Origin of the sequence: Sphingobium ummariense RL-3 (genome assembly GCF_000447205.1) — a bacterium.
GTDB classification, from domain to species: Bacteria; Pseudomonadota; Alphaproteobacteria; order Sphingomonadales; family Sphingomonadaceae; genus Sphingobium; species Sphingobium ummariense.
This window is the reverse complement of record NZ_AUWY01000058.1, coordinates 53,481-109,154: the sequence shown is the minus strand read 5'-3', so window position 1 is coordinate 109,154 and position 55,674 is coordinate 53,481. Positions and strand designations below refer to the sequence as shown.

47 protein-coding genes and 1 pseudogene (1 of these 48 cut by a window edge) are annotated in these 55,674 nt (G+C 67.7%); 24 read left to right on the top strand and 24 right to left on the bottom strand.

Annotated elements, in window-relative coordinates; genetic code table 11:
- The 6 genes from M529_RS32880 to M529_RS32855 form a co-directional block, all read left to right on the top strand.
- Positions 1–262: acetyl-CoA carboxylase biotin carboxyl carrier protein (locus M529_RS32880; RefSeq protein WP_021317522.1), on the top strand; the 262-nt coding region annotated here is incomplete at its 5' end.
- Between the two features lie 14 nt (positions 263–276).
- Positions 277–1,629 (top strand): acetyl-CoA carboxylase biotin carboxylase subunit, encoded by a 1,353-nt coding sequence (accC, locus tag M529_RS32875; RefSeq protein WP_021317521.1) that lies wholly within the window; start codon positions 277–279, stop codon positions 1,627–1,629.
- Entirely contained in the window at positions 1,626–1,970 is a 345-nt protein-coding gene (arsC, locus tag M529_RS32870) for an arsenate reductase (glutaredoxin) (protein ID WP_021317520.1), read from the top strand. The genes accC and arsC overlap by 4 nt, the downstream gene beginning before the upstream one ends.
- A gap of 85 nt (positions 1,971–2,055) precedes the next feature.
- Positions 2,056–2,403, top strand: a complete 348-nt coding sequence (locus M529_RS32865) for a DUF6152 family protein (protein ID WP_021317519.1) — start codon at positions 2,056–2,058, stop codon at positions 2,401–2,403.
- Positions 2,404–2,865 (top strand): hypothetical protein, encoded by a 462-nt coding sequence (locus M529_RS32860; protein WP_021317518.1) that lies wholly within the window; start codon positions 2,404–2,406, stop codon positions 2,863–2,865.
- An 81-nt stretch (positions 2,866–2,946) separates the two neighbouring features.
- Positions 2,947–3,696, top strand: coding sequence for a ParA family protein (locus M529_RS32855; RefSeq protein ID WP_031294815.1), 750 nt, complete (start codon positions 2,947–2,949; stop codon positions 3,694–3,696).
- 9 nt (positions 3,697–3,705) lie between these two features.
- Here the strand turns inward: M529_RS32855 and M529_RS32850 are convergent, their stop codons facing one another.
- From M529_RS32850 to M529_RS32845, 3 genes are all read right to left on the bottom strand, one after another.
- The gene (locus M529_RS32850) at positions 3,706–6,027 is read right to left on the bottom strand and encodes a putative bifunctional diguanylate cyclase/phosphodiesterase (RefSeq protein ID WP_021317516.1); all 2,322 of its coding nucleotides are present in this window, start codon (positions 6,025–6,027) and stop codon (positions 3,706–3,708) included.
- A 522-nt stretch (positions 6,028–6,549) separates the two neighbouring features.
- On the bottom strand, positions 6,550–7,359 hold the full coding sequence (locus M529_RS49140; protein ID WP_152522559.1) for a hypothetical protein: 810 nt from the start codon (positions 7,357–7,359) through the stop codon (positions 6,550–6,552).
- Positions 7,360–7,678: 319 nt separating this feature from the next.
- Complete coding sequence (locus M529_RS32845; protein WP_021317515.1) at positions 7,679–9,439, bottom strand: fatty acyl-AMP ligase; 1,761 nt, start codon at positions 9,437–9,439, stop codon at positions 7,679–7,681.
- Between the two features lie 147 nt (positions 9,440–9,586).
- Here M529_RS32845 and M529_RS32840 point away from each other — a divergent pair, with 147 nt between their 5' ends.
- The 4 genes and pseudogenes from M529_RS32840 to M529_RS50660 form a co-directional block, all read left to right on the top strand.
- Complete coding sequence (locus tag M529_RS32840) at positions 9,587–10,111, top strand: regulatory protein RecX (protein WP_021317514.1); 525 nt, start codon at positions 9,587–9,589, stop codon at positions 10,109–10,111.
- A gap of 52 nt (positions 10,112–10,163) precedes the next feature.
- Complete coding sequence (locus tag M529_RS32835) at positions 10,164–10,703, top strand: DUF192 domain-containing protein (RefSeq protein ID WP_021317513.1); 540 nt, start codon at positions 10,164–10,166, stop codon at positions 10,701–10,703.
- A gap of 44 nt (positions 10,704–10,747) precedes the next feature.
- On the top strand, positions 10,748–11,146 hold the full coding sequence (locus M529_RS32830; protein ID WP_021317512.1) for an NADH:ubiquinone oxidoreductase subunit NDUFA12: 399 nt from the start codon (positions 10,748–10,750) through the stop codon (positions 11,144–11,146).
- A pseudogene (locus M529_RS50660) lies at positions 11,143–11,559 on the top strand (DUF2155 domain-containing protein); the annotation flags it as partial. The gene M529_RS32830 and the pseudogene M529_RS50660, both read left to right, overlap by 4 nt.
- 35 nt (positions 11,560–11,594) lie before the next feature.
- On the opposite strand, the gene aat reads toward M529_RS50660, so the two are convergent.
- Complete coding sequence (aat, locus tag M529_RS32820; protein ID WP_021317510.1) at positions 11,595–12,341, bottom strand: leucyl/phenylalanyl-tRNA--protein transferase; 747 nt, start codon at positions 12,339–12,341, stop codon at positions 11,595–11,597.
- Positions 12,342–12,459: 118 nt separating this feature from the next.
- A complete protein-coding gene (locus tag M529_RS32815; protein WP_031294811.1) occupies positions 12,460–14,055 on the bottom strand; it encodes a phosphoenolpyruvate carboxykinase in 1,596 nt (531 codons plus the stop codon).
- Positions 14,056–14,350: 295 nt separating this feature from the next.
- Between M529_RS32815 and M529_RS32810 the strand changes: the two genes are divergently transcribed.
- The 5 genes from M529_RS32810 (at position 14,351) to M529_RS32790 (ending at position 19,852) form a co-directional block, all read left to right on the top strand.
- Positions 14,351–15,565, top strand: coding sequence for a dipeptidase (locus M529_RS32810; protein WP_021317508.1), 1,215 nt, complete (start codon positions 14,351–14,353; stop codon positions 15,563–15,565).
- Positions 15,566–15,629: 64 nt separating this feature from the next.
- Positions 15,630–16,931, top strand: a complete 1,302-nt coding sequence (locus M529_RS32805) for an amidase (protein WP_152522558.1) — start codon at positions 15,630–15,632, stop codon at positions 16,929–16,931.
- 113 nt (positions 16,932–17,044) lie between these two features.
- Positions 17,045–17,938 carry an iron-containing redox enzyme family protein gene (locus M529_RS32800; protein ID WP_021317506.1) on the top strand — a complete coding sequence of 298 codons (894 nt, stop codon included), beginning with the start codon at positions 17,045–17,047 and terminating at the stop codon, positions 17,936–17,938.
- 5 nt (positions 17,939–17,943) lie between these two features.
- Entirely contained in the window at positions 17,944–18,303 is a 360-nt protein-coding gene (locus M529_RS32795) for a response regulator (RefSeq protein ID WP_021317505.1), read from the top strand.
- A 214-nt stretch (positions 18,304–18,517) separates the two neighbouring features.
- A complete protein-coding gene (locus M529_RS32790) occupies positions 18,518–19,852 on the top strand; it encodes a hypothetical protein (RefSeq protein ID WP_152522557.1) in 1,335 nt (444 codons plus the stop codon).
- Positions 19,853–19,861: 9 nt separating this feature from the next.
- Here the strand turns inward: M529_RS32790 and M529_RS32785 are convergent, their stop codons facing one another.
- The gene (locus M529_RS32785) at positions 19,862–20,893 is read right to left on the bottom strand and encodes a S66 peptidase family protein (RefSeq protein WP_021317503.1); all 1,032 of its coding nucleotides are present in this window, start codon (positions 20,891–20,893) and stop codon (positions 19,862–19,864) included.
- 190 nt (positions 20,894–21,083) lie between these two features.
- Positions 21,084–21,527: a cupin domain-containing protein gene (locus tag M529_RS32780; protein ID WP_021317502.1), complete on the bottom strand. Its 444-nt coding sequence runs from the start codon at positions 21,525–21,527 to the stop codon at positions 21,084–21,086.
- A 58-nt stretch (positions 21,528–21,585) separates the two neighbouring features.
- Between M529_RS32780 and dapE the strand changes: the two genes are divergently transcribed.
- A complete protein-coding gene (gene dapE / locus M529_RS32775) occupies positions 21,586–22,728 on the top strand; it encodes a succinyl-diaminopimelate desuccinylase (RefSeq protein ID WP_021317501.1) in 1,143 nt (380 codons plus the stop codon).
- A 4-nt stretch (positions 22,729–22,732) separates the two neighbouring features.
- Here dapE and M529_RS32770 read toward each other — a convergent pair whose 3' ends face one another.
- From M529_RS32770 to M529_RS32760, 3 genes are read right to left on the bottom strand one after another with little or no spacing between them, the layout of a single operon-like run.
- Positions 22,733–24,130, bottom strand: coding sequence for an efflux transporter outer membrane subunit (locus M529_RS32770; RefSeq protein ID WP_021317500.1), 1,398 nt, complete (start codon positions 24,128–24,130; stop codon positions 22,733–22,735).
- Positions 24,120–25,337: an efflux RND transporter periplasmic adaptor subunit gene (locus tag M529_RS32765; protein WP_021317499.1), complete on the bottom strand. Its 1,218-nt coding sequence runs from the start codon at positions 25,335–25,337 to the stop codon at positions 24,120–24,122. The genes M529_RS32770 and M529_RS32765 overlap by 11 nt, the downstream gene beginning before the upstream one ends.
- Positions 25,330–28,524, bottom strand: coding sequence for an efflux RND transporter permease subunit (locus tag M529_RS32760; RefSeq protein ID WP_021317498.1), 3,195 nt, complete (start codon positions 28,522–28,524; stop codon positions 25,330–25,332). Before M529_RS32760 ends, M529_RS32765 begins: the two co-directional genes overlap by 8 nt.
- A gap of 315 nt (positions 28,525–28,839) precedes the next feature.
- Between M529_RS32760 and M529_RS32755 the strand changes: the two genes are divergently transcribed.
- Complete coding sequence (locus M529_RS32755; protein WP_021317497.1) at positions 28,840–29,772, top strand: LysR substrate-binding domain-containing protein; 933 nt, start codon at positions 28,840–28,842, stop codon at positions 29,770–29,772.
- On the opposite strand, the gene M529_RS32750 is transcribed toward M529_RS32755, so the two are convergent.
- From M529_RS32750 to M529_RS32730, 5 genes are all read right to left on the bottom strand, one after another.
- On the bottom strand, positions 29,754–31,397 hold the full coding sequence (locus M529_RS32750) for a glycoside hydrolase family 43 protein (protein WP_021317496.1): 1,644 nt from the start codon (positions 31,395–31,397) through the stop codon (positions 29,754–29,756). The genes M529_RS32755 and M529_RS32750 overlap by 19 nt on opposite strands.
- Before the next feature lie 94 nt (positions 31,398–31,491).
- The gene (locus M529_RS32745) at positions 31,492–33,951 is read right to left on the bottom strand and encodes a glycoside hydrolase family 3 protein (protein WP_021317495.1); all 2,460 of its coding nucleotides are present in this window, start codon (positions 33,949–33,951) and stop codon (positions 31,492–31,494) included.
- A 14-nt stretch (positions 33,952–33,965) separates the two neighbouring features.
- The gene (locus tag M529_RS32740) at positions 33,966–36,230 is read right to left on the bottom strand and encodes a beta-glucosidase family protein (protein WP_021317494.1); all 2,265 of its coding nucleotides are present in this window, start codon (positions 36,228–36,230) and stop codon (positions 33,966–33,968) included.
- Positions 36,227–37,771 (bottom strand): tryptophan halogenase family protein, encoded by a 1,545-nt coding sequence (locus M529_RS32735; RefSeq protein ID WP_021317493.1) that lies wholly within the window; start codon positions 37,769–37,771, stop codon positions 36,227–36,229. The genes M529_RS32740 and M529_RS32735 overlap by 4 nt, the downstream gene beginning before the upstream one ends.
- Positions 37,772–37,795: 24 nt before the next feature.
- The gene (locus tag M529_RS32730; protein WP_021317492.1) at positions 37,796–40,243 is read right to left on the bottom strand and encodes a TonB-dependent receptor; all 2,448 of its coding nucleotides are present in this window, start codon (positions 40,241–40,243) and stop codon (positions 37,796–37,798) included.
- Positions 40,244–40,400: 157 nt separating this feature from the next.
- On the opposite strand from M529_RS32730, the gene M529_RS32725 reads away from it, so the two are divergent.
- Positions 40,401–41,648, top strand: a complete 1,248-nt coding sequence (locus tag M529_RS32725; protein WP_021317491.1) for an MFS transporter — start codon at positions 40,401–40,403, stop codon at positions 41,646–41,648.
- Entirely contained in the window at positions 41,645–42,670 is a 1,026-nt protein-coding gene (locus M529_RS32720; protein WP_021317490.1) for a LacI family DNA-binding transcriptional regulator, read from the top strand. The genes M529_RS32725 and M529_RS32720 overlap by 4 nt, the downstream gene beginning before the upstream one ends.
- On the opposite strand, the gene M529_RS32715 is transcribed toward M529_RS32720, so the two are convergent.
- The 3 genes from M529_RS32715 to M529_RS32705 all read right to left on the bottom strand — a co-directional run bounded on the left by M529_RS32715 (position 42,667) and on the right by M529_RS32705 (position 47,368).
- Positions 42,667–44,295, bottom strand: coding sequence for a glycoside hydrolase family 43 protein (locus M529_RS32715; RefSeq protein WP_021317489.1), 1,629 nt, complete (start codon positions 44,293–44,295; stop codon positions 42,667–42,669). The two genes, M529_RS32720 and M529_RS32715, sit on opposite strands and share 4 nt — an antisense overlap.
- Positions 44,292–45,554 (bottom strand): MFS transporter, encoded by a 1,263-nt coding sequence (locus M529_RS32710; protein ID WP_021317488.1) that lies wholly within the window; start codon positions 45,552–45,554, stop codon positions 44,292–44,294. The genes M529_RS32715 and M529_RS32710 overlap by 4 nt, the downstream gene beginning before the upstream one ends.
- Positions 45,555–45,778: 224 nt before the next feature.
- Positions 45,779–47,368: a lysine--tRNA ligase gene (locus tag M529_RS32705; protein ID WP_021317487.1), complete on the bottom strand. Its 1,590-nt coding sequence runs from the start codon at positions 47,366–47,368 to the stop codon at positions 45,779–45,781.
- Positions 47,369–47,495: 127 nt separating this feature from the next.
- On the opposite strand from M529_RS32705, the gene M529_RS32700 reads away from it, so the two are divergent.
- The 4 genes from M529_RS32700 to M529_RS32685 all read left to right on the top strand — a co-directional run bounded on the left by M529_RS32700 (position 47,496) and on the right by M529_RS32685 (position 51,726).
- Positions 47,496–47,855, top strand: a complete 360-nt coding sequence (locus tag M529_RS32700) for a PilZ domain-containing protein (protein ID WP_021317486.1) — start codon at positions 47,496–47,498, stop codon at positions 47,853–47,855.
- A gap of 62 nt (positions 47,856–47,917) precedes the next feature.
- Positions 47,918–50,671 (top strand): ATP-dependent DNA helicase, encoded by a 2,754-nt coding sequence (locus M529_RS32695; protein WP_021317485.1) that lies wholly within the window; start codon positions 47,918–47,920, stop codon positions 50,669–50,671.
- Positions 50,668–51,207: a SixA phosphatase family protein gene (locus M529_RS32690; RefSeq protein WP_021317484.1), complete on the top strand. Its 540-nt coding sequence runs from the start codon at positions 50,668–50,670 to the stop codon at positions 51,205–51,207. The genes M529_RS32695 and M529_RS32690 overlap by 4 nt, the downstream gene beginning before the upstream one ends.
- Positions 51,208–51,726 carry a GNAT family N-acetyltransferase gene (locus tag M529_RS32685; RefSeq protein WP_021317483.1) on the top strand — a complete coding sequence of 173 codons (519 nt, stop codon included), beginning with the start codon at positions 51,208–51,210 and terminating at the stop codon, positions 51,724–51,726.
- Here the strand turns inward: M529_RS32685 and M529_RS32680 are convergent.
- The 5 genes from M529_RS32680 to rpmF all read right to left on the bottom strand — a co-directional run bounded on the left by M529_RS32680 (position 51,721) and on the right by rpmF (position 54,781).
- Entirely contained in the window at positions 51,721–52,059 is a 339-nt protein-coding gene (locus M529_RS32680; RefSeq protein ID WP_021317482.1) for a MerR family transcriptional regulator, read from the bottom strand. The genes M529_RS32685 and M529_RS32680 overlap by 6 nt on opposite strands.
- 82 nt (positions 52,060–52,141) lie before the next feature.
- Positions 52,142–52,438: an integration host factor subunit alpha gene (gene ihfA, locus M529_RS32675; RefSeq protein WP_021317481.1), complete on the bottom strand. Its 297-nt coding sequence runs from the start codon at positions 52,436–52,438 to the stop codon at positions 52,142–52,144.
- A 107-nt stretch (positions 52,439–52,545) separates the two neighbouring features.
- Complete coding sequence (locus M529_RS32670) at positions 52,546–53,514, bottom strand: beta-ketoacyl-ACP synthase III (RefSeq protein ID WP_021317480.1); 969 nt, start codon at positions 53,512–53,514, stop codon at positions 52,546–52,548.
- Positions 53,511–54,536 (bottom strand): phosphate acyltransferase PlsX, encoded by a 1,026-nt coding sequence (gene plsX / locus M529_RS32665; RefSeq protein ID WP_031294802.1) that lies wholly within the window; start codon positions 54,534–54,536, stop codon positions 53,511–53,513. The genes M529_RS32670 and plsX overlap by 4 nt, the downstream gene beginning before the upstream one ends.
- A gap of 65 nt (positions 54,537–54,601) precedes the next feature.
- Positions 54,602–54,781 (bottom strand): 50S ribosomal protein L32, encoded by a 180-nt coding sequence (gene rpmF, locus M529_RS0124455; RefSeq protein WP_031294800.1) that lies wholly within the window; start codon positions 54,779–54,781, stop codon positions 54,602–54,604.
- A 209-nt stretch (positions 54,782–54,990) separates the two neighbouring features.
- On the opposite strand from rpmF, the gene M529_RS32660 reads away from it, so the two are divergent.
- Complete coding sequence (locus M529_RS32660; RefSeq protein WP_021317477.1) at positions 54,991–55,422, top strand: MAPEG family protein; 432 nt, start codon at positions 54,991–54,993, stop codon at positions 55,420–55,422.
- Here the strand turns inward: M529_RS32660 and M529_RS32655 are convergent.
- Positions 55,419–55,674, bottom strand: the end of a protein-coding gene (locus tag M529_RS32655; RefSeq protein ID WP_021317476.1) for an MBL fold metallo-hydrolase. 404 nt of this gene lie beyond the right edge of the window; the window shows 256 of its 660 coding nt (coding positions 405–660); the start codon falls outside the window, past its right edge — the gene reads right to left on this strand; the stop codon is at positions 55,419–55,421. The genes M529_RS32660 and M529_RS32655 overlap by 4 nt on opposite strands.

The window sequence follows — 55,674 nt, the reverse complement described above, 5'->3', positions numbered from 1 at the left end:
CGTAGCGGCGGAAGCCGCGCTGCCCGCCGGCACGCTGGTGCGCTCGCCGATCGTAGGCACCGCCTATCTGGCGGCCGAGCCCGGCGCGGCGCCCTTCATCCGCGTTGGCGCCACGGTGAAGCCGGGCGACACGCTGGTCATCGTCGAGGCGATGAAGGTCATGAACGCCATTTCCGCCACCACCGGCGGCACGGTCAAGGCGGTGCTGGTCGATAACGGCCAGCCGGTCGAATATGACCAGCCGCTGGTCGTGATCGAATAAGGCGGCGGCACGGCATGGCCATCGAAAAGCTGCTGATCGCCAACCGCGGCGAGATCGCGCTGCGCATCCACCGCGCCTGCCATGAAATGGGCATCAAGACGGTCGCGGTCCATTCCACCGCCGACGCCGACGCCATGCATGTGCGGCTGGCCGACGAGGCGATCTGCATCGGGCCGCCCGCCGCGCGCGACAGCTATCTGAACGTCGCCGCGATCATCTCCGCCGCCGAGATCAGCGGCGCGGACGCGATCCATCCGGGCTACGGCTTCCTGTCGGAGAACGCCCAGTTCGCCGAGATCGTGGAGGCGCACGGTATCGCCTTCGTCGGCCCCAAGCCCGAGCATATCCGCATCATGGGCGACAAGGTGGAGGCCAAGAAGACGGCCGGCGCGCTCGGCCTGCCGCTGGTTCCCGGCTCCGCCGGCGCGATCTCCAGCGTCGAGGAAGCGAAGGAGATCGCCGCGGAGATCGGCTATCCCGTGCTGATCAAGGCAGCAAGCGGCGGCGGCGGGCGCGGCATGAAGGTCGTGCCGGACGAGGACCAGCTCGAAACGCTGATGAAGCAGGCCGGCAGCGAAGCGAAGGCCGCCTTCGGCGACGACACCGTCTATATGGAAAAATATCTGGGCAATCCCCGGCATATCGAGTTCCAGGTGTTCGGCGACGGCAACGGTAACGCCATCCATCTGGGCGAGCGCGATTGCTCGCTCCAGCGCCGCCATCAGAAGGTGCTGGAGGAAGCCCCCTCCCCCGTCCTCTCCACCGCCGAGCGTGACCGCATGGGCGAGGTGGTGCGCAAGGCGATGGCCGACATGGGCTATCGCGGTGCGGGCACGATCGAGTTCCTGTGGGAAGATGGCGAGTTCTACTTCATCGAGATGAACACCCGCCTGCAGGTCGAGCATCCGGTCACCGAGATGATCACCGGCGTCGACCTGGTGCGCGAGCAGATTCGCGTCGCGGAGGGCCGGCCATTGTCGGTCGCGCAGGAGGATCTGCGCTTTACCGGCCATGCGATCGAATGCCGGATCAATGCGGAAGACCCCAAGACCTTCGCGCCTTCGCCCGGCACGGTGACCAGCTATCATGTCCCCGGCGGCATGCACGTCCGCGTCGATAGCGGGCTCTACCAGGGCTATAAGGTGCCGCCTTATTACGATTCCATGATCGGCAAGCTGATCGTCTACGGCCGCACCCGCGAAGGCGCGATCATGCGGCTGAAGCGCGCGTTGCAGGAATATGTGATCGAGGGGATGAAGACCACGATCCCGCTGCACCAGGCGCTGCTGGAGGATCCGGACTTCCTCAACGGCGACTATACGATCAAGTGGCTGGAGGAATGGCTGGCGCGCGAGAGCGTGCAGTGAAGGCGACAATCTGGCACAATCCGCGCTGCTCCAAGTCGCGGGCGGCGCTCGCGATCCTGGAGGAGACGCCGGGGATCGATGTCGAGATCTTCGACTATCTGAAGGCCATGCCGAGCCGGGAGGTGATCGAGGCGGTGCTGGCGAAGGCCGACGTCGCGCCCTCGCAAGCCGTGCGCAAGGGCGAGGCCGTGGTGAAGGACATCGGGCTAGACACCAGCGATGATGCCGCGGTGCTGGAGGCGATGGTGCAACATCCGATCCTGATTGAGCGGCCGATCGTGGTGACGGACAAGGGCGCAGTCATCGCCCGGCCGCCGGAAAGAGCGCGCGAGCTTCTTTAAGGCTTATCTCTGTGACAAATCATTGCTGAAGGAACCGCCGGGGCACGCGAGAGTCTGAAGGTTCAGGTCACCCCGGAGTCCTGCCATGAAACGCTCACTGGTTGCCGCCGCCCTTCTGCTGAGCCTTCCTGCCGCCGCCTTGGCGCATCATGGCTGGAGCAGCTATGATGCGTCCAAGACCCTGAAGATCACGGCGCCCCTCAGCGACGTCAGCTGGGGCAATCCGCACGGCAGCGCCAAGGTCCAATGGCAGAAGCGGACCTGGGACGTGGTGCTGGCGCCGGTCGCGCGCATGGAGGCGCGAGGACTTAGCAAGGCGATGCTGACCGATGGCAAGCCGGTGACGCTGGAGGGCTATCCGCGGCGCGACGGCACCGCCGAAATGCGGATCGAGCGCGTCACCGCGCAGGGCAAGACCGTCGAGCTGCGCTGATTGATCGGCGAACTGGCCGCCGCACTGGAAGGCAGCGCGCTGGGCGTGACCGCCCGGGAATCCGCCTGGGCCTATCCGCTCGCCAATCTGGTGCACCTTCTGGGCCTCGTCCTGCTGGTCGGCGGCATCGGCCTTCTCGACCTGCGCCTCGCCGGTCTCTTTCGCGCCTTGCCGTTAGCGGCACTCTCCCGTGTGCTGACGCCGCTTGCGATCGTGGGCCTGCTGTTGCTCGCGGCGAGCGGCGCGGTGCTCTTCGCGGCCGACGCCGGAGCGCTGGTGCGGTCGTTGCGATTTCAGCTGAAGCTGCTGCTGATCGCGCTTGCGCTCGGCAATGCGGGGCTTTTCCGATGGCTGTGGAAAGGGGAGCCCGTCCCTGGTCCAGCGCTGCGTCTGATGGCAATGCTGTCGCTGCTGCTGTGGCTCGCAATCGCCTCGCTCGGGCGGCTGATCGCCTATGCGTGATCGCAGGACCGTCATCGGCGCGTAACAAAGGCGTGATTGTCGCTTGCCTTGGCGGGCGCGGAGGACTTAGCTTCCCTGCCCATGGCAAAGGAACCGGTATTGGCGACTATCGCCGTCTACAGCCTGAAGGGCGGGGTAGGAAAGACGACCTTCGCGATCAACCTGGCCTGGGCATCGGCCAGCATCTCGAAGCGGCGGACGCTGCTGTGGGATCTCGACCCGCAGGCGGCGTCGAGCTGGCTGATTTCCACCGACAGCCAGAGCAGGGACGCCGCGCAGGCGATCTTCAGCAAGGATGTGGAGGTGCGGAAGCTGATCCAGCCGTCCACCGTGCCGGGGCTGGACCTGATCGCCGCGGACACTTCGCTGCGCGGGCTGGACCACCTGTTCCGCGAGATGGACAAGAAGAAGCGGCTGGCGAAGCTGATCGAGAGCCTGGGGCGGGACTATGACCGCATCATCCTCGACTGCCCGCCCGGGCTGACGGAAACCAGCGAGCAGGTGCTGCGCGCCGCCGACCTGATCGTCATCCCGGTGATCCCGTCCCCCCTGTCGCAGCGGGCGATGGGGGAAGTGGCGCGCTATCTGGTCCAGCGCGGGGGCGCGCATGCGCCGATCCTGCCGGTCTATTCGATGGTGGACCGCCGCCGCAGCCTGCACCGGGCGGCGCTGGAGGCGCAGCCCGACTGGCCCGCCATCCCGATGGCGAGCACCATCGAGCAGATGACCGTGCGCCGCAAGCCGCTGGGCGCCTTCGCCCCCTCCTCGCCCGCCGCGCGGGACTTTTCGGCGCTCTGGACCTCGGTCGAACGGCAGCTGGGCGCCCGCTGAACCGGGCAGTCAGGCGCTGCGGCGCTGGTGGTGGGGGAAGAGCAGACCCGCGTCGCGCGCCAGCATCGGGCGGCCGAAATAATAGCCCTGCACCTTCCGGCACCCCAGCCGCCGGACCATGTCCAGTTCCGCCTGCGTTTCCACGCCCTCGGCCGTGGTCGTCATGCCCAGGCTGTCGGCCAGGGTCACGACGGCGCGGATGATCGCCAGGCTTTCCGCCTTGTTGTTCGACGCGCCGACCACGAAGCTGCGGTCGATCTTGATCGTGTTGAAGCGCGTGCGGCTGAGATAGCCGAGCGAGGAATAGCCGGTGCCGAAATCGTCGAGCGACAGGTGGATGCCGAGCGCGAGCAGCTGGTCGAGCACCTTGAGCGCGCCGGTGCCCTCGCTCATGAACACGCTTTCGGTGACCTCCAGCTCCAGCCGGCGCGGGTCGAGGCCACTGTACGACAGCGCCGACACCACCGCCGCCACGAAGCTCGCATGGGTGAGCTGCTCGGCCGAGACATTGACGGCGATGCGCACGTCCTCCGGCCAGTTCACCGCTTCCATGCAGGCGGTGCGGAGCACCCATTCGCCGATCGGCGCGATCAGCCGCGCCTCTTCCGCCACGGGCACGAACTTGGCGGGGGAGATGGGGCCGAGCTGCGGATGGGTCCAGCGGACCAGCGCCTCGAAGCCGACGACGCAGCCGCCCTCCGCATCGACCACCGGCTGGTAGAGGACGTGGAGCTGGTCCTTCTCCAGCGCCTCGCGCAGCGCCAGTTCGATCAGCCGGCGTTCCTCGGCGAGCGCATGGAGCTGCGGCTCATAGGCGCGGTGGACGCCGCCGCCCTCCCCCTTGGCACGATAGAGCGCCAGGTCGGCGCTGCGGACCAGCGCCTCGGATTCGCGGCCGTCATGCGGGGACATGGCGGAGCCCACGGACGCGCCGACATAGAGGGTATGCTCGTCGACATGATAGGGAGCCGAGAGCGCGCCGATAATGGCGCCGGACAGCTCCGCCACGGCATGCTCGTCCGCGACGCGCGGGATCACCACGCCGAATTCGTCGCCGCCGATCCGGCCGCAAAATTCGGTTTCGTGGCAGATCTGGCGCAGGCGCCGCGCCACCTGGGTCAGCAGCTTGTCGCCGATCTGGTGGCCGAGCGTGTCGTTGATCGCCTTGAAACGGTCGAGGTCGATCATCAGGAAGGAACAGCCCGGCACCCGTTCCCCGGCCGCCGCCATCGCCTGGTCCAGCGCGTCGCGCAGGTGGCTGCGGTTGGGCAGGCCGGTGAGCGGGTCGAAGCGCGCGAGCTGGGCGATCTTGTCGGCCGATTCGCGCTGCGTCGTGACGTCCGATCCCACGCCGCGAAAACCCTGGAACACGCCGGCATCGTCATGGCGGGGCGAGGCCGACAGCTCCCACCAGCGGGTGCGGCCGCCGATCTCCACCGGCAGGACGAGGTTGCTGAAACTCTCGCGGCGCTTGAGATGATCGGCCAGACTGTGAAGCCCGGAAGCGAAGCGCCCGTCCTCCCATGCGGAGCCGGCCAGCACCTGGACCAGCGGCAATCCCTCGATCTGTTGCGGGTCGAGCCCCAGCGTCTCGGCGAAACGGGCCGACACGCCCTGGAGTCGGCGCGCGGCGTCGGTCTGCCACAGCCAGTCGGAACCGCCCTCCTCATATTCGCGCAGGAGCAGGCTCACCACCTCGCTCTTTTCCTCGAGCTGCGCACTCATGCTGTGCTGGCGGACGAAGAGGCGCGCGAACAGCACGGTGCCGAGCACCAGCCCCAGCGCATAGCCGATGCCGAGCATGCGCAGCGATTCCTGTTCCGGCACGGTGAACAGGACAGGCATGGAGAGCGCCACCGGCAGCAGGAAGGCGGCCGCGGCCAGCGGCGCCGCGGCGAAGGTGATCGTGCCGCAGACCATCACGCAGCTGAGCAGCGTCCAGAAGGCCATCAGCTCCCCCGGATTGCCCGCACGCGGGAAGAGCCATATCGCCCCCGCCCACAGCAGCCCATGGGCGAAACCCGCGACGCCCAGCAGATGCAGGTCGATCGTCCGGGGTTGGGCGTAAGCATTGGCGCGGCGGCGGTTGGCGAGGAGGATGGCAATGGCGGCCGCCGCCAGCATGGCGACGGACCAGCCGATCAGCCGGCTGGCAGGGGTCGAATCGTCGAACACGCGCCAGAGGAACAGCAGGCCGAGAATGTTGAGCCCCAGCCGGAGCGGCGCCACCGTGTCGGAAAAGCGCAGCTGCGCCGCGAGGACGCGCATGCCCGTGTCGTCGGCGTGCCGGCCAAGACCGAGCGCCGCGAGAAGCGCCGCCCGCCCCCGCATGCCATGGTCCGGTGATGATCGACCCGCTCCGCTCACGGGACAGGACGTAGCGGCAAGCCGTTAGGAAACGGTAACCCCGATGCGCATGCCAGGGACTGCCACGGCGGTCCGCCGGTCGCCGGAGATACGATGGCGACGCGACAGAGGCGAAGTTCACACCGTTGTCGGGCATTTCGGACCGAAAAATGCAGCAAAGTCCCGGCGAGGCGACAGCGACGCGACAGTCACGCGACACCGACGCGCCACTGACGCGACAGTTGGGTAACAGCAAGGTCACAGCAACGCGACAGGGAGGCGACAGGTTTGTACTGAACAACGGGGTGCGCGGAAGCCGGATCGGGCGCGTGGAACGAGGCGGTGCCATCGCCATGGTAGATCAGAGGAAATCCTATTTTAGAAGGGGTTTATGCAGGATGTCATGAAGGTCCCAAGGGGCAGAAGGCTTCGTGTAAAGCGCGGAGGGTAAGTTTTGGCTGATTGTGGAATGTCGGCTCAGAGGCGAAGTGCGTGAGATACAGACGTTCAGCCCGCAGTTGTAAGGCGCACCATCATATCGGGCTGAAGAGATGCACCTATAGATGCGTGCTGCTTAATCCGCCATTTTTCAGCTTCACAAATCGCTTCGCAAACCCATAAGCTTCCATTCAAAAGCATTGCTTCAACAGGATCGCGCTCTTTCCAACTATCAATGCGAGGGCCAAGTTTTCGCGCGCATTCATTGAAAGCATGAACCATATGCAGGACTGGGATCGAAGGCACGAATGCGCGCCGATGTAAGCTTTTGGCTTTTTCAGCAATTTGGCTTTCGTTCAGACGGCCGGGCTCGTTCAAGCCTAATCGAATCGCCCAGTGATTGGCAGACTGACTAAGCAATTTGCGCATCCCCGGGGTCGAAGCTCTGATTACCTCTTCCCGCATTAGCGATGGGCCACCGGTAGGATTCATGTGATAAACATCCTCCGGCCGCCCTCTTTTGATTGCCTGTGCACCGACCGTCATAGCTTGGAATAAGCCTTGCAACACTTGTTCACCGTAAAGATCATATGCTGCAAAGCGTTGTTCAATGCGCTGACGTCCGTGCAATAAGGCGCGCTCGAATTGGCGCCTTTGTGGCGGGCAAAAGGTGGCGTCCCGCCGCTCTTTCCGCAACCAACGTAGATCATATGTTTGGCGAGCCTTGTAAAGGCAGTAGCTGGCCAAAGCATCTGCAAACTTGGCACCCGATTTACCGCGCTCGCCTGCTCCAATCTCCGGATAAGCCATCAGGGCAAAGTATATGAACGTTGCCTCGAATGGATCGGAAGGGAATTCTACTTCGGGTATGAACGCCACAGCAACCCCCCCCTGATCGCGCGCTAATCATTTCTTCCATGCATTTATTAACTCAGCCATTGCGGTGATAAAGCTTCCGACAGCTATCAATAATCCAGTTAATTCTGCAAACATGCGCCGTACTCCTTGCCCGCTTTATGCGGTCAAGCAGTACGGTTGTGCAGGGGGCGATATCTTGCAGCTTTTTCCAGCCTACAGCTATCACCCCCGTCCCGTTTGAGGAGACCGAGCGCATGACGTAAACGGCGGCAAGTGGCGCACATCCGCCATTCGTTCCACGCCCCAAATCCCGAGGCGCACGCGCCCCCGCCCCGCCAACTCAAGCCGCGATGTCGTAGGGGCGTATCTCGCCGGTCAGATAGAGGTTGCGCGCCTTGGAGCGGCTGAGCTTGCCCGAGCTGGTGCGCGGCAGGGTGCGGGGCGGGACGAGTTCGACGACGCAGTTCATGCCGGTGATGGCGCGGACGCGTTCGCGGATCTGGTCGCGCAGGCGCGAGCGTTCCTCATTGTCCGAAGTGCGGCAATGGACCAGCACGGCGGGCGCTTCCTCGCCGCCCGGCGTGGTGATCGCGAAGGCGGCGATGTCGCCCTGCTTGAAGCCGGGAAGCTGCTCCACCGCCCATTCGATGTCCTGGGGCCAGTGGTTCTTGCCGTTGATGATGATCATGTCCTTGGCGCGGCCGACGATGTAGAGATAGCCGTCGCTGAGATAGCCCATGTCGCCGGTGTCGAGCCAGCCGTCGATCAGGCAGGCGTCGGTCGCCTCCTGGTCGCGGAAATAGCCGACCATCAGGCTGGGCCCGGTGGTCCAGACCTTGCCGATCTGGCGCTCGCCCAGGACGACGCCGTCCTCGTCGCGAATCTCGACCTTCATGTCGCGGGCGGGCTTGCCGCAGTTCACGATCGAGCGGAAGCGCTGCGGCCGACCCTCGGTCGCGGAGCCGCCGGACAGGTCGGTCTCCTCCACCAGTTCCACCATGATCCCTTCGCCCGGGGGCATGATGGTGACGGCAAGCGTCGCTTCGGCAAGGCCGTAGCTGGGCAGGAACGCCTTGGGGCTGAAGCCCGCGTCGGCGAAGGCGTCGACGAAGCTCTGCATCACGTCCGGGCGGATCATGTCGGCGCCGTTGCCGGCCAGCCGCCAGCGCGACAGGTCGAAGCGGTCGGCCGCCTTGGTCTGGCTGGACATGCGGCGGGCGCAGATGTCGTAGCCGAAGGTCGGCGAATAGCTGATCGAGGTGCCCTCGTTCCGGCTGATGAGGTCGAGCCAGGCGAGCGGGCGCCGGGCGAAATCCTCGGTCTTCATGTAGTCGGTCGACACCTGGTTGGCGACGACCGACAGGAAGCAGCCGACGAGGCCCATGTCATGATACCAGGGCAGCCAGCTGATGCAGCGGTCGCTGTCCTGCACCTCCATGCCGTGGCTGTGCGCGGCGAGATTGCTGAGCAGGGCATGGTGCGTGACCGCGACGCCATGCGGGAAGCGGGTCGATCCGCTGGAATATTGCAGGTAGCAGATGTCCTGCGTGTCCGCCTGCGGCAGCGCGGCGGGAGCGGCGTCGCGGGCCAGGAAATCCTCGAACGCGATGCTTTCGACCGCGCGCTGGCAGCCGGCCTCGCCCGCCATCTCCTCCAGTTCCCGAGGGAAGAGGAACAGCATGGGATCGCAGCTGGTCAGCTGGACATTGAGCTGGTCGATATAGCTTTCCTTGCCGCCGAAGCTGGTCGGCAGCGGCAGCGGCACCGGCCAGCCGCCGGCATAGACGATGCCGAAGAAAAGCTGGGCGAAGTCCGCGCCCGTCTCCGCCACCAGCGCCACGCGGTCCCTGGGCTTCACGCCATGGGCGATCAGGCGGTGGGCGCAGGCGACGGCGTCCGCGCGCAGCTCGCTGAAGGGATAGGTGCGCGCCAGATTGCCGCGCGCGTCGTGGAAGTTCAGTCCGCGTCTGCCCCGCGCCGCATAGTCCAGCGCTTCCCCCAGCGTCCCGAAATCGGAAAAGCGGCGGGGAAGGTCGTCGGTCGTCGGCGTCGGTGCCATCATGCTTTGCGAACCCGTCATATTGGTGTCACCCAATGTCATAATTGTCATATTCAGCCAGCCGCTACCATCATTCGCGCGGTCTTGCACCGGATAGTTGCGTTCCAGCCTGTGCTTCTACCCCACAAGGCGCGGTAAAATTCCGGCCCGACTGTGGCATAAAAATGGCGCCTGTCGCATGGTGTCGCGATGACCGGCAAGCGCCCCCGCCCACCCCTGACGGAAGAGACGCTGCGCGAGATGGCGCTGCGCCATGTCGGCCGCTTCGCGACGAGCCGGGGCAAGCTGCTCGACTATCTGCACCGCAAGATCCGCGAACGGGGATGGGAGGGCGAGGCGGCCGCCGCACCCGAGGCGCTGGTCGAGCGACTGGCGGAGCTCGGCTATGTCGACGACCGGGCCTATGCGGCGATGAAGGCGTCGTCGCTGTCGCGCCGGGGCTATGGCGCGCGGCGGGTAGCGGAGACGCTGCGCGCGGCGGGCATAGGCGAAGAGGAAGGCGCGCAGGCGAAGGCGCAGAGCGAGGCGGAGGCATGGGACGCGGCGGACCGCTTCGCCCGGCGCAAGCGGATCGGCCCCTATGCCGCGCAGGCCCCCGACCCCAAGCAGCGGGAGAAGTGGATCGCCGCCTTCCTGCGGGCGGGGCACGGGATGGGGGTGGCGAGGCGCTGGGTCGACGCCCGGCCGGGCGAGGTGCCGGAACGGGACATGTGACCTGTGCCCTCGCCGCTATACGTCCGGCATGCGATGGGCTAGGCCCACGGCCATGAAGCCCGCCCTGCCGCTCCTTCTCCTGTTCCTTGCTGCCTGCACGCCGACGAAGCCGACCGGGAGCGAGCCGGCCGATAACAGCGCCGCTGCGGGCCAGACGGCGCCGCTCGCTACCCTTCCGCTGGCGATCCGGACGGCCAAGGGCGAGCATCGCTTCACCGTCGAGGTCGCGCGCACGCCGCAGGAGCAGGAGCAGGGCCTGATGTTCCGCACCGCGCTGGATGCGGACGGGGGGATGCTGTTCCCGATGAGCCCGCCGCGCACCGCCAGCTTCTGGATGAAGAACACGGTGATCCCGCTCGACATCCTGTTCATCCGCACCGACGGGACGATCGCCTTCATCAAGGCGAACGCCACGCCCTATTCGCGCGAGCCCGTGTCGGCGGGCATCCCCGTCGCCGCCGTGCTGGAGCTGCGCGGCGGGCGCGCGGCGGAGCTGGGGATCGCGGAGGAGGACGTCGTGTCCTGGGGCGCCTGCGCGGTGCCCGGCAGCGCTTCGACCGATCTGAATTTCTGCCCCGCGGGCGAACGCTGAGCGCACTTGCCAATGCCCTGCACACCGGGCTAAACGCGTCGGCCATGGGACTCCTCGGCAAGATCTTCACCTGGTGGGATGGCGCGACCATCGGCACCTCGCTCTACACCAGCCGCAAGGGCACGAAGGTCGGCGAGGACCATCAGGGCAATGTCTATTATGAAGGCGGCGCCGACGTGATGGGCCGCACCCGCCGCTGGGTCATCTATAACGGCGCCAACGACGCCAGCCGCGTGCCGGCAGAATGGCATGGCTGGCTGCACCATTCGATCGAGGGGACGCCCGAAAGCTTCCTGCCGCCGCCGCGCATCTGGGAAAAGGACTTCACCCCCAACGCCACCGGCACGCCGCACGCCTATCGCCCGTCGGGCGCGCTGGAAAAGGGCGGGCATCGCCAGCGGGCGACCGGCGATTACGAGGCGTGGAGCCCCGACGCATCATGATCCGGCGCCCGGCGGGGGGCGTCCTGCCGATCCTGTCGTTCGCAGCGCTGGGCTGCGCGTCGATGCTGGCCGCCTGCGGCGGCGACGATGTTCCCGCGGCCAACCAGACCGGCCCCGTCCGCATCCAGGGCAGTCCCGTGCGCACCGCGCAGGACGCCGCGCTGGCCGGCACGCCGATGGCCGAGCGAGTCGCGGTGATCGGCCTGCTGAACAAGCGCAACGGCATCACCATGGACCTGAAGATGAAGCCGGGCGAGGCGCTGCGCGCGGGCGACGCGATCGTGCGGCTGCAGGCCTGCGAGACCAGCGCGCCCTGGGAGAATGTGCAGGAAACCGGCGCCTTCGTGCAGCTGGACGTGCGCAGCACGGCGGACGGCAAGTGGCGGCGCAACTTTTCCGGCTGGCTGTTCCGCGAGCGGCCCGACCGCAATGTCGTCCAGCACCCGATCTACGACGTCTGGGTCAAGAGCTGCGCGATGGAATGGCCCGAGACCGGCCCCGGCACGGTGAAGCTGGGCGGCAAGGACGGCGCGACCGCCTCCCCCGCCAGCGGCGCGAACGCCAGCGAGGCCGCTGCACCCGCCCCCGCCGACAGCGGATCGGCGCCCGCGCCCAGCGCCACGCCCTCGACCGCCGCGCCCAGCAACTGAAGATAGTCGCGCTGGCCGATCTCCACCGCGCCCAATGAGCGGAGATGGTCGGTCATGAACTGGCAGTCCAGCAGGGTGAAGCCGGCGAAGCGCAGCCGCGCGACCAGCCAGGCGAGCGCGACCTTCGACGCGTCGGTGCGGCGCGACACCATGCTTTCGCCGAAGAAGGCGCGGCCCAGCGCGACACCGTAGAGCCCGCCGACAAGCTCTTCCCCTTCCCAGACCTCGACCGAATGGGCGAAGCCTAGCGCATGCAGATGACCATAAGCCTGCTCGATCGCGCCGTTGATCCAGGTGGACGGCCGGTCCTCCGCCGCCTCGGCGCAGAGCGCCACGATGCCGGCGAAGTCGCGGTCCGCGGTGACGCGGAAGCATTCCCGGCGCAGCGTCTTCGCGAGCGAGCGGGAGAGGTGGAAGCCGTCAAGCGGCAGGATGGCGCGGCGCTTGGGCTCGACCCAGTAGACATCCTCCGCCTCGCGGTCGTCGGACATCGGGAAGACGCCGATGGAATAGGCCTGCAGCAGCACGAGCGGGTCGATCATCATTCCGCGTCCGGTGTAGCCAGTGCGGGCGGCCGGGCAAAGCAAAAGCGAAGGGCGCCGGGAGTATTCCCCGGCGCCCCTTGCGAATGGCGATCCTTCCCCGGCGAGGGAAGGCGTCGGATCAGGCCGCGGTCAGCGCGGCGCCGCGAACGGATTCGTCGACATGGTCCTCGAACTGGGCGAAGTTGTCGACGAACTGCTTGACCAGCTTGGCAGCGGTCTCGTCATAGGCTTCCTTGTCGGCCCAGGTCTCGCGCGGATCGAGGATGGTGCTCTCCACGCCCGGCACGGCGACCGGCACTTCGAACCCGAAATTCGGATCGGTGCGGAATTCGGCGCTGTTGAGGCTGCCGTCGAGCGCGGCGTTGAGCAGCGCGCGGGTGACCTTGATCGGCATGCGCTTGCCGATGCCGTACTTGCCGCCGGTCCAGCCGGTGTTGACCAGCCAGCAGGTGACGCCGCCCTTGTTGATCCGCTCCTTCAGCAGATTGCCATAGACCGACGGGTGGCGCGGCATGAAGGGCGCGCCGAAGCAGGTCGAGAAGGTGGCGGTCGGTTCGGTGACGCCGATTTCCGTGCCGGCGACGCGCGCAGTGTAGCCGGACAGGAAGTGATACATCGCCTGGTCGGGCGTCAGCCGCGCGATCGGCGGCAGCACGCCATAGGCATCCGCGGTGAGGAAGATGATGTTCTTCGGCACCGGACCCAGATTGTCCTTCGACGCATTGGGGATGAAGTCGATCGGATAGGAACCGCGGCTGTTTTCGGCCAGGCTGTTGTCGTCGAGGTCGATCGTGCGCGTATCCTCGTCGATCACGACATTTTCCAGCACCGTGCCGAAGCGCTTGGTGGTAGCGAAGATCTCCGGTTCGGCCTCGGCCGACAGGTTGATCATCTTGGCGTAGCAGCCGCCCTCGAAATTGAAGACTGCCGTGTCCGACCAGCCATGTTCGTCGTCGCCGATCAGCGTGCGGCTGGCGTCGGCCGACAGCGTGGTCTTGCCCGTGCCCGACAGGCCGAAGAAGACGGCGGTGTCGCCGTCCGGGCCGATATTCGCCGAGCAGTGCATCGGCATGACGCCCTTCACGGGGAGGAGGTAGTTGAGGATGCCGAACACCGACTTCTTCATCTCGCCCGCATAGGCCGTGCCGCCGATCAGGATCAGCTTCTCGGTGAAGTTGACCGCGATCACCGTTTCCGTGCGGCTGCCGTGGCGCGCGGGGTCCGCACGGAAGCTGGGCAGGTCGATGATCGTATATTCGGGGGCGAAGCCAGCCAGTTCATCGGCGTTCGGGCGGACCAGCAGGGTGCGGATGAACAGATTGTGCCAGGCGAATTCGTTGATGACGCGCACATTGACGCGATGTTCGGGCTGCGACCCGCCGAACAGGTCGGCGACGTAGAGCCGGTCCTTCTCTCCCAGCGCCTTGAAGAAATCTTCCTTGAGCGCGGCGAAATGCTCGGGCGTCATCGGGACGTTGGTGTTGCCCCACCATACGGTGCTTTCGGTTTCGGCGTCGCGGACGATGAACTTGTCCTTGGCGCTGCGGCCGGTGTGCTTGCCGGTCTTGACGACCAGCGGACCATCCTTCGACAGGATACCCTCGCCATTGCGCACGGCGGCTTCGACAAGCGGCGCGGTGCCGAGATTCCAGAACTGGGTCGCGTTAGTGGAGATACCCTGCTGGTCCAGGGTAATAGAGGATTTGGCCTGCACGCCTTTACTCCCGATAATGATGTCCTGATCGCTCATACGGCTTCGTCTCGCGACCGGTCCGCCCCCCGACGCGCCGCATCGGCGTGCGGCGTCATCTTCTGCAGACAATGGGGGCATAAGGCTTTGCACTGAGCCCGTCAAATCCCCGCGATCCGGCACTTGTCCCGAAATTCGGCACGTTCGGCCCACCGAGGCATGGACGCATGGGCGCGCGGGAAGCCCGGTCCGGGTGGCGGGGCGACCGGTCGGCACCCGGCCGCTTCCTTTCTTCCTGCGCGCCCACTAGGCTGCCGCCATGATCCTCCTTCGCCTCGCGGCGCTGCCGCTGCTCGCCCTCGCCCTGCCCGCTTATGCCGCCGATCCCTATGCCGCCCGGATCGACCGGGTGCTGAAGGCGACGCCGCTGATCGACGGGCATAATGACTGGCCCGAGGCGCTGGCGGAGAAGGCGAAGGAGGCGCGCTGGTCGATGGACCTGACGCATCTGGACCCGCAGACCTATCATACCGACATCGCGCGGCTGCGTGCCGGGCATATCGGCGGGCAGTTCTGGTCGGTGTGGGTATCGGCGGACCTGCCCGAGCTGCAGCAGGTCAAGGACACGCTGGAACAGATCGCGCTGGTCCACAGCCTGGCGGAGCGCTATCCGCGCGACTTCCAGCTGGTGTCCACGGCGGCGCAGGTGCGCGCGGCGCACAAGGCGGGGCGGATCGCGTCGATGATCGGGGTCGAAGGCGGCGGGCAGATCGACGGCAGCCTGGCGGTGCTGCGCGCCTATCACGACCTGGGCGCATCCTATCTGACGCTGACCCATTCCAAGACCATCGCCTGGGCCGACAGCGCGACCGACGACCCGCAGCATGGCGGGCTGACGCCCTTCGGCAAGGATGTGGTGCGGGAACTCAACCGGCTGGGGATGCTGGTGGACCTGTCGCATGTCAGCGAGAAGATGATGCTGGACGCGCTGGCGCAGAGCCGGGCGCCGGTGATCTTCTCCCACTCCAACGCCCGCGCGCTGTGCGACACGCCGCGCAACGTGTCCGACGCGGTGCTGCGCAAGGTGGCGGAGAATGGCGGCGTCGTCATGGTGAACTTCGCCGCGCAATATGTGTCGGAGGCGCGGCGCGTGTGGGGCGCGGACCGCAGCGCGGAGATCACGCGCAACAACGCGCCGCCCTTTGGCGGGCTGCACATCGGCGATCCCGAAGGGGCCAGGGCGGCGCTGGCGGCGTGGGAGAAGGCGCATCCCGAGCCGGTCGTCACGATCGGCCAGGTCGCCGACCATGTCGAGCATATCGCGAAGATCGCCGGGGTCGACCATGTGGGGATCGGCAGCGATTTCGACGGGGTGGGCGCGTTGCCGCAGGGGCTGTCGGGCGTCGATACCTATCCGGCGCTGCTCGCCGAGCTGATGCGGCGGGGCTGGAGCGACGCCGACATCGCCAAGCTGGCCGGCGGCAATGTGCTGAGGGTGATGGAGGCGGCGGAAAAGGTGGCCCATGCCGGATAAGGGCGTTTCGCGCCGGGCCGCGACGGGAATGATGGCGGCCGCGATGGCCGTGGGGAGGAGTGCCATGACCAGTGCCGCGCCGCTGCACCCGCAGCGCCCGTCCCGCGAGCGGCTGGAAGAGGCGCTGGCCCGCATCGCGGACCCCGCCGGCGAGGGCGCGCGGTCATGCCTGACCGTCTATGCCGAACAGGCGCGCGCGGCGGCGGATGCGGCCGATGCGCGGGCGCGGTCCGGCCAATCGCTGGGACCGCTGGACGGCGAAATCGTCAGCATCAAGGACCTGTTCGACGTCGCGGGGGAACCCACCCGTGCGGGATCGAAGGTGCTGGCCGGCGCGCCGCCGGCCCGGGCCGATGCGGAAGCGGTGCGGCGACTGCGCGCGGCAGGCGCGGTCATCGTCGCCAAGACCAATATGAGCGAGTTCGCCTTTTCCGGCGTCGGCGCCAATCCGCATTACGGCACGCCGGGCAATCCGGTCGACCGGACCCGCGTGCCGGGCGGTTCCAGTTCCGGCGCGGCGGTCGCGGTGGCGGACGGATGCTGCGCCATCGGGATCGGCACCGATACGGGAGGATCGACCCGCATCCCGGCGGCGCTGTGCCGCCTGACCGGCTTCAAGCCCAGCCAGCGACGCGTGCCGACGCAAGGGGCCTTCCCCCTATCGCCCACGCTCGACTCGGTCGGGCCGATCGCCCGCGATGTCGCCGGCATCGCCCGCGCCGACGCGGTGCTAGCGGGGGATGCCTTCCGCCCGCTGGTGCCGGCCGACCTCAAGGGCCTGAAACTGACGATCCCGCTGGGCCTGCCGATGACCGGGTTGGATGACGATATCGATATGTCTTTCACGATGCAGGCCGCGGTGCTGGAACAGGCGGGCGCCATCATCGGCGAACAGGCCTACTCCCAATTCGACGACATGGCGCGCGTCAACGCGAAGGCGCCGCTGGTCGCGGTCGAGGCGTGGCAGGTGCACAGGGCCATGCTGGCGGCACACGGCGCGGATTACGATCCCATCGTGCACGCCCGGATGCAGACGGGCAGCGTCGTGTCGGAGGCGGAGCATGCGCAGATGCTGGCGGACCGCGCGAAGCTGATCGCCGCGATGGACGCCCAACTGGCGGATGTCGATGCGCTGATCCTGCCGACCGTGCCCATCCCGGCGCCCACCATCGCGGAGGTGGCCGATCCCGACCGCTTCGTCGATCGGAACCGGCTTTTGCTGCGCAACACGGCGATCGCCAACTTTTTCGACCTGTGCGCCATATCCCTGCCCTGCTCGGACGGCGGGCTGATGCTGGTCGCGCGCAACGGGCAGGATCGCCGGTTGCTGGCGATTGCCGCGGGAATCGAACGGCGGCTCAGCTGAGCGCGGGGATCACTGGCGGATCGTAACCTGATCGAGATCAGTGCGATTGCGCGGAACGTCTCGAAGCCCCCGGGCATTTCTAGGGTGAAGCCCCTTTACCCCGGAGTGATGTCATGGCGAGCCGCCCGCAGGCGATCGAACGACCGTCCCAGTTTCTCAATCAGGATTTCCAGCAGCAGCTGAGCCACTGGAACCGGCAGCGCCTGGCGCCCGGCTTTCCCACGGACGACTGGGGCACGCGCATCGAGCAGGACCATCGCATACTGCGGCTGGAGCATGGTTTCGTGGAGGAACTGCGCGCCGAGGTGCGGGAGGAAGCCGCCGCCGCGCCTACCGAGCCCGCCGCCTTCATAGCCTGGTTCGAGGGGTTGAAGGAAAGCGGGCCGGGGCAGAACGATCCGCTCTTCCCCTGGCTGGCGGAAGAGGCGGATCGTGACGCGCTGCGCTGGTTCCTGGGGCAGGAGGCCGCGGGCGAGGCCGGGTTCGACGATCTGGTCGCCTATACCCAGGTGAAGCTGCCCGCCCGCGCCAAGCTGGAACTCGCCCGCAACTATTGGGACGAGATGGGACGCGGCAATGCGAAGGGCATGCACGGGCCGATGCTGGCGCGGCTGGTCGATGTGCTGGCGCTGGAGACGGCGATCGAATCGACCGTTTGGGAAAGCCTGGCGCTGGCCAATGCGATGACGGCAATGGCGACGTCCCGCGCCTATGCCTGGCACAGCGTCGGCGCGCTGGGCGTCATCGAGCTGACCGCGCCGGGCCGATCGGCCTGCACCGCGGCCGGGCTGCGCCGCATCGGCCTGACCGACGGCGAGCGACGATATTTCGACCTCCATGCCGTGCTCGACGTCAAGCACAGCCGCGACTGGAACGACGAGGCGATCGAGCCGCTGGTCGCCGAAGACCCGGCGCGCGCCACCGCCATGGCGGAGGGCGCGCTGATCCGGCTGCGCTGCGGCGCGCGCTGCTTCGCCCGCTATCGCGCCCATTTCGGGCTGGAGTGACCGACATGAGGCACGGTCCCGAACGCGTGCTGCTGGTCGAGGACGATCCGCAGGTCGGCGCGCTGATGGCGGAGATATTGAAGGACGGCGGCTATGTGGTGGACGGGCCGCATCCGAGCCTGCCCGACGCCATCGGCGCGATCGCCGATCATTTCCCCGACTGCGCCGTGCTCGACGTGCGGCTGCGCGGCGGCGACGCGGCGCTGATCGCCGACGATCTGGAGCGGTACGACATCCCCTTCCTCTTCTGTTCCGGGCTGGCGCCGGCCGACCGGCTGGCTCGGCGCTTCCCGCACGCCCCCTTCGTGCCGAAGACCGCGCTGGGCACGCGGTTGTTGTCTGCGCTGGAGCGGACGCTGCACTGACCAGAGGCGCCGCTTCATCGACGCCTTGTCTTCCCTCCGAATCGGACGCGTCTGCCGGAGCAGCCGGGGGGCGAAATGCGTATAACCGCGATGGGACGGAGTCCCCCATGGCCGCAAAGACGGCCTTCGACATCCGGGTCGCACATGGACGTCATCCAGGCATCAGCGGGGGGCAATTGCAATGGGGGTAAACCGACTCACGAACGGCATGGCCGTGATCGCCGTTCTGGCCGCGCACGCGGTTCCAGATGGGCGCGCGCAGGACATATCAACCGCCTTGACCATCGGCGCGGTCAGCAATGCGCTGTCAAGCACGCTGGCCGATTTCAACAACGCGATCACCACCGCCGGAGAAGCGATCAAGGGAGCTGGCAATTCGCTTCAGGCCAACGCGCAGAATGTCATTCGCGACATCGATCGCGTCTTCGGCAAGAATGTGAACCTGACCTTCGATCGGATGGATGCGCAACAGCAGGCTTTGTATCGCGACGCTCAAAGGCTGACCCAACAGATCAGGCAGGCCACGATCGACATTGCCAGCAAGACCGCCGCAGAAGCGCGGAAAACCATCTATGAAGCCGACATCATAGCCTACAACGCGCTCTATTCCCTGCCGTGCAGGAGCCAGGCCGCGCGGATCGTCTATCTGCAGCCCGACCGCATCCGGATCGGGCGCGACACCGCAGAGGTGACGTTGCGCGGCAACTTCCTGAGCGGCCCCGAGGACGGGATCTGGATCGACGGTCGGAAGGCGACCGTCATCGCGCGGTCCGCCACGGAAATCCGGGCGGCCGTGCCCAGGGAAGTGGCGCACGGCATCGCCTCCGAACGCAGCGTCGGCATCAGGGTCGAGCTGATCGACGTGAAGAAATCCAATCTTCTGCTCCTTTGCCCGTCCTCACGCAAAAAGCGGACGGAGTCGCTCGCCGTCACGCTTGCCCCCAGGCGCTGGGTTTCGCTGGCGGGCTGGATCGAGCCGACGAGCCTCGTGGAAAGAACGGAAGGGTGGTCCAAGCAGTATGAAAGCGGCGCCGACGACAATTGCGACGCCGATCGCGACATCACCGCTCAGATCTGCGAACCATCACCCTGGCTCGTGAAATCGATCGATTCGTTCCGGATCACCGGGAAGAATGGCGGCGGCTATGCCGGTCCTCCATCGCTGAGCGGCGATAGCTGCATCAAAGTGCCCGGGCGGGCCAAGGGCAAGGGCTATGATCGCTTTCCCTTCGGCGTGAAGAATTGCCGGGGACGCGGCTGGACCAACTGGGCCATGGCCTACACCGTCAAAACCGACGACCGCATCACCGCTGGCAGGCATGATTTTTCGGAACAGGCCGCGGACCAGGCCAGCTGGAACATCCCCTATCCCGCCGCGTCGACCCTGAGGGAGCCGCGCTACAGATATGCCCTCAAGGCCAACATCACCATGGGGGACAAGACGCGAGTCTTCGAAATCAGCGATGCCCAGCAATTGTCCGGGCCCATCAGCGCCCGGCTGATCGACGGAACGCTGACGGTTTCCTATGATGAAAGCATCGACAACTGATGGGGATCGTCAAGCCACCGCCGGTTCCAGCAGGCGGATCGTGCCTTCGTCCGCGTCGATTTCCGCGCGCACGCCTTCGGGCAGGCTGAACTGGTTGGCGACATGGCCGAACAGCGCGCCCTGGAAGGCGGGGATGCCGAGCGGCGCCAGATGCTGTTGCAGCACTTCCGACAGGGTGAAGCCGCCGAAGGACGCGTCGCGCGCGGTGCAGCTGGTGCACTGGCCGAAGACGACGCCGGCGAGCTTGCCCAGCACGCCGGCGAGCGCAAGCTGGGTCAGCATCCGGTCGATGCGATATTCGGCCTCGTTGGTTTCCTCGATGAAGAGGATCGCGCCGGTGAAGTCGGGCAACCAGGGCGTGCCCATCAGCGCGCAGAGCACGGTGAGGTTGCCGCCCAGCAGCCGGCCCGTCGCCTTGCCGGGGCGGAAGGTGCGGATGCGGCCGGCGCGCTGGACCAGGCGGTCCTCCGTGCCCGGCGGGTTGCGGAAGGTCGGCGTCTGCGCGTCGAAGGCGACGGCGCGGAAAGCGTCCCAGCTGAGGCGCCCCCAGCTGCTCGCCGCATTGGGACCGTGGATGGTCGTGAAGCCCGCGCGCGCGGCGAAGGCGAGGTGCAGCGCGGTGATGTCGGAAAAGCCGACCAGCAGCTTGGGATGGGCGCGGATCAGGTCGAAATCGAGATAGGGAAGGATGCGCGCGCAGCCCCAGCCGCCGCGCACCGCGAACACCGCCCGCACTTCGGGATCGGCATACATGGCGTTGAGGTCGGCGGCGCGGGCGCGATCCTCCCCCGCCAGATAGCCGTAGCGCTGCGCCAGATGCGGTGCGGCCTTCGGCTTGAGGCCCATGGCGACGATGGTTTCCTTGACGAGATCGAGGTCGAAGGCGTCGTCGGTGAAGCCGGCGGGCTCGACCAGGCCGACCGTGTCGCCGGGGCGCAGGCGCGGCGGGCGGACGAGCGCGGGCGACGGAGCGGCCGGCGGCGCCTTGGCGGCAACGAGGCTGGCGCCGAAGGCGGCGATCAGGGCGCGACGGTCGAGCAATGCGGGGTCCCCTTTGTTGGTGGGGAGGGTTATGGCTCTTGAGCGCGGGGGCGGCAATGGCGGTTTGGGCAGCTCCCGTCATCCCAGCGAAGGCTGGGATCTCTCTTCTTCTGACCTGATGCGAGGAAAAGAAAAGGGAGATCCCAGCCTTCGCTGGGATGACGGTGTGAATATCCGCAATCCTCCAACCCTAGAAATCCGATCCGTCCTTGCGCCGGAATACGCCGCCCGACAGGTGCATGTCGATGTCGGGATAATGGCAGTCGCTGGTCGCGGCGCGGCCGAAGGCGAGGAAGGCGCAATCCGCGCCGCTTTCGTTGACGAGCTGGTGGCCGTTCGGCTCGCCCTTGGGAAAGGCCGCCATGTCGCCGGCGCGCATCGGCGTGCGGGCGCCCTCCTCCACCAGCACCGCCTCGCCCGAGAGCATCACGACGAATTCGTCCTCATCCTCGTGCCAGTGGCGCTGGGAAGAGGCAGCGCCGGGCTTCAGCACGACATGACTGACGCCGAAATCGGAAAGGCCGGCGTCAGGCCCCAGCCGGCGCACCCAGCGTCCCGCCACCGCCGTCGCATAGGGCGCGGGATAGCCCGTGCGGTTGACCTGTTCGATCGTGCCAAGGTCGATCCGGGGCATGACTTCCTCCTGACGCGGCGGCTGGCAAAGGCAGCTGGCTTTCGCTAACGCAGGCGCCATGCACCCGATCAGCACCCATGCCGATGCCGTGGCCTTAGCAGAAAGGCTGCTCGCCTGTCCCTCCATAACGCCAGCGACGGGGCCAGTTTTCGACGAACTGGAGGCGATGCTGCGGCCGCTGGGCTTTGCGGTCGACCGGTTCCTTGCCGGGGAGGCACCGGACGGGCCGGTGGAAAACCTGCTGGCCTGGCGCACGACCGGGCCGGGGCCGCATTTCGCCTTTGCCGGGCATCTGGACGTGGTGCCGCCTGGCGCCGGCTGGACCAGCGATCCCTTCGCCCCCGAAATCCGGGGCGAGTTGCTGTACGGGCGGGGCGCGGTGGACATGAAGGGGGCGATCGCCGCCTTCGTCGCGGCGCTGGCGCAGCTGCCGGACGACCTGCCGGGGACGATCAGCCTGATCATCACCGGCGACGAGGAAGGACCGGCGGTGCACGGCACGCTGGCGCTGATGGAGCGGATGGCGGCGCACGGCCTGCGGCCCGACCTTTGCCTGGTCGGGGAGCCGACATCCACCGCGCGGCTGGGCGACGTCATCAAGATCGGGCGGCGCGGGTCGGTGAACATGTGGATCAGCGTGCCGGGCACGCAGGGCCATGTGGCCTACCCGCATCTGGCCGACAATCCCATCCCGCGGCTGGTGCGCATCCTGTCCGCCATCGACGCGGAAGTGCTGGACGAAGGCACCGACTGGTTCCAGCCGAGCAATATCGAGATCACCGACATCACCGTCGGCAATCCGGCGACCAACGTCATCCCCGCCGAGGCGAGCGCGCGCATCTCCATCCGCTTCAACGACCGGCACAGCGGCGCGGCGCTGGTCGAGCGGATCACCGCGATCGCGGCGGCGGAACGCGGCACCGTGATGGCGAAGATCAGCGGCGAGCCCTTCCTGACCGAGCCGGGCGCGCTGAGCGAACTGGTGCGCGGCGCGATCCGCGACGTGGCGGGGGTGGAGGCGGAGCTTTCGACCACCGGCGGCACGTCGGACGCGCGTTTCCTGTCGCGGCTGTGCCCGGTGGTGGAGTTCGGGCTGAACAACGCGACCATGCACAAGCTGGACGAGGCGGTGGCGCTGACCGACCTTCGCGACCTGGCGGCGATCTATGGCCTGGTCGTGCAGCGGGCGCTCGCCAACTAGGCAATCACCCCGCCGCGCCGCCGAGCGCCCGGACCAGGGCAATGCGGGCGCGGACCTGCTGCGTTTCGACCGCGAGCAGCGCCTGCTGGGCGTCGAGCGCGTCGGTCTGGGCGGTCACCACTTCCAGATAATCCGACGCGCCGTCGCGGTAGCGGGTGAGCGCGAGGTCGCTGGTGCGGCCGGCGGCGGCGGCGGCGTTGCGCTGGCTGGCGGTCTGGTCGGCGAGATGGCGGTTGGCGGCGATCGCATCCTCCACCTGGCGGAAGGCGGTGAGCACCGTGTCGCGATAGCCGGCGGCGAGTTCCTCATAGTCGGCGCGCGACATCGCCACCTGTGCCTTGCGGCGGCCGCCGTCGAAGATCGACAGGATGGCCGAGGCCGGCCCCAGGCCCCAGAAGCTGTTGGAGGCGCTGAACAGGTCGCCGCGCGTCGCCTCATAGCCGCCGCTCAGGCCCAAGGTGAGCGTGGGGAAGAAGGCGGCCTTCGCCACACCGATGCGGGCGTTGGCGGCGAACATGCGCCGTTCGGCGGCGGCGATGTCGGGGCGGCGCTGGAGCAGTTCCGATGGCGCGCCGGTCGGGAGCGAGGGGGCGACGAGCGGCTGGGTGCGCGGCGCGATCGAGAAGGTCGAGGCGACCTGTCCGGTCAGCGCAGCAATTTCATGCTCGGTGGCGGCGCGATCATTGGCGACGGCGGAAATCTGGGCGCGGGCATTTTCCAGCACCGTCTTCGCCCGGTTGACGTCGATGCCCGAGGCGATGCCGCCGTCGTGGCGGCGGACGGTGAGGTCATAGGCCTTGCCGAAGGCGTCCACCGTGCGGCGCAGCAGTTCCGCCTGCGCATCGAGGCCGCGCAACCGGAAATAGGCGTCGGCGACCGCCGCCTGGAGGCTGAGACGGGCTGAGGCGAGGTCGGCCTCGCTCGCCTGCGCGTCGGCGCGGGCGGCCTTCACGCTGTTGCGGATGCGGCCCCAGAGGTCGAGTTCATAGTCGAGCGCCGCACCGAGGCTGAAGTCGTTATAGGTGGAAGCCCGGCCGGTGCCGCCCGGCCGGTTGCCCGACACGCGCTGGCGGCTGGCGTCGCCCACGGCATCGACCTGCGGGACAGGTCCGACCGTTCGATGCGGGGCCGCGGCGCGCGCCTGGTCGTAGCGGGCGAGCGCGGCGGCGAGCGTGGGGCTGGCAGCGGCGGCCTGCGTTTCGAGGTCATCGAGAAGGGGATCGCCGAACAGTTTCCACCATTCGCCGCGCGGGGCGGCGTCCATCGGCGTGGCGGCGGTCCAGCCTTCCGCTTCCTTGAAGCCCTGCGGCACGGCGACGGACGGCGGCTGGTAGGCGGGCGCCATCGAGCAACCCGCCAGCGCCAGCATTGCGAGGGCGGCGAGCGCCCGCTCAGCGGCCATTCGCAGCGCCCCTTCCGGCGGCGGGCGCCTGCACCTCGACACGGTCGCCGGTGCGGATGGCGTCGGGCGGGGTATCCACCACGCGGTCCCTGGGCGAGAGGCCGCCGGCGATCCGCACCGTGCTGCCTTCGTCGCGGGCGATGCTGACCGGCTTTACGGTCACGCGGCCGTCCTTGCCGACGATCGCGACGGTGGGGCCGTCATTGCCGTAGAGGATCGCGCTGCTCGGCAGGGTCATGCCGTTCCCCTGCCCGGCATCCACCTTGAAGCTGACCTGGGCGAAGGCGCCGGGCTTCAGCGCGCCGTCGGGATTGGCGGCCTGGAGCTGGACGAGCACGGCGCCGGACTGGGCATCGACCGCGCCGGCGCTGCTGGTGAGGGTCGCCGGGAAGGTGCGGCCGGGATATTCGGGCAGGGTGATGCTGGCCGCCATGCCGGGACGCACGGAGGCCGAATAATTCTGCGGCACGCGCACATAGATGCGCATGCGGTGGGTGTCGGACACGGTGAAGAGCGGCTGGGCGGCGGCATTGCCGGCCACGACCAGGGCGCCGATCTGCGCCGAGCGGCTGGTGACCACGCCGTCGAACGGCGCGGACAGGCGGGTGAAGCCCTGCAGCGCCTTCAGCCGCTTCACATTGGCGAGCGCGGCATTGGAGAGCGCCGAGCGTGCGGCGAGGTCGCCCGCCTTCTCGTCCGCTTCCTGCCGCGACACGGCGTCCTGCGCGAGCAGTGCCTGCCAGCGGGTCGCCGTGGTGGCGGCGAGGCGCTGGTTGGCGAGGGCGGTCTGGTAGTCGGCCTGGGCAGCGGCGAGCTGCTGGTCCACATCGGGCGCGTCGAGGATGGCGAGCGGCTGGTCGGCGCGCACCCGGTCGCCGATGTCGGCCAGCCAGCTGCGCACATAGCCGTTGGTGCGGGCGAAGATGGCGGCGCTGTTATAGGCCTGCACCGTGCCGGGCAGCACCAGCGCATTGCCGTCCCCCTCAGCCTTGGGATTGACGACGGCAACGGTCGGCACCGCCGCTTCGGCGGCCGTGCTGCGAAGCTCGTTGGTCGCGCTGATGCGCGTGGCGACGCCCGCGCCGACGATGGCCAGCGCCACGACGGCGGCACCGATGCCGACGCGCTTCAGGGTGCGGCTGTCGGGGCCGGCAGCGGCCGGTTCGGGGGCGGATTCGGCAGGAACGATGCTGTGGGGCTCATGCATGGCTGGGCTGCATTTCCAAGGGGGCTGCGCGCTGGCCATGCTTGCGATGGACCAGGGCGAAGACGGTGGGGACGAAGAAGAGGGTGGCGATGGTGGCGCAGATCAGGCCGCCGATCACGGCGCGGCCGAGCGGGGCGTTCTGTTCGCCGCCGTCGCCCAGGCCCAGAGCCATCGGCGCCATGCCGATGACCATCGCGAGCGCGGTCATCAGCACCGGGCGGAAGCGGACCATGCCCGCCTCCAGCGCGGCGCGGGTCGAATCGCCCAGCTCGGCGAGCTTTTCCCGCGCGAAGCTGACCACCAGGATCGAGTTGGCCGTCGCGACGCCCATGCACATGATCGCGCCGGTGAGCGCCGGCACCGACAGGGTCGTGCCGGTCATGAAGAGCATCCAGACGATGCCCGCCAGCGCCGCGGGGAGCGCGGTGATGATGACGAAGGGATCGACCCAGCTCTGGAAGTTGACGACGATCAACAGGTAGATGAGCACGATCGCGCCGGCGAGGCCGAAGCCGAGGCCGGAGAAGGCCGTGTTCATCGTTGCATATTGACCGCGGATGGTGACGGTCGCGCCCTTGGGCAATTCCTTGTCCAGCGCCTTGATCGCGGCCTGGATGTCGCCCGCCACGGCACCGAGGTCGCGGCCCTGCGTCGTCGCGTAGATGTCGAGCACCGGCGCGATGTTGTAGTGCGACACGACCGGCACCGTGTTCGACCGCTTGATGGTGGCGAGGCCGCCCAGCGGCTGGACCGCCGCGCCACCCGTGCCAGAGACCGGGACGTTGGACAGTTCGCTGAGCGATCCCACCAGATATTCGGGAGCCTGCGCGACGACCGGATACTGGATGCCGTTTTCCGGGTTCACGAAGAAGACGGGAGCGGTCTGCGACGTGCCGGCGAGCTGGTTCGCGAGGCTGGTGGTGACGTCGCGCTCCGTCAGGCCATATTGGCCGGCGCGCGAACGGTCGACGTCGACGTCGAGCTGCGGCGCGCGCGCGGGCTGCTGCAGGCGGACGTCGGCGAGGCCGGGAATGGTGGCGATCCGCGCCATCAGCTTCTGCGCATAGGCGCGGTTCGCCGCCGCATTCTTGCCCGCGATCTGGATGTCGATCGGCGCGGGCGCGCCGAAGTTCAGGATCTGGCTGGTGATGTCGGCCGGCAGGAAGGAGAAGGTGGTGCCCGGAAAACGGCGCGGCAGCTCCCGCCGCAGCGTCGCGACAATCTCGTCGGTCGGGCGATGGCCTTCCTTGAGCGCGATCAGCATGTCTCCGTCCTGCGGGCCGATGGTGCCGCTGTTGTTATAGACGGTGTTGATGGCGCTGACCGCCAGGCCGATATTGTCGGTGATCGGTCCCAGCTCGTCGGCGGGCACGATCTTGCGCACTTCCCGGCCGATGCGGTCGAAGCGGGCGGCGGTATCCTCTATGCGCGATCCAACCGGCACGCGGATGTGCATCGCGATCTGGCCGGAATCGACCGAGGGAAAGAAGTTGCTGCCCAGCATCGGCAGCAGGCCGAAGGACAGGAGCACCACGGCGAGGAAGCCCAGCAGGAAGGGACGGCGCGCATTGAGGGCGCGCTGGAGCAGGCCGACATAGCCGGCGCGCACCTTCTCGAAGCGCTGTTCGAAGCCGCGCTGGAAACGGACCAGCGGATTGCGCGATGCGGCGGTGCCGGCCAGATGCTCGTCCTCCTCGCCCGCATGATGCGGCTTCAGCAGGTACATCGCCATGGTCGGCACGAGCGTGCGCGACAGGATGAAGGACGCGATCATCGCGAACACGACCGACAGCGCCATCGGCACGAACAGGAAGCCCGAGACCCCCGGCAGGAAGAACATCGGCACGAAGACGATGCAGATGCAGAGCAGCGACACGAAGGCCGGCGTCACGATCTGCGCCGCGCCGTCCAGGATCGCCTCGATCACGCCCTTGCCCTGTTCGAGGTGCCAGTTGATGTTCTCGATCGTCACGGTCGCGTCATCGACCAGGATGCCGACCGCCAGCGCCAGGCCGCCCAGGGTCATGACGTTGAGCGTCTGGCCGAAGGCCGCGAGCGCGGCGATGGCGGCGAGGATCGCGAGCGGGATCGACAGCGCGATGATGACGGTCGAGCGCCAGGAGCCGAGGAACAGCAGGATCATGAGAGAGGTGAGCGCGGCGGCGATGGCGCCTTCGTGCAGCACGCCCTGCACCGCGCCCTTCACGAAGAGCGACTGGTCGCCGATCGGCAGGATCTTCAGCGTGTCGGGCAGGGTCGCGGCGAGGCGGGGCAGCGCATCCTTGACGCCCTGCACCACCGCCAGCGTGGAAGTCGCGCCATTCTTGAGCACCGTCAGCAGCACCGAGCGGCTGCCTTCCACATGGACCACATTCTGCTGCGGACCGTTGCCGTCGCGGACATAGGCGACGTCGCGCATGTAGATCGTCGCGCCGTTCACCACCTTGACCGGGATGTCGTTCAGCGCCTCGATCGAGGTCGGCGCGTTGTTGAGGCGGACGCTGTACTGGGTTTCGCCGATCTTGACGAAGCCGGCGGGGTTGATCTGGTTCTGCGCGGCGATCGCGTTGCCGACGTCGATGGCCGACAGCCCCTTCGACTGGAGCGCGAGCGGGTTGAGGTCGATCTGCACCTGCCGCTGCTTGCCGCCCGAGGGGAAAGGCATGGCAAGGCCAGGGATGGTGACGAGCGGCGGGCGGACCTGGTTCTGGCCGAGGTCGAACAGTTGCTGTTCCGACAGCCCCTTGCCCGACAGGGCGAGCTGGAGGATCGGCACGGTCGAGGCGCTGTAGTTGAGGATCAGCGGCGGCGTGGTGCCCGGCGGCATCTGGCGCAGCACGGTCTGGGACACGGAGGTGACCTGCGCGGTCGCCGTGCGGATGTCGGCGCCCGGCTGGAAGTAGATCTTGACGATGCCGATGCCCTGCAGCGACTGGCTTTCGATATGTTCGATATCGTTGACCGTGGTGGTCAGCACACGCTCATAAGGGCCGATGATGCGGTTCGCCATGTCCTCGGGCGGGAGGCCCGAATATTGCCAGGCGACCGCGATCACCGGGATGCGGATATTGGGGAAGATGTCGACCGGCGTGCGCAGCGCCGTCAGGATGCCCACGATCGCGATCAGGATCGCCATCACGATGAAGGTGAGCGGGCGATGCAGCGCAATCTTGACGATACCGATCATTCACGACTCCTCGCTGCGCCGCGACGGTCCCGCCGTCCGGTACAGGAATGCAGCCTCTCTCGCCCAGCCTCTCCCGCCTTATCTGTTCTGGATTGCGGCCGCGCATGTGGGGATAGCATCATGCCTCGCCAAGAGGTGTGAATGTGAAGATGCCCCTCGGCAGGGGGCTCGAGGCGCAGGGGGGCAAGGCCGCGGGCCTTTTAGGGGGAAAGCAGCCGAAAGGGCACCGTCACATTCGAGAGGCCCCATGCACCTTTGGACATTCCGCGTCTAATATATAATATGGCACAATCAATATGTTGTAAGACTTAATCAATGGATCTGCGTCACCTCCGCTACTTTCTGTGCGTCGCCGAAGAAATGCATTTCGGCCGCGCCGCGGCGCGGCTGGGCATCTCCCAGCCGCCGCTCAGCCAGCAGATCCGTGCGCTGGAGGAGGAACTGGGCGTGCGGCTGTTCGATCGCACCAGCCGGCGCGTGCGGCTGACCGAGGCGGGTCGGCTGTTCGAGCCGGAGGCGCGGCAGACGCTGGCGCAGGCGGAACGCGCCGCCGAGACCGCGCGACGGGCGCAACGCGGCGAGGTCGGGCGGCTGGGGCTGGGCTTCACCGCGTCGGGACCGTTCGTCGCGCCGATCGCGCGGGCGCTCTACCGCTTCCGCCAGTCCCACCCGAAGGTCGAACTGATCCTGCAGGAGCAGCCGCGCGACGAGCAGATCGAGAATGTGCGTACCGGGCAGCTGGACATCGGCATCGTGCGTGATTTCCAGCGCCCGGTACTGCCGCCGCAGATGACCGCCCAGTGCCTGCTGCGCGAGGATGTCGTGCTGGCGCTGCGGGCGGACCACCCGCTGGCGCAGCGCCCCGCGCCGCCCGGTATCGCCGACCTGGCGGAGGAGCCGCTGGTGATCTATGGCGCGCCGAACGGCGCCGGCTTCACCGAGCATTTCTTCGCCCTGTGCCAGCAGGCCGGCTTCGCCCCCCGGGTCGCGCACGAGGCGCGCAGCTTCGCGACCCTGCTGGGCCTGGTCGCGGCGGGATTCGGGCCGACCGTGATCGCACGCTCCATGGCGCGGCTGCAGGTCGATAATGTGGTCTATCGATCCTTCACGACGCCGGTGATGACGTCGCTGTGGCTGATCGGCAACGACGTCCTGTCACCGACCGCCGAGGCGTTCCTGGCGCTGCTGACGGCCGAGCGCGACCGCGAGGTCAGCGCCCCGGCCGGTGGTCACTGGCTCCAGGCATAGGGGCCGATGATCGTCCCGACGAAGCCGCCCGCCTCGTGCGTGCTGAGGAAGCGCACGTCGAGATCGGCCTTCAGCGTGCCTTTGCCCCCTGCCCCCGCATAGTCGAAGGCCATGCGGCCGCCATCGGCGCGGATAGTGAGCGTGACCGGCCCGGCCGCACCGAGCGGCGCCGAGGCGACGAGCTGTTCCGGCCCCTTGGCGCGGGTATAGAGCGCGATCATGGGCTTCCCGTCGATCCGGGCGATGCCGAAGAACAGCCAGGACATGTCGCTCTGGATCGCGGCGAGGCCGGCGCGGTCGCCGTCCTTGGTCGCGGCGAAGCGCACCGTGGTGCTGACGGTGGCGACGTGATGCTGTTGGCGGCGGCCGACGAAGGCGGGCACGCCGGAGATGTCGCCGAGCTTCGCGCCGCTGCCGAGCTCCAGCTCCCCGCCCTTGACGGCGTAGAAGGGCTGCTTGGGCGTGCGCACGCCGATCCACTGCATCGCCAGCCGGTCGCCGTCGAATTCGTCGACATAGGCGAAATCGCCGCTGGTCGGCAGCTTCGGGCGCGGCAGCGCGGGGAGGTTGGGCGCCTTGGCAGCGAAGGGAATGGTCTGGCCCTTGGGCAGGATCATCGGCCAGCCGTCCTTCCAGGTCACGGGCAGCAGGAAGGTTTCGCGCCCGATATTGTAGAAGTCGTCGGCATAGGGCCGCACGGCGAGGAAGGGCGCCCACCAGTCGCCATTCTGCGTCTGGATCAGTTCCGCATGGCCGGCGGAGGTGATGGGGTTGGGCCGTGCCGGGTCGAGATCGCGCTGGGTGAGGATCGGGTTGCCCTCGAACGGCACATAGGGGCCGAGCAGCGCCTTCGAGCGGAACACCACCTGCGAATGGTTGACGCTGGTGCCGCCTTCGGCCGCGGTCAGATAATACCAGCCGTCCTTCCTGAAGATGTGCGGCCCTTCGATCCAGACGGGCTTCTTGCTGATATCGACCCCGCCGTTGACGATCTGGGTGCTCGGCCCCACCATCTTGCCGCTGCGCCAGTCGAATTCCTGGATCCAGATCGCCCGGTGCCCGTCATAGCGGGGCGGCTCGTTGGGGGCACGGTTGTTGACGATATAGGCCTTGTCCCCTTCCCAGTAGATCGACGGGTCGATCCCTTCGAACGGCAGCCAGGTGGGGTCGGACCATGGCCCGGCCGGGTTCTTGGCCGTGATGAAGAAATTGTCGCGGCACCCGACGCAGGTGTTGACGATGTAGAAGGTGCCGTCGTGATAGCTGATGTCCGGCGCGAACACCGCCTGCGACGTGCGCATGCCGGTGAAGTCGAGCTGCGTCGGCCGGTCGATCGCATTGGCGATCTGGGTCCAGTTCACCAGATCCTTCGAATGGAAGATCGGCAGGCCGGGGAAATGCGCGAAGGAGGAGTTGACGAGATAATAGTCGTCGCCCACCCGCAGGATCGAGGGATCGGGATAATAGCCCGAGAGGATCGGGTTCTGATATTCGCCGGGGCCGGCCTTTACCTGTTCCTGCGCGCGCCCTTCATAGGAGAAGCGTGTGAAATAGGCGGGCGTCGCGGCGAGCGCGGTGCTGCCGAGCGCCGCGAGGACCAAGCCCGTCGCCAGCTTGCGGATCATGTCAGTCAGCCTCCCATCCTCTCCGCCGGCATGACGCCGGCCGGGATGCTACCGCTACCATCCGGCCCGCAAGGCCGTCAATTACGCAGACATATTATTGGTCGCCGCACTGGCCCATCGGCATGCTGACATAGTCCAGCCGCACGTCCGAGACGGCAAGGTCGAGCGCGCCGGTGGAGCGCAGCACCAGCGGCGCGGCGACCTGCCGCATGTCGGCGCCGCGCGCGGCGAAGCATTGCAGCGGGATGGCGAGGCGGGTCCATTCCCCCGGCTTCGCGGCGGCGAGCAGCTTCGTCACCGGCACCTCCGCCGCCTTGTCGCCACTCAGCAGGCCGGCGGTCACCGTCCCTGAGGGCTTTGCGTCGACGCGATATTCGATGATCAGGCTGATCTCGCCATTGCTCTCACGCGAGAGGTCGACGGGGCGCGGGGCGGCGAAGGCGACCTTGCCGGCACCCGCCCATGTGAGCCGCCTGCTGTCCTCCTGCGCGCGCCGGTCCACCCCCGACTGGCGCACGCCTTCCGCTTCGATCGCCCAGCCGGGCGGCGTCTGGCCGCGGCCGTAGAAGGTGCCGGGCGTCGCCTCCGCCATGCCGGCAGGGCGGGCTTCGTCGAGGCGGCCGACCTTGCCGGGCTGGGCGTAGCTGAGGCCATAGCCGAAGGGGAAGAGCGGATCATAGCCCGGATCGCGGCGGTTCAGCACATATTGGTCCGGGCGCTTGGGCCAGGAGAAGCTGAGCCGGCCCCGGAAGTCGTGGCGCGGCTTGCCATCGGCGCCCGCGAAGAGCAGGTCGGCGACGCCCCCGCCCTCGCTGCCCGGCAGGAAGGCGGCGACGAAGGCGTCGGAGGCGTTGAGTTCCGCATTGACCCAGAGCGGACGGCCCGAGAGGAACACGGCCACCACCGGCACGCCCGCCGCCTGGAAGCGCCGCAGCATTTCCAGGTCGCGCTTGTCGCCGGGGCTGTATTCCAGATTGGGGATGTCGCCCTTGAATTCGGCATAGGGCTTCTCGCCGAAGACGACGATCGCGGCGTCGGGCTTCGTAGTGAAGCGGCCGTCGGGCGCATAGCTGGCGGTGCCGCCGCCCGCCTTCACCGTCTCCTCAATCCCCTTCCAGATGGACTGGGCGTTGGGGAAGGCCGAATTGGGCAGGTCGATGCCCTGCCAGGTGATCGACCAGCCGCCCGCCTGCTGGCTGATGCTGTCGGCCGCCTCGCCCGCGACCAGGATGTTCGCATTGGGCTTGAGCGGCAGAACGCCCTCATTCTTGAGCAGCACCAGCGATTCCCGCACGGCGCGGCGCGCGACGGCGCGATGGTCGGCGGAGCCGATCACGTCGAACTTGCCCGCATAAGGCCGCGTGGATGGGCGGCCCCGGTCGAAGGTGCCGGCCCGCAGCTTGACCCGCAGGATGCGGCGCACCGCATCGTCGAGCCGCGCCATCGGGATGGTGCCGTCCTTCGCCTCGCGCAGCGTATTGGCGTAGAGCTGCTTCCAGCCGGGGCCGGAATACATGAACATGTCGAGCCCGGCGTTGATCGCCTGTGGGCAATCCTCGTTGGAGCAGCCCTTGACCTGGCCGTGGCTGTTCCAGTCGCCCACGACGAAGCCGTCGAAGCCCATCCGTTCCTTGAGCACGCCGGTGAGGAGCGACTTGTTGCCGCTCATCTTCTCGCCGTTCCAGCTGGAGAAGCTGGCCATGACCGACTGGGTGCCCGCCTCGATCGCGGCGGGATAGCCGCCCAGATGGACGTCGCGCAGCACCTCTTCCGACACGCGCGTATCGCCTTGGTCGCGACCGCCGGTGCCGCCGTCGCCCAGGAAATGCTTGGTTGTGGCGATCAGGTGGTTGGGGGCGAGGAACTCCTTCGTCCCGACCTTGCCCTGCACGCCTTCGATCATCGCGCCGGCATAGTCGGCAGCGACCTGCGGCTCTTCCGAATAGCTTTCATAGGTGCGGCCCCAGCGGTCATCCTGCACCACCGCGAGGGTCGGTGCGAAGGTCCAGTCAAGGCCCGCCGCCGCGGTCTCAAGCGCGGTGACGCGCCCGATCTCGCGGATGAGGTCGCGGTCGCGCGCGGCGCCCAGGCCGATATTGTGCGGAAACAGCGTCGCGCCGACGATGTTGTTGTTGCCGTGGACGGAGTCGGTGCCCCAGATGATCGGGATCTTCGGTCCCTGGTCCGTGCGGGCCATGGACGCGTCGTAGAATTCGTCGGCCAGGCGCAGCCATTTGGCGGGCGAGGCATATTCGTCGCCATAGGGGCCGGAATTGCCGCCGTTCAGCACCGACCCGATCTTGGCGGTGCGCACGTCGGCGGGTTCGATCGAGCCGATATCGACCTGGATCAGCTGGCCGACCTTGTCCTCCAGCGACATGCCCTTCATCAACACGTCGATCCGCCTTTCGATCGCAGGGTCGCGCTGCGGCATCGCCTTCACGGCCGGCCAGATGTCCGGGCGCGCGGTGGACGAGGGCTGCTGGGCCGCGAGGGGCGCGGCGAGCAGGCCGATGCAGAGGGCGGAGAGCGAAATGCGGGAAAGGGCGGTCATCGGGCGTCCTCGGGTCAGGGCTTGAGCGTCTGGGGCGTCAGCGTAGCGGCACCCTTCAGCAGGGCATCGCCCGCGAAGCGGCCGACCGCGAGCGCGTAGCGGCCGCCGTCGAGCCGCCACTGGCGCCCCGCCTCGTCGAAGCGCGCGATGAGGCGCGGATCGACGGTCATCGTCACGCGCCGCGTCTCGCCCGGCGACAGGGTCAGCTTGTCGAACCCCGCCAGGCGCCAGGCGGCGACGCCCGCGCCACTTTTCGCCTCGACATAGAGCTGGGGCACATCGGCGCCCGTGCGCTGGCCCGCATTGGTGACGTCGAAGCTGACCGTCAGAGCCGCGCCATCCTGCACCTTGAGATTGGCATAGGCGAAGCGGGTGTAGCTGAGGCCGTGGCCGAAGGGGAACAGGGGCCCGGCACCCTTCATCGCATACCAGCGATAGCCGACCTCCGCCCCTTCCGGATAATCGACCGCGAAGGGGGCGACGCCGCCGGTCATGCCGTAATTGGTCTGGTCGCCAGCGTCCCGGCGGGCCTCTGCCGCGTGCAGTTCGGCGAGGCCCGCCGGCTCCGGGCGCGGTGCTTGCGATGCGCGCTCCGGGAAGGTGATGGGAAGGCGGCCCGAAGGATTGACGTCGCCGAACAGGATGTTCGCGATCGCCTCTCCGCCGCGCTGGCCGGGATACCAGGCCTCGACCAGCACGGGCACCTTCGCGAGCCAGGGCATTTCGATAGGGCCGCCAGTTTCAAGGATGACGACGGTCTTGCGGTTCGCCGCCGCAACCGCGTCGATCAGCGCGTCCTGATTGTCCGGCAGGCGCATGCTGTCGGGATCCTGCGCCTCGGTCTGCCACTGCCAGCCGAAGACGAGGACGATATCCGCGCTCTTCGCCGCTGCGGCCGCCGCCTTGGGATCGCTGCCATCGAGATAGGAGACCTCCGCCTGCGGGACGAGCGCCTGGATCGCCTTCATCGGCGAGGAGGCATGCCAGGTCATCCGCGCGAAGGAGGCGGCGGCGCCCTTGGTCAGCGGAATCTCGACCGGCGCGCCGCCGACCGAGCGGACCTGCGACGATCCGCCTCCCGAGAGCACGCCGACATCGGCATGGCCGCCGATGAGCAGGATGCGCCGCGCGCTCTTGGCAAGCGGGAGCAGGTCACCCTCATTCTTGAGGAGGACGATGCCCTCTTCCGCCGCGCGCTGCGCCACGTCGGCATGGGCGGCATAGTCGATCTGGAGGGGGCTTTCGGGCACGGGATCATCCATCAGCCCCGTCGCGATCACGCCGTGGAGGATGCGCGTCACCATGTCGTCGAGCCGCGCCGTCGGGATGCGGCCGGCCTTCAGCGCATCCGCGAAAGGCTGGCCGAAATGGACGGCATCGTCCAGTTCCTGTCCCGATTCCTGGTCGAGCCCGCCGAGCGCCGCCTTCTCGGTCGAATGGACGGCGCCCCAGTCGGACATCACCCAGCCCTTATAGCCCCAGTCCCGCTTGAGCACGTCATTGAGGAGCCAGGCGTTCTCGCAGGCATAGTCGCCGTTCACCTTGTTATAGGCGCACATGACGGAGGCGGGATCGCCGATCTCCGTCGCGATCTCGAAGGCGAGCAGGTCGCTTTCGCGCAGCGCGCCCCGGTCGATCCGCGCGTCGAGCACGGTGCGGCCGGTCTCCTGCGCGTTGAGGGCGAAATGCTTGATGGTGGAGACGATGTGGTTGCTCTGGACGCCGCGGATATGCTCGCCCGCCATCACGCCGGCGAGCAGCGGGTCTTCGCCCAGATATTCGAAATTGCGGCCCGCCCACGGATCGCGCGTCAGGTTGACGCTGCCCGCCAGCAGGATGTTGAAGGTCTTGGCGCGCGCCTCCGCGCCGATCATCGCGCCGCCTTCATAGGCGATGCGCGGGTTGAAGGTCGCGGCAGTCGCCAGGCTGGCGGGCAGGGCCGTGGCGGTATCGCCCTTGCGCTGCTCGATCTGGTTCGCGACGCCCAGGCTCGCATCGCTTTCGCGCAGCGCGGGGATGCCGAGGCGCGGGATGCCGGGGATGTGGCCGGCGGACGGGATCATCGCGATCGGCGGCACGGGCTTTGCCATGGGCGGGAAATAGCCATGGATGATCGCCAGCTTCTCCTCCAGCGTCATCGCCGCGACCAGCGCCTTCGCGCGCGCCTCGGTGGTCAGCGCACGGTTGCTGCCGGCCGCCGTCGCGGGCACGGGCGGCTGCGCCTGCGCGGTCATGGCGGCACCGGTCAGGAGGACGGCGAGCAGGGCTTTGCGGATCATCGGATACCTTGTGCGAGGGTTGGAGCGGACTGCCGCCGATAATGGTGGAGCAGCGTGCGGTGATCGGGCAGGTTGGCGACGGCCGCGCGGGAAGCGGCGGCGACCTGGGCGAAGGCGGCCCGCGCCTCGGCCGCGCCCGGCATGGGTCTGGCTGGCTCGGTCCGGAAGCCCATGCCGTAGAGGATATAATGGTAGCTGGGCGGCAGGAAGGTTTCGAGGTCGACGGTGAAGTCGAAGCGCGAGGGCGGGCGGTGCCGCCACTGCGCCAGCAGGTCACGCAGGTCCTCCGGAATGGAGGCCGGGTCGGCATTGTCGCGCCAATAGGCCGTGTCGGTGCGGCGGGTGATGCAGTAATGAAGCTTGAGGAAGCGGACGATGCGTTCGAAGCGCGCGCGCATCAGGTCGTTGAAGCGCCGTGCCGCCGCCTCCCGCGTCGCGCGGGTGCCGGGGACGAGCAGGTCGCCGATCATCCGCAGCGCGGTCTCGATCAGCATGATGCCGGTCGATTCCAGCGGCTCGAAGAAACCCGCCGAAAGGCCGACGGCGATGCAGTTGCCGATCCACTGGCGCTCACGATAGCCGGTCTGGAAGCGCAGCTGGCGCGCGGCCAGCGCGTCGCCCGCCGGGCCGACATAGCGGCGCAGCGTCGCTTCGGCGTCCTCGTCGGAGCAGTGGCGGCTGGAATAGACATAGCCGATGCCGCGCCGTTCGCTGAGGCCGATGTCCCAGGTCCAGCCGGCTTCATGCGCGGTCGCCAGCGTATAGGGGCGGATCGGCGCGTCCGGCCGATCATAGGGCACCTGCATGGCGAGCGCGCGGTCGTTGAACAGCGTATCGCCGCAGCCGGTGAAGGAGCTGCCCAGCGTCTGGCCGATGAGCAGCGCGCCAAAGCCCGAGCAATCGAGGAAGATGTCGCCTTCGACCCGCTTTCCGCCCGCCAGCAGCAGCGCGGCGATGTCGCCGTCCGGCGCGCGCTCGACCTCGGCGACGGTGCCTTCGATCCGCTCCACCCCCGCCGCGACGGAAATCGTGCGGAGATAGTCGGCGAAGCGCGCGGCGTCGAAATGATAGGCATAGTTCATCGGGCCGGAGAAATCCGGGTCCTGCGGCCGCTTGGGCGCGCGGCCGGCGCGGATCACCCGTTCCTGCACGGTGACGCTGTCGGCCCAGCTCGCCCGCTGTTCGCCGGCGGCGATCCAGTGCGGCAGCAGCGGTTCGCCCTCGCCGCCGACCGGCATGTTGAACGGATGGAAATAGCTGTCCGCGTCGGTCGCCCAGCCGTCGAACAGCACGCCCTGCTTGAAGGTCGCGTCGGCCCGCGACAGGAATTCCGCCTCCGCAACGCCCAGCCCCGCCAGGGTCGTGCGGATGGTGGGGAAAGTCCCCTCCCCCACGCCGATGATGCCGATGTCGCTGGATTCGACCAGCGTCACCCGCGGCATCTTCCACGCGCGGGAGAAAGTGGCGGCGGCCAGCCATCCGGCTGTGCCGCCGCCAAGAATGACGATCCGACCGAGGGAGGGGGGATTGTCGGTCGCCATGGGGATGCCCTTCGCCCCGCGCGCCTAGAAATTGGCGCGGGCGCGAACACCCCAGGTGCGGGGCGGCTGAAGGTTGGACAGGAACACCGGTTCGTAGCGCGGCGCGCCGAAGGCCCCGGCGCCCGTGCGGATCTTGCTGTTCTCGATATTCTGGACGAAGGCCTCGACCGAATAGCTCTTGTCCGCGGACACGAAGCGGATCGATGCGTCCGACCGGAAATAGGCCTTCTGCCGATCCCAGTCCGTGCCGTTGGTGCCGCGATTGGGCATGTTGTCGGCGGGATTGTTGGCGTTCACGAACGGATTGGCGTCACCGTTGAAGTAGCTGAGCCAGCTCTTCGTTTCATAATGGGTAGTGAAGCGCGGCGTGATCATGGCGCCGCTCGCCATCTCGAAATCATGCTCGTAGCTGGCCGTGGCGGAGAAGCGCGGCGCATGCGCCAGTTCGTTGCCCTTGAGCTGCACGATCGAGGAGGCCTTGCCACCGTCATAGAGACGGCCGTCGACGCTTTCCAGATCGTCGAGCTTGGTCTTCTGCAGCGTGCCGGAGAATTGCAGCCGGTCGGCGTCGGTGATGTTCGCGGTCAGTTCCGCCTCCAAGCCGTAAGCCTTGGCGCCGTCGGCATTCTGGGTGACGATCTGGCTGCGCACGACATTGCCCGCCGCATCGCGGAAGGTGACGGCCTGGTTGACCTGATAGCCCTTGAAGTCGCTGTAATAGGCGGCGAGGTTCAGCGTCACGCGGCGGTCGAGGAAGCGGCTCTTGAGGCCGACCTCATAGTTGGTCAGCGTTTCCGGATCGGTCAGGCCGGCATTGTCCTGGATATTGCCCGACTTGAAGCCGGTCGAAATGCTGGCATAGCCCAGCACGTCTTCCGCCAGGTCGGCGTCGACGCGGCCGAGATAGGTGACCTTGTCCCACTTGCCCTTGACGTCGTTGTTCGAGATCGAGAAGCCGGGCAGCAGCGCCACCAGCTCCTCCGCCGTGGCGCCGGGATAGGCGCCGAAGATGCCGCCCTGGCAGGCGTCGGCCGGCAGGGTCGCGGGGCAGCCCGAGAAGGTCACGTTGCGGCCGCCGATATCCTCCTTCTTGTCGGAGGTGTAGCGCAGGCCGCCGGTCACGCGGATCGCATCGTTGACGTGCCAGACGGCCTGGCCGAACACGGCGCGGCTGTCGATCTGGCGGTTCGCCTGAATGAAGCTGCCCGCCCAGCTGAAGGTGCCGTCGCGATAGCCGTTGCGCTGGTCGATGTCGAAGCGGATGCGGTTTTTTTCGTGGCTGTAATAGGCGCCCAGAATCCAGTCGATCGCCTGCTCGCCGGTCGACTTCAACTGGATCTCGTGGCTCTGGAAGTCGTAGCGCGAGGACAGGGTGCGATTCTCGCCGAAGGCGCCGAGCGGCAGGTCGTTGCCGTCCGCGTCGACCTGACCCGTCGGCGGCAGCGCGCCCGCGTCCGCGTCGGTCTGGGTCGATCCGCCGATGCGCGACCAGCCGGCGATGTAGCTCAGCTGGATGCCGTCGGTGATGTCATAGTTCATCGCGCTGCGCACGGCGACCGAGTAGCGGTCGGTATCGGGCGCGGTGTCGCTGAGCGTCGACCAGCGCTTGGTGCCGGCGCGCGGCGTCTGGAGCAGGCCGATGACCGGCGCGCCATTGTCCAGGAAGCCCTCGGCAGACAGGTTCCAGCTGAAGCGGTCGCTCGGCTTCCACAGCATGGAGACGCGGCCCGACTGCTGGTCGGCGGCATAATATTTCTTGCCCGTGGTGACGAAGGCCGAGCGGTTGATGCCGGGAACGTCGGGCGCCGGCTGGAAGTCGGCATAGCCGTCATGCCGGTCCGTGACGAAGGCGACGCGGAAGGCCAGCGTGTCGGTGACGGGGATGTTGATCGCGCCGCGCACGCCCAGGCGATCGTAATTGCCCGCGACGACCTCCACATTGCCCTCGAACACGCCGAGCTTGGGCTTGGCCGAGATCAGGCTGAGCGCGCCGACGGTCGCGTTGCGGCCGAACAGCGTGCCCTGCGGGCCGCGCAGCACCTCGACGCGCTCCATGTCGTACATCAGCACCGACGCGCCCTGCGAACGCGGCGAGTAGATGCCGTCGACATAGATCGCGACTTCCGGGTCGGCGACTTCGGTATAGGCGCTGTCGTTGCCGATGCCGCGCAGGGTCAGCAGCACGGCCGACTGGTCGCCCTGCTGGTTGAACTGCAGCGAGGGGACGAAGCGGGCGAGGTCGGTAACGTCCTTCACCTGCTGGCGGTCCAGCTGCGCCTGGCCGAAGGCGGAAACGGCGATCGGGGTCGATTGAAGGGTGGTTTCGCGGCGGGTCGCGGTGACGATGATGTCGCCCCCATTGTCCGTCGGCTGTGCGGCCTGCGGCGCGGCGGCATCCTGCGCCAGCGCCGGCGCGGTCATGCAGATGGCGGTCGCAAGCGCCGTGCTCGCGATGAGCCCGTACCTGGTCATCCTCTCACTCCCTGAAACAAGAAATTGCTTATGGCGCGGCTAGACCAGAGCATGACATCGATGTCAATAGAGATTCTGACATCGTTGTCAGAAGTGCGCGGGCCAGCGCAGCAAGGGGCTTCTCGCCTGGGAGGAAGCAGGATAGGATGCGTGGAAGATGACAGCCCTGATGGCGGACGCTACGACTTCCTCGCCGAAATCCCCTGACGACAGGATCGCGCGCAGCCTCTTCCGGCTGTCGATCGGCGTGTTCTTCATCGGCGGATTCCTGACATCCTCGGTCAGCCTGCTGGTTCCCCGGCTGAAGCTGATGCTGGCGCTCGACTATGCGGAGGCGCTGCTGGTCCAGCTCGCCTTCCACGCCAGCTATCTGCTGTTCGCACTGCCGATCACGGGGCTGATCGTGGCATCGGGCTATATGCGCTCGATCGCACTGGGGCTGGCGATCATGACCTTGGGATGCCTGTCGCTGGCGCTGGCCCAGCACAGCTTGTCGCTCGCGCTCATCCTGGGCGCGCTGCTGCTGCTGTCGGCGGGCCAGACCTTCCTGCAGATGGCATCCAACACCGTGGTCACCGTGATCGGCCCGTCGCGCGGCGCTGCGGGGCGGCTGACCCTGCTCCAGGGGTTCAATTCGCTGGGCACGCTGCTCGGCCCGCTGCTGAGCGCCCCGCTGCTGCTGGCGGATATCGATTCCGCCGCGCCCCGGCCGGGCACCGCCACCCTGCCCTTCCTGGGCACCGCTGTGGTGACGGCGGGACTGGCGATCGCCTATGCCCGGAGCCGTGGCCTGCTGGCGGAGCGGGACGAGCGGCGCCCGAAGGCAGCCGGGGCCCTGATCGCGGTGATGCGGCACCGGCGGCTGCGCTGGGGCACGGCAGCGATCTTCGCCTATGTCGGCGCGGAGGTGACGATCGGCGCCCTGCTGCCCAGCGTGCTGATGCGTCCCGACCGGCTGGGCGCGACACCGGTCGCGGCGGGCCAGATCGTCAGCCTTTATTGGGGCGGTGCGATGATCGGCCGCTTCCTGGGCGCCTTCGCCATGCGGCAGATCCGGGCCGCGCGGCTGCTGCTGCTCGCGGCGCTGGGCGCGGTCGCGCTGCTGCTGGCAGCCATTGCGCTACCGGGCGCGGCGGGCGCCGGCGCGATGATCGCGATCGGGCTGTGCAATGCGATCATGTATCCGACGATCTATGCGCTCGCCCTGCCCTCCGATTCGCGGGAGGCGCCGCTCGCGTCCATGTGGCTGTGCATGGCGGTGGTCGGCGGCGCGATCGTTCCGGTACTGACGGGGTTTGCCGCCGACGCGACCGGCCTGCTGCCGGCGCTGCTGCTGCCGGTAGCCTGCTACGGGCTGGTCGGCTGGTTCGCCCATCGCTGCGCAGGGGAGGAGCAGGCGGCATGAAGGTGGTCACGATCAAGGATGTCGCCGCCCGTGCCGGGGTTTCGCCCAAGACGGTGTCGCGGGTCATCAACGGCGAGGACCATGTCCGGGCCGAGGTGCGCGAAGCGGTGCAGCGCGCAGTGGCCGAGCTCGACTATCGCCCCAACGCCTTCGCGCGGAGCCTGTCCAGCTCCCGATCCTATCTGCTGGGCCTGTTCATCGACGATCCGGTGTCCGGCTATGCCGCCGACGTGCAGCATGGCGCGCTGCTGCGGTGCCGGGCACGGAGCTATCATCTGGTTGTCGAGCCGGTCGAACTGAGCCGTCCCGAATGGCGCGAGCAGATCCGGGGCAGCATCTCCAGCCTGAAGCTGGACGGCGCCATCATCGCCCCGCCGGTCTGCGACGAGCCCGCACTGGTGGATCTGTTCGTCGGCGCGGCGCTGCCCCATGTACTGATGGCGCCATCGGTCGAGGCGATGACGTCCGGCACGGTGCGCATGGACGACGAGCGCGCGGCACGGGAGATGACCGAGCATCTGCTGGCCTTCGGCCATCGCCACATCGCCTTCGTGCAGGGACCGGTCAGCCACAGCGCCTCCGCCCGGCGCGAGGCCGGTTTTCGGGCCGCGATGGCGGCGGCGGGCGCGGCGGTCGACGAGCGCGCCGTGCTGCGGGGGGACTTCACCTTCCGGTCGGGCATGGAGGCGGGCGAGCGGCTGCTCAGCCTCAAGAAACGGCCCACGGCGATCTTCGCCAGCAATGACGACATGGCGCTGGGTGTGCTGATCACCGCGATGAAATGCGGTTTGGCCGTGCCCGAACAGCTTTCGGTGAGCGGCTTCGACGACACGGCATCGTCTCGCGCGGCCTGGCCGCAGATCACCACGATCCGCCAGCCCAAGGCGGAAATGGCGGCGGCAGCCGTGGACATACTGACCGATCCGCGCTTCCGCAGGCAGATGGGCGACCCGGAGTTCCACCTGCTGCTGCCCCATGCGCTCATCCGGCGGGGGAGCACCGGGCTCTGCCTTGCCGCCTAGACGGGCTGGGCGCGGTAGGGCCGTTCCTCATAGTCGAACCAGTCGAAATCGGCCGGACGCGCGGTTCCCGCCATGTCCTGGCAGGCGATGCCGACGAAGGCGCCGGTGAAGTTGGGGAGGCCGGGCGCGCTTGCCTCGTCGGACAGGATGCTGGCGTCGAACTGCTCGGGCAGCCAGTTCCACGCCTCGCCTTCCGTCATCCGCCAGGCAAAGCGGAGGCGCTCATAGTCCACGTCGACCCGCAGCTGGACGGGGCCCGCGGGTACGGGCACCGGTGCGGTGAAAGCGTCGGCCTGCGGCGAGTCGGGCAGCGCCGACATGACCCGCACATGGCGGCCCGCCTCCTCATCATGGCTGATGTGGAGATAGTGGAACTTCGTCGCGTTATAATAGCAGACGAGGCCCGCCGCCTGCTGGAAATGCTGGGGATCGAAGTCCACCATCGTCCGCGCGGTATAGCAGAAGGCCTGCTGGCGGCGGGCGACCAGCGACTGTTCGAAGCTGCTGCCGATCGTCTCGCGGCCGAAGAGCCGCAGATGGCCGGGCCGCTCCGTGAGCGAGAAGAGCCGCTCCGGGAAGGGCGAACGCAGCCACTGAAGGTCGATCGGCAGGGTCGCGTCGTCGAAGTCAGCGCGGATCGGCGCGGGATCGAAGGACGCCAGCGCCAATGCGGGGGCAGGCGCCTCCGCCAGCGGCATGCCGTCACCGGCCAGCGTGTAGAGCCAGCCGTCCTCGCCCCAGCGCATCGGCTGGAGCGCGGTCTCGCGGCCCATCACACAGCGCCCGCGATTGGGAAGCGGGCGGCCGCAGAGATAGGCAAGATAGGGCGTGCCATCCTGCGCGTGGACCAGATCCGCGTGGCCAGCGCGCTGGAGCGGCGCGTCCGGGCGGGTCCGGCTGCTGAGGATATAGCGATCCGGGTGCAGCTCATATGGCCCATCGATGGAGCGCGAACGTGCCATGGTGACGGCGTGGTTCCAGCCTGTGCCTCCTTCCGCCGTCAGGAGATAGTACCAGCCATCCCGCTGGTAGAGATGCGGCGCCTCGGTAAGGCCGAGCGGGGTGCCGGGGAAGATGTTCCGGCGTTCACCGACAAGCCGGCGCTGTTCCGGGCTGTATTCCTGCAGCACGATACCGGCGAAGCGGTTGCGGCCGGGCCGATGGTCCCAGAGCATGTTGACGAGATATTTGCGGCCGTCCTCGTCATGGAAGAGCGAGGGGTCGAAGCCGCTGCTGTTGAGATAGATGGGATCGGACCACGGCCCGTCGATCGATTCCGCGGTGACGAGATAATTGTGGAAGTCGCGCAGCGACGCGCCCGAGGCACCGCCCACCGTGGTGCGGCCATAGCGCTTCACGTCGGTGTAGATGAGATGGAAGAGCGTGCCGTCATGCGTCAGGCAGGGCGCCCATACGCCGCAGCTGTCCCCATCCCCGCGCATGTCGAGCTGATCCGGCCGGGTCAGCGGGCGGGTGAGCAGGCGCCAGTTCACCAGGTCGCGCGAATGATAGATCTGCACGCCGGGGAACCATTCGAAGGTCGATGTGGCGATATAATAATCGTCGCCGACCCGCAGGATCGACGGGTCGGGATTGAAACCGGGCAGGATGGGATTGCGGATCATGCAGCGCTTTCCTGGGATGCGGGGGAACGGACGAGAATCCACAGCAGAGCGGCGCCGACCAAGTCGAGCAAGCCCAGCACGATGAAGAAGGGCTCGTAGCCGACCGTCGTCACCAGCGCGCCGATCGCCAGTGAAAAGGCGAGCACGCCGAAATTGGCGAAGGTGCCCGCCATGCCCGCGACCGTGCCGACCTCGTTCTTGCGGAACAGGTCGGACGCCATGGTGATGACGGTCACCGACAGCGTCTGGTGCGCGAAGCCGCCCAGGCACAGCAGCGCGATCGCGGCATAGGGGCTGGCGACGCCGCCGACGAAGAACATGCTGGTCATCAGCACCGCGCCCAGCGTGAACGCCCAACGGCGCGCGTCGATCAGCGGCACGCCCCGACGCTGCAGCCAGAGCGCGACCATGGGACCGAACAGGCAGCCGAGGTCCGCCGCGACGAAGGGCAGCCAGGCGAAGAGCGCGATCTGCGTCAGATCAAAGCCGCGCGCGGTGCTGAGATAGAGCGGCAACCAGAAGGTCAGCGTGCCCCAGGTGGGATCGGCCAGGAAGCGCGGGAGGGCGATGCCCCAGAAATTGCGGTTGCGCAGAAGCTGGAGGATCGAGGGCTTTTCGCCGCTCGCCGCCAGATGATCTTCCTGTCCCTGGATGATGTAGTCGCGTTCCTCCGCGCTGATCCGCCGGTGCTGGCGGGGCGACTGGTAGAAGAGCAGCCACAGCACGACCCAGACGAGCGCCAGCGCGCCGGTCAGCAGAAAGGCGACGCGCCAATTGTAGAAGAGGATCGCCCAGACGACGAGCGGGGGCGCCAGCATCGAGCCGAAGGACGCGCCGATATTGTAGATGCCGCCGGCGAGGCCTCTTTCCTTCGCCGGGAACCATTCCGCCACGACCTTGAGCCCGCCCGGATGCGCCGTGCCCTCCGCGAAGCCGAGCAGGCCGCGCAGTCCCGCCAGGCTGACCCACCCGGTCGCAAGGCCGTGCGCCATGGTGATGACGCCCCAGCAGCTCGCGAAGATCGCGAAGCCCAGCTTCAGTCCGATGACGTCCAGCAGATAGCCCGCGACCGGCTGGAGCATGATGCCGATCTGGAAGGCACCCGTGATGTAGCTATATTCCTGGGTGGAGATGTCGAGCTGGGTCATCAGCGTCGGCGCCGCGACGGAGAGCGTGCTGCGCGTCAGATAGTTGATGATCGTGCCCAGCATGACCAGCGCGATGATCCACCAGCGCAGCCGCGTGATTTGCCCTGCCATGCCTCTCCGCTCCTACCAGATTATGCTTGGAGGGGTGGTAACGCTACCACACGCAACTGTCAAAGTTCGGGACGGGAGCCGAAGGTGAAGTGCACCCTCGTGGCCGCGCCGCCCGTCTCCGGGCGCGCGCGGCCGATGACACACAAGCATGCATCACCAGTCCGAAAGGGGGTGGACCGAAGGCCAAACGTTTATCCCCCATGAATGTTCCGTTCGGCCGCGGTTCAGCCTTGCGCGGCGTCAAGCGCCTCGGCGATAAGCTTGCGGCTGTTTCCGATGCCGTAAAGCGCGATGAAGCTGCCCATGCGCGGCCCCTGGTCTGCGCCAAGCAAGGTCTGGTAGAGCGCCTTGAACCAGTCGCGCAGTTCCGCGAAACCGAACGCCTCGTCCTTGCCGATCGCATAGACGATGTTCTGGATATCCTCGGCCGACGCGCCGGCGGGCAGCGCCGCCAGTTCCGTATCCAGCCTGCGCAGCGCCGCCGCCTCGTTCGCTTCGGGTGCACGGCGCTGGAGCGTCGGCGCGACGAAGTCCCGGTGATAGGCGAGCGCGTGGCCAATCAGGGCGTCCAGTTCCGGATAGCTCTCCGCGCTGGCGCCGGGGACATAGTTCTGGAGATAGCCCCACACCTGCTCGCGGGTCGCGTCGCCCATCACGCCGACGAGGTTGAGCAGTAGGCCGAAAGTGACGGGCAGCTCCCCCTGCGGCAGCTTTCCGTCATGGATATGATGGACAGGGTTGCCCAGCTGCTGCTCGATCGGCTGCTTCGGGTAATTGGCGCGGAACTGCCAATATTCGTCCACCGCACGGGGAATGACGCCCATGTGCAGCTGCTTTGCCTTCTTGGGCTCGCGATAGGCGTAGAAGGCGAGGCTTTCCTGAGGCCCATAGGTCAGCCACTGCTCCAGGCTGAGGCCGTTGCCCTTCGACTTGGAGATCTTCTCGCCCTTTTCGTCGAGGAACATCTCGTAGTTGAACCCCTCGGGCGGGCGCCCGCCCAATGCACGGCAGATCTTCGACGACTGGGTGACCGAATCGATCAGATCCTTGCCCGCCATCTCATAGTCGACGCCCAGCGCGTACCAGCGCATCGCCCAGTCGACCTTCCACTGCAGCTTGGCACCGCCCGACAGGATCGACTGCTCGACCACCTCCCCTTCGTCCTCGAAGCGGACGAGGCCGGCTTCGGCGTCGACCACCTCGACCGGTACCTGGAGCACGATGCCGCTCTTCGGGCTGATCGGCAGCACCGGCGAATAGGTCGCCTGCCGCTCCTTGCGCAGGGTCGGCAGCATGATCTCCATGATCGCCTGGTAGCGGCGCAGCACCTGCCGCAGCGCTTCGTCGAAAGCACCCGCCCGGTAGCGCTCGGTCGCCGAGACGAATTCATAATCGAATCCGAAACGGTCGAGGAATTCCCGCAGCATCGCATTGTTGTGATGCGCGAAGCTTTCATATTTTTCGAAAGGATCGGGCACCTGCGTCAGCGGCTTGCCCAGATATTCCGCCAGCATTGCCTGGTTGGGCACATTGTCGGGCACCTTGCGCAGCCCGTCCATGTCGTCGCTGAAGGCGATGAGGCGGGTCGGCACGTCCGACAAGGCATGCCAGGCGTTGCGGACCATGGTCGTGCGCAGCACTTCGTTGAAGGTGCCGATATGCGGCAGGCCCGACGGGCCGTAGCCGGTTTCGAACAGCACATAGCCCTTTTCCGGTGCGCCCTGCGGATAGCGCTTGAGCAGCTTGCGGGCCTCCTCATAGGGCCAGGCCTTGGACGCGAGGGCAGCGGTGCGGAGAATGTCGGCTTCAGTCATGGTGCCATGCCAGTAGCGACGGAAAGGCCGAAAGGGAACGCTCTTCACGGTAAATCTGCATCAAGATCCGGATCGACTTTAGGACTTCGTTTACCCTGAGTGTGAGATAGCCGGCCCTGGAGGCCCCATGACGATTCAGCGCAGCCACGAACGCACCGCCGTCGATATACCGATCGTGGTCACCACGGTGCTCGACAGCCTGGAAGGTACGATCATCGACCTCAGCGAAGGCGGCGCGCAGGTGGTGGGCTGTTCCCTGCCCCCCAAGAGCCAGTGCCAGATCGACCTCGAGGGCTACAGCGTGTTCGGCATCGTCCGCTGGTCGGAGCATGACCGCATGGGCATCCGCTTCCCCTATGAACTCAGCGAAGGCCCGCTGTTCGAGCGCCTGGAAATTGCCCGCGCGGCGCGGCGAGCGCCCATGGCGTTCCAGTCGCGGACCTTCCACTCCCTGCCGGCCGGCGGCTTCGGACGGCGGATCAGCTGAAACTTCGCGCCTGGCGGGGATTTTAAGTTTTCCTTTTGTTCCGGCTCGCCTAAGTCGGAGCGGTGATCGATCCCGCCGACCTGCCCGCGCTTCACGCCAGCTATGGCGGCCTGTGGTTGCGCGACGACGGGCAGACCCGCGCTTTGGCGAAGGGACAGGCGATCGCGCGCGCTGCGGAAACGCCCGTGCTGCTGCTCAACGCCCCGCTGGCCGGGCAGCGGCTCGGCTATCCGGAGCTGAATGGGCTCGACCTGCTGGAATTATGGGCCTTCGTGCATCCGGCCCGCTTTCTGGTGCCGACGGCCAAGGGGCTGGCGCAGGCGCTGGACCTGGCGCCGCCGATCGACGAGGCCGACATTCCCGCGCTGCTTCAACAGGCGACGGCAGTCTTGCTGGACCGGCTGGGCGCGGCCGACTGGGCGGAGCGCGAGGGCGGCTGGACCGCCGCGCAATCGCTCCACCGGCTGCGCTGGCCCTGGGCGCCGCTGGTCGCGCCCCGCATCGCCAAGCCGCGCGAGGCAGAGCGATGGCTGTTTTCCCGCCTGCCGGAATGGGACGAGGCGGCCCCGCGCCCCGCGCCGCGCACCATCGCGATGGAGGGCGATGCGGTCCTTGCCCAGCTCGACCGGCTGACCGGCACGACCGCGGAGACGCGACCGGGACAGCGCGCCTATGCCGCCGCCGCGATCGACGTGTTCCGGCCGCGCCGCCATCGCGACCAGCCCAACATGCTGCTGGCCGAGGCGGGCACCGGCATCGGCAAGACGCTGGGCTATCTTGCGCCGGCCTCGCTCTGGGCGGCCCAGGCGCAGGGGACGGTTTGGATCTCCACCTATACCAAGGCGCTGCAACGGCAGTTGGACCGCGAAAGCCTGCGCCTCTTCCCCGATCCAGCGACGGCGGCAAAGCGCGTCGTGGTGCGCAAGGGGCGGGAGAATTACCTCTGCCTGCTCAATCTGGAGGATGCGCTACAGGGCGGCTTTTCCGGCCGCGCGGCGATCCTGGCGCAGCTGGTGGCGCGCTGGGCCGCCTATTCCAAGGATGGCGACATGGTGGGCGGCGACCTGCCCGGCTGGCTGCCGACTCTGTTCCGGCGCAACGGGTCCACCGCGCTGACCGACCGGCGCGGCGAGTGCATCTATGCGGGCTGCCCGCATTATCGCAAATGCTTCATCGAGCGGGCGGCGCGCGCCTCGGCCGATGCCGACATCGTGATCGCCAACCATGCGCTGGTGATGATCAACGCCGCGCGCGGGCGGGAAACGGGGCAGCGGCCGCAGCGGATCGTGTTCGACGAGGGACACCACCTGTTCGACGCCGCCGATTCCACTTTCTCCGTCGCATTGTCGGGGCAGGAGGCGATCGAGCTGCGCCGCTGGATCATCGGGCCCGAGGGGGGATCGCGCGGGCGGCGACGCGGGCTCGCGGCGCGCCTGTCCGACCTTGCCAGCTATGACGAGGAAGGCGGCAATGCGATCCGCGCCGCGTCGGAAGCGGCGCGAGCGCTGCCGGCCGACGAATGGCTGAAGCGGATCGTTGCGGGCGAGCCCTTCGGGCCGCTGGAGGAGTTGCTCGCCGCCGTGCGCGGCACCGTCTATGCGCGCGCCGCTGATACTGGCGAGGCGGATGCGGGTTATGGGCTGGAGACCGAGCTGGCCGAGCCGGATGGGACGCTGGTGGAGGCCGCACAGGAAGCAGCGCTGGCGCTCGATGCGCTGTTGCGGCCGCTGTCCCGCCTCTCGGGGCGGCTGGAAGCGGTGATCGAGGACGCGCCGGACTGGCTGGATGGCGCGGCGCGCGCGCGGATCGAAGGCGCGGTGGTCTCGCTCAGCTGGCGGCGCGACCTGCTGTCTGCCTGGCTCGGCCTGCTGGCCCGGATCGGGGGACCGGCCGATCCCGACTTCGTCGACTGGCTGGCGGTCGACCGGATCGAGGGACGTGAGTTCGACATCGGCATCCATCGCCACTGGCTCGACCCGACCCGGCCGCTGGCGCAGACGGTCCTGGCGCCGGCGCAGGGCGTGCTGGTAACGTCGGCCACCCTGCGCGGCGGCGGCGAGTGGGACAATGCCGAGAAGCGCAGCGGCGCCGTTCACCTGCCGCGCGGCGCGGAACGCTTCGAGGCGGCGAGCCCCTTCGACTATCCCGGCCGGGCCGAGGTGCTGATCGTCACCGACATCAAGCGCGGCGACATCGCCGCCCTGTCGGGGGCCTATGCCCGGCTGATCGAGGCGGCGGGCGGAGGCACGCTGGGCCTGTTCACCGCGATCAGGCGGCTGCGCGCCGTCCATGCCCGAATCGCCGACCGGCTCGCCCGGTCGGGCCTGCCGCTCTATGCCCAGCATGTCGACCCGATCGACACCGGCACGCTGGTCGATATCTTCCGCGACGATCCGCGATCCTCGCTGCTGGGGACGGACGCCTTGCGTGACGGGGTCGACGTGCCCGGCCATTCGCTGCGCCTGGTGGTGATGGAGGGCGTGCCCTGGTCCAAGCCCACCGTGCTGCACGCGGCGCGCAAGCTGGCGGGCGGCGGCAACGCCTATGATGACCGGCTGATCCGGGCGCGGCTGGCGCAGGCGTTCGGCAGACTGATCCGCCGCACGGAGGACCGGGGCTGCTTCGTCATCCTGTCCGCTGCGATGCCAAGCCGGCTGCTGAGCGCTTTCCCGCCCGGCACGCCCATCCGCCGTCTGACCCTGGACGAGGCTATCATCACCGTCAGCGCGCAGGCACATCGCGATAGCCTTGGCGGCGTCCTGCCGTTAGGGCATCAGGGAAGCGAATCCGGCAATGCGGACCTGGAGCGGGAATGAAGCGACTGACCCTGTTGCGCCATGCGAAGTCCGACTGGGATGATCCGGTTGCGCGCGACTTTGACCGGCCACTCAACCGCCGGGGGGAAAAGGCCGCGCGCCTGATGGGACAATTCGCCCGGAAGCAGGGGATGCAGTTCGACCGGCTGGTCGCTTCCCCGGCCGTGCGCGTGGTGCAGACGCTGGAGACCTTCCTCGAGGGCTATGGCGCGCCGCTGGAGCCGCATTGGGACCGGCGCATTTATCTCGCCTCCGTCCCGACCCTGCTGGACGTGATACGCGACCTGCCGGATCAGGCGGACGCGGTCCTGATGGCGGGGCATAATCCGGGGCTGGAAGAGCTGGTGCTGGCGCTGGTGCCCGACGGCCCCAACCCGCTGCGCGAGGATGTGGAGGTCAAGTTCCCCACCGCCAGCATCGCCGTGCTGGACCTGTCCGTTGCCCATTGGGCGGATGTGGAGGAAGGGATTGGGACGCTGGAGACCTTCGTGCGGCCGCGCGACCTGGACGCGGCGCTCGGGCCGGGCACGCGCTGAATGACGCCGATCGCATGGCGCCGCGCCGTGCCGGAGGATGCCCCCGCGCTCTCTGTTCTGGGCGGGGCGACCTTCCTGGCCAGCTTCGCGCATGACCATCCGGGCGATGCGCTGATCGACCATATCCGGCACGCCCATGGCGAGGCCTATTATCGGGCCGCGCTGGCCGATCCCGAACAGACGGTGCTGATCGGCGAGACGCCGCTCGGCGCCGCGGTCGGCTATGCGCTCATCACGCCGCCCGACCTGCCCGTGCCGACCGACGGGGACGATGTGGAGTTGAAGCGCATCTACCTGTTGCCGGGATGGCAGGGGGGCGGCAACGGCGACCGGCTGATGGAGCTGGTGACGGCCGAGGCGAAAGCACGGCAGGCGAAGCGATTGCTTCTGGCCGTCTATCCGGAGAACGAACGCGCGCGCCGCTTCTATGCCCGGCATGGCTTCGCGCAGATCGGCGAGATGACCTTCATGGTCGGCGCGGTGCCGTTCCGCGACCTGATCTACGCCTGGACGCTATGATTCCGCTTCGCCGATGGCGCGGGCGAGCATCGAGCGCACCGACCGCAGGCGGGACAGCAGATCGGTCGAGGCGTCCTTTCTCTCCGAGACGGCCGGGCCGTCCGACAACGCCTTCTGCGCGCCGCGCACGGTGAAGCCCTCGACATTCAGAAGCTGGTTGATGCGGCGAACCAGCGCCACGTCCGCAGGCCGGTAATAGCGGCGGTTCCCCGATCGCTGGAGCGGACGGAGTTGCGGGAAACGGGTTTCCCAATAGCGCAGGATATGCTGGGGAAGGCCGAGTTCCCCTGCAAGCTCGCTGATCGTGAGAAACGCACCCTCTTCCTTGTCCATCGACGGATGATGGACCCATGACCGGGCAAAGGTCAACTGTCGCAAGACAAGGATATAGGGCGGAAAAGCGCCGTTCTGCCGCTCAGACCGAGGCGACCTTGTCGCGCATCGTCTGGCTGGCGCGGAAGGTGAGCACGCGGCGCGGTTCGATCGGCACCTCCACCCCGGTCTTGGGGTTACGTCCCATGCGCTGCGTCTTGTCGCGCAGGACGAAGGTACCGAAGCTGGAAATCTTCACATTCTCGCCCCGCTCCAGCGCGGCGGACATATGTTCCAGGATCGATTCGACCAGGGTCGCGGCTTCCGCACGCGACAGGCCGATATGGCGATTCACGCTTTCCGCGAGATCCGCCCGAGTCAAAGTTCCATTGCCGGTCATCGCTTCCCCCACTCCCCAAGAGCACCACTTCCGGTAACCGACGGAGAATGTGATGCATTCGCGCCGATTCGGCAAGCTTTCCGGCGGTTTCGCATGGGACAGGCGCGTTAGATGCGCAGGACGCAGGCGCCCCAGGTGAAGCCGCCGCCCATCGCCTCCAGCACCACCACGTCGCCGGGCTTGATCCTGCCGTCCCGCACCGCGACATCGAGCGCCAGCGGCACCGAGGCGGCAGAGGTATTGGCATGACGATCGACGGTCACGATGACCTTATCCGGCGATAGCTTCAGCTTGCGCGCGGTCGCATCAAGGATGCGGGCATTGGCCTGGTGCGGGACCAGCCAGTCGATGTCCTGGGAGGACAGGCCGGCCGCCGTCATCACCTCGGTCAGGACGGAGGCGAGGTTGACCACGGCATGGCGGAACACCTCCTGCCCCTTCATCCGCAGCTTGCCGACGGTCCGGGTGGTGGACGGGCCACCATCGACATAGAGGAGCTGGTTATGGCGCCCGTCGGCATGCAGCTTCGCCGCCAGGATTCCGCGCTCGCCGTCCGCGCTCTCCTGCGCGCCCAGCACGACCGCACCGGCGCCGTCGCCGAAGAGGACGCAGGTCGCGCGATCCTCCCAGTCTAGGATGCGGCTGAAGGTTTCCGAACCGATGACCAGCGCGTGGCGCGCGGCGCCCGAGCGGATCATGCTGTCCGCCACCGTCACGGCATAGAGGAAGCCCGAGCAGACCGCCGCCACGTCGAAGGCGACGCAGTCGTCGATGCCCAGCGCCGCCTGGACCAGCGTCGCGCTGGCCGGGAAGGTCTGGTCGGGCGTGGCGGTGGCAAGGATGATGAGGTCGATGTCCTGCGGCGCGAGGTTCGCCGCCTCCAGCGCCTGCCGCGCCGCGGCGGTGCCGAGCGAAGCGGTCGTTTCGTCCTCCGCGGCAATATGGCGGGCGCGGATTCCCGTCCGCTCCACGATCCATTCGTCGCTGGTGTCGACCGTCTCCGCCAGTTCGGCATTGGTGACCACGCGCGCGGGCAGCGCGGCGCCCGTCCCCAGCAGAATCGAACGACGGATCACTTGGCGGACAGCTCCAGCTTGGATGCGACGGCAGCGAGATTTTCGATCCCCGCCATGTCGGCGGCGATGCGCCGGGTGATGTCCTCTTCCACCAGCCGCGCGGCGACATGCACCGCATTGGCGACGCCCTTGTCATTGGCGCCACCATGGCTCTTCACCACCACGCCGTTAAGGCCCAGGAAGACCGCGCCATTATGGTTGTTGGGGTCGAGATGATGCCGCAGCAGGTGCATGGCGGGCCTGGAGATCAGGAAGCCGAGCTTGGACCGGATGGAGCTGGTGAAGGCCTTGCGCAGGAGGTCGGTCACGAACTTCGCCGTGCCCTCCGCGGTCTTGAGCGCAACATTGCCCGAAAAGCCGTCGCAGACGATGACGTCGGCCTCGCCACTGCCGATCTTGTTGCCTTCGATGAACCCCTCGAAGGAGAGTGGCAGGCTTTCCGCCGCGCGCAGCACAGCGGCCGCGTCACGGATCTCCTCCGTGCCCTTCATCTCCTCGGTGCCGATGTTCATCAGCCGCACGCGCGGCCGGTCGAGGTCGAAGGCGATGCGGGCATAGGCCGCGCCCATGACGGCAAACTGAACGAGGTTGCGGGCATCGCACTCGGTATTGGCGCCGAGGTCCAGCATGATCGTGTCATTGTCGCCCAGCGTCGGCAACAGCGCAGCGAGCGCTGGTCGATCCACGCCCGGCATAGTGCGCAGTGCGAGCTTGGCGGTCGCCATCAGCGCGCCGGTATTGCCGGCGGACACCGCCGCGCGGGCGTCGCCCGCCTTCACGGCCGCAATGGCCATGTTCATCGAGCTGGTCTTCTTGCGGAGCGCGGCGGACGGCTTGTCCGTGCTCTCGACGACCGAATCAGAATGAATGATCTCGGAAGCCGCCCGCAAATTGGGGTGATGGTCCAGCGCCGCCTTGATCTGCGCCTGATCGCCGAACAGGAGGAAGCGCAGCCCTTCGTGACGACGACGGGCCAGAGCGGTCCCCGCCATCATCACGCGCACGCCTTCATCCCCGCCCATCGCGTCGATTGCGATTCGCGGCTGGCTGGACACTAGTGGCTCACCTTTGCGGAGAGAGGAGTCGCTCAGGCCCCGACGGCAACGATCTCGCGGCCGTTATAATGGCCGCAGGCGTCGCACAGATTGTGCGGACGCTTCAGTTCGCCGCAGTTCGAGCATTCCTGATATGCTTCGACCTTCAGCGCATCGTGGCTGCGGCGCATGCCGCGGCGGGACGGGGATGTTTTCCTCTTGGGGACAGCCATGTCGGCACCTTGTTCCGTAATCTAAACTGGTTATGCGACTGGCCGGTTTCCAGATGGGATGCCGACGCCACAGGCGCCGCAGACCCATGCGGCCCGGGTGATCGCGAAGCCCTGCGCCTATAGCGCTTTTTGCCGGACGCGCAAGTCCTTCCTTGCCCCCTTGCCCCCGCCCTCTATGCTGCCCGCGATACCAAAGGGGACATTGTCCGATGCTGCTGCCGATCACGCTGACGCTCGCCGCCGCCTGCGCCTTTCTCAACCTCTGGCTCGCGATCCGCTGCGCCGCCAAGCGAATCGACGGCAAGGTGCTGCACGGCGACGGCGGCGACGCCCTGCTGGCTCGGCGGATGCGGGCGCACGCCAATTTCGTCGAATATACGCCCATCGTCCTGATCCTGTTCGGACTGGTCGAGATGGCGCTAGGGGCGTCGCTGTGGCTCTGGATCGCGGCGCTGGCCTATGCGGCGGCGCGGATCGCGCACGGCTTCGGGATGGAGGCGGACAAGCCCGCGCCCCTGCGCGCGATCGGCGCAATGCTGACATGGATCATCATGACCGGCCTGGCGGTCGCCGCACTCTACGCAGCCTATCAGGGCACGCGGGCCGTGCCGGCGCCGCCCGCCCTCGCCGCTATGGGCTAGGCGCGCAGCACGGCGTCGGCCACGAAAGGGTTGGTCCGGCGCTCATGGGCAAAGTTGCTCATCGGGCCGTGGCCGGGCACGAAGGCGGTGTCTCCGCCCAGCGGCCACAGCTTGCCGGTGATCGCGTCGATCAGATCCTGATGATTGCCCAGCGGGAAGTCGGTGCGCCCGATCGATCCCTGGAACAGAACGTCGCCGACGATCGCGAGCTTGCTGGGCGCATGGTGAAAAATGACGTGGCCCGGCGTGTGG

What these genes read in the sequence shown, in the direction of transcription:
- M529_RS32840 (WP_021317514.1), top strand. Translation starts at nt 9,587, where the DNA reads ATGACCGGCAAGCGCCCCCGCCCACCCCTGACGGAAGAGACGCTGCGC.
- M529_RS32765 (WP_021317499.1), bottom strand. Translation starts at nt 25,337, where the DNA reads ATGCATGAGCCCCACAGCATCGTTCCTGCCGAATCCGCCCCCGAACCG.
- M529_RS32795 (WP_021317505.1), top strand. Translation starts at nt 17,944, where the DNA reads ATGAGGCACGGTCCCGAACGCGTGCTGCTGGTCGAGGACGATCCGCAG.
- M529_RS32730 (WP_021317492.1), bottom strand. Translation starts at nt 40,243, where the DNA reads ATGACCAGGTACGGGCTCATCGCGAGCACGGCGCTTGCGACCGCCATC.
- M529_RS32700 (WP_021317486.1), top strand. Translation starts at nt 47,496, where the DNA reads ATGACGATTCAGCGCAGCCACGAACGCACCGCCGTCGATATACCGATC.
- M529_RS32830 (WP_021317512.1), top strand. Translation starts at nt 10,748, where the DNA reads ATGGGACTCCTCGGCAAGATCTTCACCTGGTGGGATGGCGCGACCATC.
- M529_RS32865 (WP_021317519.1), top strand. Translation starts at nt 2,056, where the DNA reads ATGAAACGCTCACTGGTTGCCGCCGCCCTTCTGCTGAGCCTTCCTGCC.
- M529_RS32735 (WP_021317493.1), bottom strand. Translation starts at nt 37,771, where the DNA reads ATGGCGACCGACAATCCCCCCTCCCTCGGTCGGATCGTCATTCTTGGC.
- M529_RS32780 (WP_021317502.1), bottom strand. Translation starts at nt 21,527, where the DNA reads ATGCCCCGGATCGACCTTGGCACGATCGAACAGGTCAACCGCACGGGC.
- ihfA (WP_021317481.1), bottom strand. Translation starts at nt 52,438, where the DNA reads ATGACCGGCAATGGAACTTTGACTCGGGCGGATCTCGCGGAAAGCGTG.
- M529_RS32805 (WP_152522558.1), top strand. Translation starts at nt 15,630, where the DNA reads ATGACCAGTGCCGCGCCGCTGCACCCGCAGCGCCCGTCCCGCGAGCGG.
- M529_RS32685 (WP_021317483.1), top strand. Translation starts at nt 51,208, where the DNA reads ATGACGCCGATCGCATGGCGCCGCGCCGTGCCGGAGGATGCCCCCGCG.
- rpmF (WP_031294800.1), bottom strand. Translation starts at nt 54,781, where the DNA reads ATGGCTGTCCCCAAGAGGAAAACATCCCCGTCCCGCCGCGGCATGCGC.
- M529_RS32680 (WP_021317482.1), bottom strand. Translation starts at nt 52,059, where the DNA reads ATGGACAAGGAAGAGGGTGCGTTTCTCACGATCAGCGAGCTTGCAGGG.
- M529_RS32845 (WP_021317515.1), bottom strand. Translation starts at nt 9,439, where the DNA reads ATGACATTGGGTGACACCAATATGACGGGTTCGCAAAGCATGATGGCA.
- M529_RS32715 (WP_021317489.1), bottom strand. Translation starts at nt 44,295, where the DNA reads ATGATCCGCAATCCCATCCTGCCCGGTTTCAATCCCGACCCGTCGATC.
- M529_RS32855 (WP_031294815.1), top strand. Translation starts at nt 2,947, where the DNA reads ATGGCAAAGGAACCGGTATTGGCGACTATCGCCGTCTACAGCCTGAAG.
- M529_RS32810 (WP_021317508.1), top strand. Translation starts at nt 14,351, where the DNA reads ATGATCCTCCTTCGCCTCGCGGCGCTGCCGCTGCTCGCCCTCGCCCTG.
- M529_RS32755 (WP_021317497.1), top strand. Translation starts at nt 28,840, where the DNA reads ATGGATCTGCGTCACCTCCGCTACTTTCTGTGCGTCGCCGAAGAAATG.
- M529_RS32750 (WP_021317496.1), bottom strand. Translation starts at nt 31,397, where the DNA reads ATGATCCGCAAGCTGGCGACGGGCTTGGTCCTCGCGGCGCTCGGCAGC.
- M529_RS32710 (WP_021317488.1), bottom strand. Translation starts at nt 45,554, where the DNA reads ATGGCAGGGCAAATCACGCGGCTGCGCTGGTGGATCATCGCGCTGGTC.
- M529_RS32745 (WP_021317495.1), bottom strand. Translation starts at nt 33,951, where the DNA reads ATGACCGCCCTTTCCCGCATTTCGCTCTCCGCCCTCTGCATCGGCCTG.
- M529_RS32835 (WP_021317513.1), top strand. Translation starts at nt 10,164, where the DNA reads ATGAAGCCCGCCCTGCCGCTCCTTCTCCTGTTCCTTGCTGCCTGCACG.
- M529_RS32740 (WP_021317494.1), bottom strand. Translation starts at nt 36,230, where the DNA reads ATGATCCGCAAAGCCCTGCTCGCCGTCCTCCTGACCGGTGCCGCCATG.
- M529_RS32725 (WP_021317491.1), top strand. Translation starts at nt 40,401, where the DNA reads ATGACAGCCCTGATGGCGGACGCTACGACTTCCTCGCCGAAATCCCCT.
- M529_RS32690 (WP_021317484.1), top strand. Translation starts at nt 50,668, where the DNA reads ATGAAGCGACTGACCCTGTTGCGCCATGCGAAGTCCGACTGGGATGAT.
- M529_RS32850 (WP_021317516.1), bottom strand. Translation starts at nt 6,027, where the DNA reads ATGCGGGGGCGGGCGGCGCTTCTCGCGGCGCTCGGTCTTGGCCGGCAC.
- M529_RS32770 (WP_021317500.1), bottom strand. Translation starts at nt 24,130, where the DNA reads ATGGCCGCTGAGCGGGCGCTCGCCGCCCTCGCAATGCTGGCGCTGGCG.
- M529_RS32705 (WP_021317487.1), bottom strand. Translation starts at nt 47,368, where the DNA reads ATGACTGAAGCCGACATTCTCCGCACCGCTGCCCTCGCGTCCAAGGCC.
- plsX (WP_031294802.1), bottom strand. Translation starts at nt 54,536, where the DNA reads ATGGGCGGGGATGAAGGCGTGCGCGTGATGATGGCGGGGACCGCTCTG.
- accC (WP_021317521.1), top strand. Translation starts at nt 277, where the DNA reads ATGGCCATCGAAAAGCTGCTGATCGCCAACCGCGGCGAGATCGCGCTG.
- M529_RS32720 (WP_021317490.1), top strand. Translation starts at nt 41,645, where the DNA reads ATGAAGGTGGTCACGATCAAGGATGTCGCCGCCCGTGCCGGGGTTTCG.
- M529_RS32660 (WP_021317477.1), top strand. Translation starts at nt 54,991, where the DNA reads ATGCTGCTGCCGATCACGCTGACGCTCGCCGCCGCCTGCGCCTTTCTC.
- M529_RS32800 (WP_021317506.1), top strand. Translation starts at nt 17,045, where the DNA reads ATGGCGAGCCGCCCGCAGGCGATCGAACGACCGTCCCAGTTTCTCAAT.
- M529_RS32760 (WP_021317498.1), bottom strand. Translation starts at nt 28,524, where the DNA reads ATGATCGGTATCGTCAAGATTGCGCTGCATCGCCCGCTCACCTTCATC.
- dapE (WP_021317501.1), top strand. Translation starts at nt 21,586, where the DNA reads ATGCACCCGATCAGCACCCATGCCGATGCCGTGGCCTTAGCAGAAAGG.
- aat (WP_021317510.1), bottom strand. Translation starts at nt 12,341, where the DNA reads ATGATGATCGACCCGCTCGTGCTGCTGCAGGCCTATTCCATCGGCGTC.